We start from the raw sequence: 57671 nt of genomic DNA on the forward strand, positions 1-57671 counted from the left end.
TTGTCATTAACCCTTTGCACGTAAAGTATTTCCTGGTGACTATAGCGTTTTGGAACCACCTGATCCCATGCCGAACTCAGAAGTGAAACGAAACAGCGTCGATGATAGTGTGGGTCTCCCATGTGAAAGTAGAACATCGCCAGCACCTATTTAAAGAAATAAGAATACAAACAAATTCAAAGAATTTGCTTGGTGACCATAGCGTTTTGGAACCACCTGATTCCATGCCGAACTCAGAAGTGAAACGAAACAGCGTCGATGATAGTGTGGGTCTCCCATGTGAAAGTAGAACATTGCTAAGCGCCAAATTTTAACCCCAACTCAAATGAGTTGGGGTTTTTTCGTTTTCAGCCTTAAAAATTAAATATCAAATTATCATTCACTTTTCATATAAACATAGTGATAATCCCACCTCACAAACCGCGAGCAAAATTAAAAGGTCACAATGAACTATATTCCCCTTAATGAATTCAAAAAGGCTTGGGTGTTTAGGCATCAAGACTTGGAAATTGCCCCGACTGATCTTGAAAAGATTAAACTAATGTCTCCGACACGTTCAGCAGTACTTTGGTCTACCATGGTTAGTCGTGAAAAAGATCATCCAGACTTCTTCACAGAAAATGAATGGGCTGGGCAAGCAAGTTCATGGCAAGAGAATTTGAACTGGGAAAAAGACTGGGAGGCAGGTTTAGAAGAGCTACCAGAGGCCATAAATGAATTTCTAAAGTGGGAAAACAATACAACGGTCTATTTTTGCTTAAATAGAGACTGTGTGATTGAAACTCAGTTTGATGTTTTCAAACGCTGTTGGCAAAACTTTATGTTCCTTACCGATGGTTGTTTATTACTTGGTAAAAAGCGCGATACAGTTGCACAGTTCTTAGAAAATGGTGATGTTAAACTGGGTAATAAACCTAAGGGCTAGCAGTAATACGTTGCACATGCTATAAAAACTGCAGTAACCAAAGAAGGGGATGGTAGTGCAGAGTGTGCAACAAGCTCAGCTATGGAACGATGAAAAAGAGCGGTTAATGTTTGCTGAGCTGGTTAATGTTTTCTACGCCAGAGAAATTCCAGCGCTTGCTGCTGTTCATAATGACCAGAAACTACGTAAATCATTAGCCAGTTTACCCTTCTATGTTGAACGCGCTGCACGGCATATAGTGCAAGGTGATATTCCGCTAGAGTTAGATTCACAAAATGGTGGTTGGCTTGCACCTCAGAAAAAGCTACCCTCTCAAGATCTAGAGCAAAACGCTTCATTTTATAAAAAACATGCTAAAACAGGATTAGTAATTCCTGTGCTAAAAGAGCATACGGGTTATCAGTCTTTGACCTTAGACTGTATTGATCAAGTTGACAAAAATAGTTTTCATAGCAACTTAAGTGGATGGTTTTTCTTTTCTGGGGCCTCCCAATCCAACCCTAATCTACAAGTGCTAAAGCCAAGCAAACAGGTCATGACAGCAGCTTGTTGTGGTCATCAATGGCAATTTAATAAAGCAGTGCCTCCTAGAAGGCTTAGTTTGCGCGAGATGCTATTAGCCAGTATGATCAATTGGAAAAATGTTCGTTCTATAAAACGTAATGTTTGATTAATTTGTTATTGGGAAGTGCAGTTTTGCGTATATTTCAGTTTCTACTTTTTAGCCTTGCGCTATTTCTTCAGTATAAATTTTGGTTTGGCCATAATGGTATGCAAGATTATACGCGCTTGAAAAGTGTTGTAGACACGCATGAGATAGCGAATGATAAATTAATTAAACGAAATAAGCTATTAAAAGCAGATATTGACGATCTTAAACTTGGTTTAGAAGGCGTTGAAGAAAGAGCAAGACATGAGCTTGGTATGATCAAGCCAAATGAAACCTTCATTAGAGTCTTACCGAATAAATAACATGAATAATTCTCCTATTATTGCTGCTGTTGTACCAGCTGCAGGTGTTGGCAGCCGTATGCAAGCTGAGATCCCAAAGCAGTATTTAAAAATAAATAATAAGTCTATTTTAGAGCACACAGTGGATAAACTCAGCTCTATGAGTGAGCTTAGCACCATCATGTTAGCGATTAATCCTGAAGATACGCTATTTAATTCTCAACAGTTTAGTACGACCAAAGTGAAAACTACTGAAGGTGGTAAAGAGCGAGCAGATTCAGTTTTAAATGCACTAAATGCACTTGAGACGCTAAACCCTGATTGGGTTTTGGTACACGATGCTGCAAGACCAATAGTGCAAATCGAAGATATACAAAGGTTGATTGCTAGCTGCTTTGAAAATCAAGAAGGCGGTATACTTGCAGCTAAGGTCAAAGACACCATTAAACGTGGTCAGCAGTATAGCGAAGAGACCGTACCTCGTGCCGAATTATGGCAGGCACTTACACCTCAGTTATTTCCCTATCAGGCGCTAAAAGATGCTCTGAAGACTTGTTTATCTGAATCAAAACTTATTACGGATGAAGCTTCAGCTATGGAGCTACAAGGTAAGCCAGTGTTACTCGTTGAAGGTCGCAGTGATAATATTAAAATTACCACGCCAGAAGATTTACGCTTAGCCGCGTTTTTACTAAAAGAGCAGGAAGAAGAAAATGATTAGAATTGGTCACGGTTTTGATGTGCATAAATTCGGTGGTGAAGGCCCGTTAACGATCTGCGGCGAGAAAATTCCTTTTCAGCAAGGCTTTATTGCACACTCAGATGGTGATGTTGCCATTCATGCTTTATGTGATGCTTTGCTCGGTGCAATGGCACTTGGCGACATTGGCAAACACTTCCCAGATACGTCTGCTGAGTTTGAAAATATAGATAGTCGTATTTTGCTCAGACAAGTGATGGAACAGGTTACAGAGCTTGGTTATAGGCTAGGTAACTGCGATGTCACTATTGTTGCGCAAGCCCCAAAGATGCGACCGCATATTGATAACATGCGTACCAACATTGCTGCTGATTGCCAAGCAGAACTGACCCAGGTGAATGTGAAAGCTACAACGACAGAAAAACTGGGTTTCGAAGGCCGAAAAGAAGGTATTTCAGCCCATGCAGTTGTGTTATTGGTTAAAGCATAATGGAATTGCATTATCTGTATGGCAAGCCTGAAGCTGTCGCTGACTTTAAAAGTCAGCCAGAAGACTTCATTGTTGATGAAATACTTGATATCGAACTGACCGGCGAAGGTGAACATGTCTGTTTGCATATTATTAAAAAGCAGATAAACACGTTAGATGTCGCTAAAAAAATCGCAAAACAAGCTGGAACACATGTAAAAAATGTCAGCTATGCGGGACTCAAAGATCGCCACGGTGTTTGCAGTCAGTGGTTTAGTGTCCCTGTTCCTATCAAGAAAGACGTTGATTTTACCGAACTAAACGATGACTTTATTTTTGTTGCTCAGCAAAAGCGCCATAATCGAAAACTAAGAACAGGCTGTCACTCAGGTAATCGCTTTACGATCACACTAAGAAACATCGATAAGCCATTAGATATTTTGTCACGTATTAATGCAGTACGTCAGGGCGTGCCAAACTATTTTGGTGAACAACGCTTTGGCCATGATGGTCACAATCTTACTATGGCTGAGCGCATGTTTGCGGGTGAACATATTCGCGACAGAAAATTACGTAGTATTGTTATTTCTGCTGCGCGCTCGCACATATTCAATCAACTTGTGAGTATGCGAGTAGAAGAACATGGCTTAGCTAAGACCTGGCATAGAGAAATCTTTATGCTAGAAGGCTCTAATGCGTTCTTTGAAGATGATATCAGCGATGAGAACATAGCAAGGTTAACCTCTGGAGACATTTGTTTATCGGCGCCTCTGGTCGGTAAAGGTGAAAAAGGGTTAATTGCGCAAGAAAAAGAGTTTCTTGAAGCCTTTAGTGCTTGGCATCATGGTCTTGCCGAATTAGGATTAAAAAATGAGCGCCGCGCTCTAAGATTGATCCCCATAGATTTAGAAGTGAAAACCTTGTCATCAGACAGTATCGAATTACGCTTTGCATTACCTAAAGGGACATTCGCCACAGCAGTACTTAGAGAGCTTGTTAATTACGTTGATGTGAATAAAAGCGCATTTGCAAATAAGGAAGAACGATGAAGATTTTACTCAGTAACGACGATGGAGTTCATGCAAAAGGGATCTCTGTATTGTATGAAGCCTTGAGCAAAATTGCCGATGTGACCGTTATTGCCCCAGACAGAAACTGTAGTGGCGCAAGTAACTCTTTGACTTTGTTAAATCCATTGCGTGCAACACAATTAGAAAATGGTTTTTACTCAGTTAATGGCACGCCGACAGATTGCGTTCATCTTGGTGTAAACCAGCTTTTAGATGAAGAGCCTGACCTAGTTGTGGCAGGTATTAACAACGGGGCTAACTTGGGTGATGATACACTTTATTCAGGTACTGTAGCAGCAGCCACAGAAGGGCGTCATTTAGGGTTGCCAGCAATTGCAGTTTCTCTTTGCTCAAAAAAAGAAGCCCATTACGAAACCGCAGCTGAAGTGGCGGTGCAAATAATTAAACAATTAAGCTCCCATCCGCTTCCTAAAGATCAAATTATCAATATTAATGTGCCAGATATTCCTTTAGCAGAGTTAAAAGGGGTTAAGGTAACGCGTTTAGGCGCACGTCATAAAGCCGACACCATGACTGAACAAATTGATCCTTGGGGGCGAAGTGTTTTTTGGTATGGCTCACTTGGCTCTGAAAGTGATGCAGGCGAAGGCACTGACTTCTATGCTGTAAATCAGGGCTATGCTGCAGTGACACCACTTAAGGTTGATATGACAGCGCATGAGAGTATCGATGCAATGTCTTCTTGGCTGGAAGGAGCTAACTAAGTGCTTGGCAACTATGCCCGTAGTGCAGATGCTTTAGCTGAGCAATTAAAAGCATCGGGAGTACAAGATAAAAAGGTGCTACAGGTAATCAAAGATACCCCTCGACACCTTTTTATCGATGACGTGTTAAAACACAAAGCCTATGAAAATACCGCATTGCCAATTGGTAATGGACAAACTATTTCTCAGCCTTTTATTGTTGCAAAGATGACAGAAATTTTGCGACAAGTTGGCGTCAAAGGTAAGGTGCTCGAGATAGGCACAGGCTCTGGCTACCAAAGTGCGGTGTTAGCACAAGTGTTCGAACAGGTGTTCAGCGTTGAGCGAATTAAATCACTGCAGTGGCAAGCAAAGCGACGTTTACATCAACTAGATTTATACAATGTCTCCATGAAACATGGTGATGGTTGGCAAGGTTGGCAAACGAAAGGGCCATTTTCTGGGATTATTGTCACGGCAGCGGCAAAATCACTACCTCAAGCTTTACTTGAACAACTCGAAGACGATGGCGCTTTATTGCTTCCCATAGGTGAAGAAGAACAAGTATTAACGCTTGTGGTGCGAAAAGGCGAGCAATTTATAGAGCATAAAATGGCACCAGTACGCTTTGTCCCGTTAATAGCGGGAGAAATTTCACTATGACCTTGCCTAACCTCTTCTTATCTTGTTATTTTTAATAAGTTAATCGTCAACTTTACTGGGTAAATGAATGCAAGCAGTGAACATGTTCATTATTTTGTTACTAATTGTGTTCATTGCAGGATGCTCATCAACGCACACACCTGCCCCCGTCACTTCTTTGACTTATGCTGATTCATTATCATCAAGAAAAATCATCATCAGAAACAATCGGTACACGGTGCAAAAAGGCGATACGCTGTTTGCCATTGCTTTTACCGCTAACAGGGACGTGCGTACGATTGCAGCCCTAAATAATATCAAACCACCATACACAATTTTTCCAGGTCAAAAGTTAGTACTAGCTAAACCTAAAACGCGCAATAAAAAAAGCACTCCACGCAAAGTTGTTAAAACAGAGACTATTGATAAGAAACAAAAAAATAACAACTTGGTAAAAAAAGATCTTGCGAAGCCAAAACAACGGGAGTATGTTCAAAAACAAGCCACTCAAAAAGTAAACACAGCAGCATCGAAAAAGAATGGCAAAATTGATTGGCAATGGCCGGCTCAAGGGCAAATAACCAAGCGCTTTTCTAACAAAGAGCAAGGTTATAAAGGCTTGCAGATCAAAAACAAATTAGGAACATCAGTAAGTGCGGCAGCAGCAGGGACAGTCGTATACGCAGGAAGCGCGTTGAGAGGGTATGGTAATTTAATCATCCTGAAACACAGTGATGATTACCTAAGTGCCTATGCTCACAACGATCGACTACTTGTTCGGGAGCAGCAAAAAGTTAAAGCTGGGCAGAAAATTGCCGAAATGGGAAATACGGATGCAACGCAAACGGCTTTGAGGTTTGAGATTCGCTTTAAAGGCCAAGCGGTAAATCCAAAGAAGTACTTACCCTGAATGCTTTTATTACTGACTGTATGATGGATTAATACCACTCACTCTCTTGGGAGGATGATATGGCTCAAACAGCAAAGAAAGAGACTAAGAAACTAGTTACTGCAGAAGCTGAAGTTGAAGAAGCAGTAATAGATGACGAAAAAATGGAACTTTTGGAAGATGTCGAAACGGAAGATGATGTTTTTGCAAAAGAAGAAACCGTTAAGAATTTAGATGCAACCCAGTTGTATTTAGGCGAAATTGGTTTTTCCCCTCTATTAAGTGCCGAAGAAGAAGTTTATTTCGCGCGTAAAGCACTTAAAGGCTGTGAGGCTTCTCGCAAACGCATGATCGAAAGTAACTTGAGATTAGTGGTTAAAATTGCCCGTCGCTACAATAATCGTGGCCTTGCACTTCTTGATCTAATAGAAGAAGGTAATTTGGGCTTGATCAGAGCGGTTGAAAAATTTGACCCAGAACGTGGCTTTCGCTTTTCAACTTATGCAACGTGGTGGATAAGACAAACCATCGAACGTGCGATTATGAATCAGACTCGTACGATTCGCCTTCCAATTCATGTTGTTAAAGAACTTAACGTATACCTTAGAACTGCGCGTGAACTGACACAAAAGTTAGATCATGAGCCTACCGCTGAAGAAATTGCAGAATGTCTTGATCGCCCAGTTGAAGACGTCACTAAAATGCTTCGCCTAAACGAAAAAATCACCTCTGTTGATACGCCAATAGGCGGTGAGAATGATAAAGCGTTACTAGATATTATTGCTGATGAAAAGGGTCATGGCCCTGAGAATGAAGTACAAAGTAATGATATCAATAAGCACATTGTGGATTGGCTTGGTGAGCTAAACCCTAAACAACGTGAAGTGTTAGCAAGACGTTTTGGTTTACTTGGATATGAACCTTCAACATTAGAAGATGTAGGCAGAGAAATTGGTTTAACACGCGAGCGTGTAAGACAAATTCAAGTTGAAGCCCTTAGACGTTTAAAAGATATTCTGCAGCATGAAGGTTTAAATATTGATAGCTTATTCGAGCAGCAATAAGCTTAATTTAATAATAAAAAACCACTTCAATTGAAGTGGTTTTTTATTATTTATAATTGACTGATTAATTGAGTAAGCCTTTTAATTTATAGAGTATCTCATGTGCCTGGCGTGGAGTCAGATCATCAGGGTCAATTTGCGCAAGTTGTAGTTCAACTTCAGACTCTTGCATAACCGGCTCTAATGGTAACTGACCTTGTGAGTGAGCGGTTGGCTTTTGTTCATCAATCACACTTTCATGTTGCTCAAGGCGTTTTAACTTTTCTTTCGCCATGGCTAGAACAGGTTTTGGTACACCCGCGAGTCCTGCAACTTGCAAACCAAAGCTTTTACTCGCAGCACCATCTAAGACCGTGTGCTTAAAGGCAATGGTATCATTGTGTTCTACCGCATCTAAATGCACGTTTACAAGCCCTGTCTGTTGTTCTGCAAGCTCCGTTAGCTCAAAGTAATGAGTCGCAAAGAGGGTTTTAGCATTGAGCTTGCTTGCTAGGTAATCAGCGGTTGCATAGGCCAAAGATAAACCATCGTAGGTGCTGGTACCACGGCCGATTTCATCCATTAACACCAATGAGTTCTCGGTCGCATTGTTAAGTATCGTGGCGGTCTCGGTCATTTCTACCATGAAGGTTGAACGACCTGAAGCAAGATCATCACTCGCGCCAATACGTGTAAAGATACGGTCAATGTGGCCGATACGCGCTTCACTTGCTGGTACATAAGAGCCAATGTGTGCCATTAAAGTGATAAGCGCAGTTTGACGCATATAAGTCGATTTACCACCCATGTTAGGACCTGTAATGATCAACATTTTACGTTGTTCATTGAGTTTTACAGGGTTGGCAATGAATGGCTCTTGGCTAACATGTTCAACAACTGGGTGACGACCATCAATGATGTCGATGCCACTCTCTAGCGTTAACTCAGGTTTGCAGTAGTCGAGCGTTTGTGCACGCTCAGCTAACGTATTTAATACGTCTAAGTCAGCGAGTGCTGCAGACATTAATTGTAGTTGCTCTAGGTAAGGCGCAATATATTCGAATAACTGCTCGTACAATTGTTTTTCAAGTGCAAGGGCTTTGCTCTGGCTGCCTAATACTTTGTCTTCATGTTCTTTCAGTTCAGGAATGATATAACGTTCATTATTTTTAAGCGTTTGGCGACGAATATATTCAGGTGGCACAAGGTGAGAGTTCGCGCGGCTGATTTCGATGTAAAAGCCATGCACCTTGTTGTAGCCAATCTTAAGTGTGCTGATCCCAGTACGTTCACGCTCACGTACTTCTAACTTCTCAAGAATATCTGTGGCACCTTGGCTCAGTGCTCGCCACTCATCAAGTTCAGCGTTATAACCAGTCGCAATTACACCGCCATCGCGGATCAGTACGGGCGGATTATCAATAATCGCTTGCTCTAAGAGTGACTGTAGCTTAGGTAATACAGGAGATTGATCACAAATCAACTTTATACGTGGATCAGCTGCCTCATTGAGTAAAGCATGCAGCGGTGCAAGGGCTTGTAAAGCACCGCGCAAACGCGTTAAATCGCGAGGACGGGCAGTGCATAGTGCAAGGCGCGCCACTACACGCTCAATATCACCAATATGTCTTAAGCTGTCATAGAGCTCCATACAAATTTGGCTGTTGAGCAAGCTGGCAATGGCATTTAGTCGGGCATTTAATTCATTGCGATCACGAACTGGTGTATGAATACGGCGCTTTAATAAACGCGAGCCCATTGGTGTCGCGGTTTTATCTAATACTTGCGCTAGGGTGTTTTCGAGCCCACCTGATAGGTTGACTGTCAGCTCTAAGTTTTTACGCGTTGCCGCATCTAATATCACTGCATGTTCGTTTTTCTCAAGGGTAATGGCACGAATATGTGGCAGAGCAATGCGTTGTGTATCTTTAACATATTGCATCACACAGCCAGCAGCGATTAATCCTGTATGCGCTTTTTCAACGCCAAAGCCGATTAGATCTTGTGTACCAAACTGCTGGCAAAGCAAATGTTTAGCAGTATCTAAATCAAACTCCCAATCAGGACGACGACGACCGCCTTTGACTTGCTCAAGTAAAAATAGATTTTGGAATGACTCAGGGTAAAGTAATTCAGCGGGTTGCAAACGCTGTAGCGTCGAAACCAATGCTTCATCGGTGTTTAATTCAACAATGTTAAAACGGCCTGAGTTGATATCAAGATAAGCGACGCCATATTGGCCTTGTTTATTTTGATAAATGCTGGCAAGTAAGTTGTCTTGTCGCTCTTGCAATAAAGCTTCATCACTGACTGTTCCCGGTGTGACAATACGCACCACTTTTCGCTCAACAGGCCCTTTGCTTGTAGCAGGATCGCCAACTTGCTCACAAATCGCCACTGACTCTCCCATTTGCACTAGGCGAGCAAGATAATTCTCTACCGCATGATAAGGTACACCGGCCATTGGAATAGGGGCGCCGCCCGCTTTACCACGATGAGTTTGTGAAATATCGAGTAGTTGTGCGGCACGAATCGCATCATCAAAGAACAGTTCATAAAAGTCACCCATGCGATAAAACAGTAAAATGTCTTGATGATCTGCTTTGATCCGCAGATATTGCTGCATCATGGGAGTTTGTTGTTTTATAGTATGTTCTGAATATAAATCTATCGACATGCAATGACCTAAAAGGATAATGATGGAGCTACAGCAACAAGTGAGTACTCTAGCGTCAAAGTTGGGCGCTATTTTAGCTGATAAACGACTGACGATCACTACCGCTGAATCATGTACAGGTGGAGGGGTTAGTTATGCCCTCACCGACACGTCAGGCAGTTCACGATATATTGACCGCTGTTTTGTCACCTACAGTAATGAAGCTAAGCAGGCATTGCTAGGTGTCACTGAGAGTACCCTACAAACCTATGGGGCTGTGAGTGAACAAACAGTGCTAGAAATGTGTGCTGGCGCTGCGAAAGCTGCCAATGCAGACCTTGCTATTGCAATTTCGGGAGTCGCTGGGCCTACAGGGGGCAGTGATGAAAAACCGGTAGGTACTGTATGGTTTGGCCTATTTTTGTCGGGAAAACAGCATACCTATCATTGTGTTTTTACTGGAAATAGAGCTGAAATTAGAGAGCAAGCTGTTGTTTTTTCTTTAGAAAAATCAATTGAGCTATTAAATTCATAAAAATATGCTTGATACTGTAATTTCATACAGTATACTTACTGGCATTACGCAAGATTGGAGAAGCAAATGAACGACAATAAACAAAAGGCACTAGATGCCGCGTTATCACAAATTGAACGCCAATTTGGTAAAGGTTCAATCATGAAACTAGGTGATAGCCAAGCGTTAGATATTGAAGCAATTTCTACGGGCTCACTAGGTATTGATATCGCATTAGGCATAGGTGGTTTACCAACTGGTCGTATTGTCGAGATTTATGGTCCTGAATCATCAGGTAAAACAACGCTTACTCTTCAAGTTATTGCAGAAGCGCAAAAGCAAGGTAAAACATGTGCGTTCGTAGATGCGGAACACGCACTTGATCCTGTATACGCAGAAAAACTAGGCGTTAACGTTGATGACTTACTTGTTTCTCAACCAGATACTGGTGAGCAAGCATTAGAAATCTGTGACATGCTAGTTCGTTCAGGTGCGGTAGATGTGGTTATTGTTGACTCGGTAGCAGCACTAACACCTAAAGCTGAAATTGAAGGTGATATGGGTGATACACACGTTGGTTTACAAGCACGTCTAATGTCACAAGCTTTGCGTAAGTTAACAGCCAATATCAAGCGCTCAAATACCTTGTGTATTTTCATCAACCAAATCCGTATGAAGATTGGTGTGATGTTTGGTAACCCTGAAACAACGACAGGTGGTAACGCACTTAAGTTCTACTCATCGGTTCGTATTGATATTCGTCGTATTGGTTCGGTTAAAGATGGTGACGAGGTTGTTGGTAACGAAACTCGCGTTAAAGTTGTTAAAAACAAGGTTGCACCGCCATTTAAACAAGCTGAGTTTATCATCATGTATGGTCAAGGTATCTCTAAAGAAGGTGAGTTAATTGACCTAGGTGTGAAGCACAAACTGGTTGAAAAATCAGGTGCATGGTACAGCTACAACGGCAGCAAAGTTGGTCAAGGTAAGTCTAACTCAATTAAATTCCTGAAAGAGAACGTTGAGATCGCTAACGAGATTGAAGGTAAGCTAAGAGATATGCTTTTACTTCAAGCGACTATCGAGCCTGAAGAAGGCGAAGATAAAGGTTTAGCGGAAGGCGCAGAGCTTTAACCACAACTAAATTCAGAATATTAAACAACATCTCAAAGCCTGCTTAGCAGGCTTTTTTTGTTTTTATCCTTATTGATTTTTCTTACCAGAGGTTGCGATTGGATATGTCATAACTAAGCAACAGTAAAGAAAAGTGCATAGGTAAACATCTATTCAGATTAAAGAAATTTAAAATTGGTGGTTTATCTTTTTTATAATCCCTTTAAACTTATAGTGTTTCTTATTTATAAATAAGGTTACCGTAAGTCTATGAAAGTACACCTTGGTCGTCGCGCATTTTCAGCTATGGAACTACATACTTTGTTCCATGGATATATTTACGGTGATGAAAAGCAAAAGCGTGAACAACCAAAGCATTGGCACTTCTGGTTGCCTCTGATTGCTTACTATACAGGTGCTTATAGCGATGAAATTGGCAATTTAACCCTTGATGATGTGGTAAAAATAGAGGGCGTGCATTGTTTAAAATTTGCGACACACCAGAAAATTCAATCCAGAGTGGTACCCATTCATACTGCACTATGGCAGGCAGGATTAGAACCGTATCTAGAGTTTGTAAAAAGCCAAAACGAGCAACGTTTGCTGTTTGACCTGCCAGCTAAAACAGGACGTTACAGCGAAAAAGTGCGTATTTGGTTTTCTGGTGAAGGTAAGCGTTTAGGGTATTTACAAAAGTGCGATATTCCAAGTATCGACCAGCAAGGTCACAAAACATCTGTGAGTAGCTTACGTTTGAATTTCGAGCAGCAAACTCGCATTTCAGCCATTCAACACTTAAACAAACCTGCATTTCATTATTTATTAGGTCTAAAAGATAATGCTCTATTAAAAGAACCTACCCCACAGTTGTTAAAAAAGATCATTGCACCCGTGCGCGTGATCAATTCATCTGTGCATTGGCAGCGCTTTTTAGAAAGGCATTGATTTCTGTCTATATGTTAGTTGACATGTTTTAGTGATTGTCGGACTAAAGCCGCGACCAGAAGGTGAAAAGGGAGCTTTTTGGTGAAGGTTGCCATTCATAGCGGCATGATTTAAAAGTTGTCGGGCTAAAGCCGCGACCTACAGGTGAAAAGAGAGCTTTTGGTGTAGGTTGTCATTTATGGCGACAATTTATTTAGCAATCAGGCCATAGCTAACTCTGATTTACCACCTAGCCAGCGAGCGACCAGTGGCTTGACGATATCAGGCTGTTGCTGCATCAATGTAAAAGCCAGTGCGCGAACTTTTGGTAACAAGTGCTTGTCACGATTTAAGTCGGCCACTTTAAACTCAGCTAAACCAGTTTGTTTAGTACCAAGTACTTCACCTGGGCCGCGAATTTCTAAATCCCGCTCTGCAATTACAAAACCATCATTACTGTCTCTCAGAACGCCTAAACGCTTTTGCGCAGTGATAGACAGTGGCGCATGATAAAGTAGTAGACAATGTGATGCGATGGCACCACGGCCAACACGCCCTCTTAGCTGGTGGAGTTGGGCTAATCCTAAGCGTTCAGGGTTTTCGATAATGATTAAACTGGCATTGGGGACGTCGACTCCAACTTCAATCACGGTTGTCGCAACTAACACATGATATTCACCAGCTTTAAAAGCTGCCATGATCTCTTGCTTTTCTTGTGGCTTCATTCGGCCATGCACTAGGGCTATTTTTAATTCTGGCAGTAATTCTTTTAATTGCGCAGCGGTGTCTTCTGCGGCTTGGCACTGTAAAACTTCAGATTCATCGATAAGCGTACAGACCCAATAAACTTGGCGCTGATCTTCTATACAGGCACTTTTCACCCTTTGTATAACTTGCTCGCGACGTGTATCTGGCACCGCTACTGTGGTGATTGGCATGCGCCCCGGAGGCAGTTCATCAATGACCGACGTTTCTAAGTCTGCATAGGCGGTCATAGCTAACGTACGCGGAATAGGCGTGGCAGTCATGACTAACTGGTGCGGGTAGCAGTTATTAAATTTACCCTTTTCTCTGAGCGCTAAGCGTTGGTGTACGCCAAAACGATGCTGCTCATCAATGATGATCAATGCTAGGTTATGAAATTCGACTTGTTCTTGGAATAGCGCATGGGTGCCGATCACCATCTGGGCTTTGCCCGAAGCGATACTTTCGAGTACTTGTGTGCGCTCTTTTCCTTTGGTTTTGCCGCCTAACCAAGCGGTTTCTATACCTAAGCTGCTGAACCAATTTTTAAAACTAATGCCATGCTGTTCAGATAAAATCTCAGTTGGGGCCATTAATGCAACCTGATAACCCTTTGCAATGACAGTCAAAGCACTAAGCGCGGCAACTAAGGTTTTACCAGAGCCCACATCCCCCTGAACTAAACGCATCATGGGGTAGGGCTGTTGCAAGTCTTGTTTAATTTCTGCCACGACGCGGTTTTGCGCATTGGTTGGACTAAACGGTAGCTGAACTAAAAATTCGGGTTCGAGTTTATTCGTCGGTGGTAAGGATACCGCTTGCACCGCCTGACCTTTTTGGCGCAACTGCAATAAACTGAGGTTTTGCGCTAACAGTTCTTCAAACGCCAAACGTTGCTGTGCGGGATGCTCACCTAATTCGAGTAAGCTCAAGTCGGTATCTTGAGGTGGTCGATGAAGTTGTAATACAGCGTCTTTTAAACTCAGTTGATTAGGGCGATATTGCTGCGGTAAATATTCTTCTAAATCATATTTATCTAGTAAGTCGAGTGCTTTGTTGGCAATACTCCGAATGCTCAGCTGCTTTAGGCCTTCAGTTGTCGGATAAACCGCGGTTAAGGTTGCGAGGTTCGGATCTTGTGGCTCAGTTGGGCAACTGCGAATGTTGTATTCTGGGTGTGCCATTTCTAGCCCTGCACGTCCTCGTCTTACCTCACCGAAACATCGGATGATCTTGCCGGGTGACATGGCATTCTTTTGTGCAGCATTAAAGTTAAAGAAGCGCAGCGTAAGTCTACCGGTCCCATCGTTAACGTGACAAACCAACATGCGACGTTTACCGAAAGTAATATCACTGTGCTCAATTTCAGCTTCAATACTGACATGAGTATGCGGTATTAATTCATTAATCGTATAAGTGCGTGCGCGGTCTTCGTAGCGAAGTGGTAAATGAAATAGCATGTCTTGCACAGAAGCAATGCCTAATTTAGCTAAACGTTCGGCAACTTTAGGCCCAACACCTTTGAGCTCAGTGATTGGGTAGTTGGCTAAATTAGGACTCGACATACTATTCCTTAATGACTCTTATTTGACTACTTTTGCTTGAACTTAAGCGTGTTCCAAAACGCTTCATCTGCGACAATTTCACCTTCATCATCGAGTGCAGGGTAAGGTAAGCCTTTCTCCACACAGCGATTCGCAATAATAGGATGGCAGCCTTCAAACAGGAGTTTGTGTTTAATCTCAGCATCTAACATATCGTTGCGATCGTAAAGGCCTGCTTCTTCACGCTGTCTTTGTGCTTCATATAAAATCAGTGCTGCAGCCACCGATACATTGAGTGATTGCACCATACCAGCCATTGGAATAACAATGTGCTTATCGGCATGGGCAAGTGCTTTGTCTGAGATACCTAGACGTTCTTGACCCACGATCACAGCAGTCGGCTTGGTATAATCAATTTCGCGAAAATCAACGGCTTCATCGCTGAGGTTGGTTGCTAACAATTGAATGCCAGGGTTTTGTTCACGGATTGCAGCAACTGCCTGATCAATATCATCATGCATATGGGTCTCAACCCAGTTTTTGCTGCCGCCAGAGGTGTTGTTGGTTAAACGACGCTGTTCTTGTGGCCATACAGCATGCACATGGTGGCAGCCTACAGCGTCAGCTGTGCGCACAATGGCAGATAAATTATGATGCTTATGCACTTCATCTAAACATACCGTTAAGTCGGTTTGGCGTCTGTCTAAAACCTGCTTTACGCGATGAAAACGTTTATTGTCCACGGTTACTACTCTAATTCTCAAAATTGTGTCGATTATACGCGGTTATCGCGCTTAGGGCATTACTTCACGGCAAATTGGGTTTTGTAGTGAAATCAGTGTTTCTGTTGATTGAATGGCTTCTATGGTTTGTATTTTATTGATCAGCACGTCTTGTAGGTGATCGATAGAACGTGCCATGACTTTAATAAAAATACTGTAGTTGCCTGTGGTGTAATACGCTTCTACAACTTCGTTAAAGCCTCTTAGCTGCTCAATGGTGCTCGGGTAGTCACCCGCATGTTTTAGGTTAACCCCAATAAAACAGCACACGTCATAACCCAGTTGCTTGGGCTCTATGGTGACTCGTGTACCAAGGATGATCCCCGCTTGCTTCATCTTCTCAACTCGAACGTGAATAGTTCCCGAACTCACAGCAAATCGTTTTGCTAATTCGGCATAAGGTGTACGCGCATTATCCATTAATGCGTGCAAAATGGATTTATCGAGATTATCGATCTGATAATTTTCCATGCTTTTAAAGGCTCATAATTTAATAATCATTAAAATTTACCTTAAATTTTTAATGAAAAATATAGCATAAAGCTATTTTTGTTATTGGATCTTGTTTTTATATTCGAATTTGTTGACGATGGATTTAACAGCACAGAGCGAGTTGGGTTGAGTATATCGATTCGCTTAACTAAAAAGTTGAGTGTTATTGCGAAGCGGTATACCCGCCTGTGTCATCGAATATTGGGAATGAGGAACCAAATATGAAAACAAGTTATCTACAAACACAAAAACAGATCAGTGCCGTGAAACGCTTTTTCTCGGAGCAACTAGAAAGCCAGCTTGGCTTGTTGGAAGTTCAAGCACCTATTTTGGCTAAAGTTGGCGACGGTATTCAAGATAACTTGAGCGGCACAGAAAAAGCGGTTTCGGTGAAGGTAAAAACATTACCAGAAGCGAGCTTTGAAGTGGTGCATTCACTGGCAAAATGGAAGCGCAAAACTTTAGGCGACCATGGTTTTGCTGTCGGTGAGGGATTATACACACACATGAAAGCGCTGCGTCCTGATGAAGATAAGCTATCGCCAATCCACTCTGTCTTTGTTGACCAGTGGGATTGGGAAAAAATCATCTGCGCTGACAGTGAGCGTTCTCTAACAAAGCTTCAGTCTACAGTTGAAACATTATTTTCAGCCATTAAAGCAACTGAGCAAAAGGTGGCAAGCGAGTTTGGTTTAACGCCATTCTTACCTGAAAAAATTACTTTTGTGCACAGTGAAGAATTACGCCAAATGTATCCTGACTTTACTGCTAAGCAACGCGAAAAAGCCATTGCTCAAGAGTATGGTGCGGTATTTTTAATTGGCATTGGCGGTGCATTAGGTGACGGTGAAATTCATGATGTGCGTGCCCCGGACTATGATGACTGGTCTACAGCGACTTGTGATAAATATCAGGGTTTAAACGGCGATATTCTGGTTTGGAACCCAGTGCTTGAAGATGCATTTGAAATTTCGTCTATGGGCATTCGTGTTTGCCCTGAGTCGTTAAAACGCCAATTAGCGATCACTTCAGATGATGTACGTTTAGAGCAAGATTGGCATCAGCAGTTGGTCGCGGGAGAGATGCCGCAAACCATAGGCGGTGGTATTGGGCAGTCGCGCTTAGTGATGTTAATGCTACAAAAACAACATATTGCACAAGTGCAAGTTGGCGTGTGGGGCGATGAATTAAAGCAGCAAGTTGAAGGAGTGTTGTAGGCGCTGTTTTACTCCGCGCTTTTTTTCTTCGGTAGCACCGACTTTATGTCGGGTAAATTCTAGGCTAAAAGTAACGAGTTAGCGAGTTGAATTATAGGCGCAGGCTTATCCTGCGCTTTTTTGTGTATGACATAAAGTCGGTGCCTACGGGCTTAGAATATATTTAAGAGTCTATTTAGAGTTAATTTGGCCGTCGTTATGACTACATGTTTTAAAGATTGTCGGGCTAAAGCCGTGACCTAAAAGTGTAAAAGGGTCATTTGGTACGTCTTTATTTATGAAAATAAGTTTTATGAACCACCTAACAAAAAAAATGGAGTTTAAAACTCAATCTTTACTTCATTATCGACGAGTTTGGCTGTGCAAGGAGGGTACTGTCTCTGTGTTTTATAAACGCGATCGAAGATATGTATCTCGACGTCACTGTTTAAGGCTTTATTAACCGTTAATTGGGTGTTGTCGAGTAAGTCATGTAAGTGGTGATCTAACTCGCTGAGCTGCTTTTCTAGTTGTTCAGCTTGTTGACAATAATGTTGCTGGGTTGCCAAAATCTTTTGCATGATTGTTTTTTTCTTATCTTGATCTTTTAAATGGTCTGCCTTTTCAACGGCTTGTTGCAGTGTGTTTAACTGTTCGTCAACACTAGAGAGCTCTTTGACGCATTCATCTGTTTTAGCCGTTAAAGACATCCCGCTGCGCGCCAAGAAAATATTCATTTTGGTACCTGATGACGTACCAATCTCGCCAGCAATGACTTTCTGTGCATCAATGATTTCACCACCGATTAACTTACCGTTAGGTTTGTCACCATCGCCAATGATAATAGAATCAAATGCTTTTAGGTCACAGTGGTTGCTTTGCTTGTGTACAGTAATGTTATTTGCTTCAAGGTAAGCATATTGGCCATGAGAAATCTCAATATCGCCACCGGCAACTAATTTGCAGGTCAGTCCTTCATCGTTATGTTGGTGATCAAGGTGGCCTATCACTGCTTGTTTAACTTCTATGTTACCTTTAGTTTGTATTTCGGCTGATTCTACGCTGCCAAGAATAGTGACATCACCTTTGGCGATGATTTTCATACCTGGTGCGACGCTTTTGCTGACGATCACACTGCCATCAAATTCAATGTGACCACTTTTAACACTGACTTCATCAATCGTGAAAACATCATCGACCCTTAAGCCGTTATTGATTTCGCTCGGGCAACCCGACAGTGTTGCAATCAGTTGTAGAGGGTTTTTACTCGAGATTTCGGTGCCTTCACCGGCTGTTAGCTGAAAAGTATCACCTGGTTTGGCCGGTAAGGTCTCTCCTAAAACGTTAAAGCCATCAGTGCCATTTGTTGCGGGAATTTGTGTTGCTAATAATGTACTTTTTTCGACACTTGCTAAAGCGCCAAAGTCGCGCATGTCGACGCTACCATCTTCACGAAGTTTAGGTTGCTTTAAACGTTGTTTTAACGTGCATACATGAAGTTTTAACGTCGCAGCCTCGCCGTTGATTGGCATTCTTCCCTGTGCAAGCATTTCTGAAACTTCATCTCCAGGCTGAGCTAGATGTTGCTTCTTAAGCAAATTCTCAAGGTAGACATTCTTGAAACCACGGGTAACACCAGCGGCAATCAGTGCTTTTTTAGCCTCTTCGAGTGAAGTGGCCTTACCGCCATAGGCGACTGTAATTGTACCAATTGCTTGCATTTTATCTTCACAGACATCGACTTTAAATGTGGCGTCATGCTTAATGGCGACCGCTAAAATCTTTTCTGTTTGATCGCCTTTAAAATACGCTTTAATACTCTCGTGATCGACTTCACATTGCGCAAACGGCGACTGTTTTAAGGCATCAAGAATAAAGCCTTCGCTCGGAGGCGCGGCTTGAGCGATGTCCATTAAAATTTTGCCATTATGTGCAAGTTTAAACACGTTATCCACCTTATAAAGCGAAAACCTAATACTTTTGGTTAGTTAAATTTGTTTTAACTACCTCCAGATTGCTTAAAAGTAAGACATTAGTCAAGTGTGTAAGATCAAAGGTTTGGGTGATAGCTAAAGTCGCAAGCAGGGAGGAAAATGAAGCCGGGGGGAAAGTAAAACTGTGAGCACAATGAAGATGTCATGCCCACATTCAAAGTGATTACAACGTGAAGCTAAGCTGTAAACCAGCGCCTATGTCATTCTCACCAGATGTTTGTGCCATTAAGTCTAAGCGTACAACGCCAAATGGGCTTAATCCAAAGCCAACACTGTAGCTGTCTTCTTTATCACCATTGAAATCGTGACGGTAACCAGCACGAATTTGTACCCAGTCAAACGCATTTAACTCTAAACCAAGACGTGCGAATTGGCTTTCTTCAGTTAGGTTTGAATGTTGAGGTGCGGTTAAATCAACATCAGCAGCAAGGGTAACGATGTCACCGTTGTAAGAGATACCAGCAATATACTCAGGCCCAACTTTGTAAGAAGGCGTGATACCTTGGCTTGTTACAGAGTCGTAGTCATTTTCGATGAGGTTTTTAGCCACGAAACCCACTGTAACTCTTTCAGTTAGCTCTGTTGCTAAACCAATGTCAAAGTTAAAATTATTTTCAGTTTTTGTGTAGTCATTGGCATCAAAGTCGTCTTCGTCAAAGTCATTCACTTTTGATACGTAGTTGAATGAATCAACTTGTTGGAACTTTGGCGTGATACTCCAATAAACCTGTTTATCAGACAATGTGAATTGGTTGGCATAAGCAAAACCGATTTCACTGATTGCAGCACCCACAACTTGCATACGTGAATTTAGCTCTTCTAGCTCTTCAGGCGTTTGTGCATTTGCAATTACATTTACATCATCACCAGAAATAAATAGGTTTGCGTTTGCATCAATATCAGTGTTTGCATAAAGCGCAAAACCACCAATACGGCTTGGAGATGCAAGAGCTAATGCTAGATTTGCTTCAATATTAATACCACCATTTAACATTTCTAAATCAGATGATAGTTGTTTACGTGCTCTATCTAGCTGCTCAACGGTAACATTACCACCAGACTCAGCTTGTTCTAATAAGTCTGAAAGCGCGTCAAAGCTATCTTGGAAAGTATCGATATGGTCACGCAACTCTTGCTCGTCACGAACAAATACGTTGGCAGAAGGTAAGATTAAGCCGAAATCATCAGTATCATCTGAGTGACGGTTGATTAGAGCAGGGTTGATTAATACAGAAGATAAGTAGTCAGCAGAAGCGACACCTACATTACCCATACCTTGTGAACGAGTATCAGCAGCCGACACTGCCGCAGAAGTTGCACTTGCAATAAGTGCTAAAGCAATACGTTTTTTCATCTATGAAAACCTTGTTGTATTGAGAGCAGAAAAGTTACGCGTATTCTAGCAGCTTCATCGGTGTCGCATAAAAACTTTCAGTTAAAAAAATATGAAAGATTAATTGATATCAACTTTCTTAATAATAGAGAGTAGGTAGCTCAGGAATGAACACAAGACATGGGGGACGGGTTAAGTTTAGCTTTCGATTTACGAATTAAAAGTTGGCGGGTTTTCGAGAGTAAAGTTAGCGAGGGAAAGGCTTGCGGGTGAATTTGTAGGCGCTGGTTTACCCAGCGCTTTTATCCACTATAGCGAAAGTTTTTAGGCTCGAACGCGAGGCAAAGGACGTCGAGCCGGGGGGCTTCATGGATGAATGATTGGCAGTGCCTATCTCATAGTAACAAACTCTTCAGAACCCGTTGGGTGTATCGCCACTACAGAATCAAAATCTGCTTTTGTTGCGCCCATCTTCATTGCCACAGCAAAACCTTGGATCATTTCGTCAACCGCAAAACCAATACCGTGTAAACCGACGATTTTCTCATCTTCACCTGCACAAACAAGTTTCATTTTACAAGGCTGGCGGTGCTGCGTCACAGCGGTATACATAGCTGCAAACGTAGATGTGTACACTTTTACCTGCTCTTCACCATATTGCTCAATAGCTTGAGGTTCAGTTAAACCAATTGTGCCGATTGGCGGGTGACTGAATACCACGGTAGGTACTAGTTCATAATCCATTTTGGCATTAGGCAATTCTGGGTTAAATAAACGCTCAGCCAACATACGACCAGCTTTGACGGCTACAGGCGTCAGTTCAATACCGCCTTCCATAATGTCGCCCAGTGCATAGATCCCCGGTACAGAGGTGTTTTGGTATTCATCGGTTTTAATAAAACCACGCTCATTGGTTTCAACATCAGTAGCTTGTAGATTAATTAAATCAGTCACGGGCTCACGACCAATCGCCCAAATAACTTGGTCAACCGTATGAGTGTCGCCATTTTCTAAATGCAAGGTCACAGAGCCATCAGTTTCTTTTGTCAGCGCTTTTGGTGTGGCGTTGGTATGAAGTGTAGGGCCTTCTTTTTCCATCACTTCAGTGAGTGTTTCAACAACTAAAGGGTCGAAGCTACGAAGTGGTGCATGTTTACGAACAAATAGGTGGGTCTCAGTACCTAGGCTGCTTAGCACACCAGCAAGCTCTACAGCAATGTAACCTGCGCCAATTACAGCAACGCGACGTGGCTGCTCATCTAATTCGAAAAAGCCGTTTGAGTCGATACCGTACTCGGCGCCTGGAATATTCGGAACAGAAGGGCGACCACCTACTGCTATAGAGATATGATCAGCAGTATAATGCTCACCGTTCACTTCGATGGTTTTGTTATCAACGAATTTAGCAAAGCCGTTGATCACGGTGACGCCGTTTTTTGCTAAATAACCTTCGTAGCCTTTATGAATACGGCCAATATAGGCTTCGCGGCTTTCAACTAACTTAGCCCAATCGAAGTTTTTAAGTTCAACATCAAAGCCGTAATCTGGTGCGTAAAGCTTAATTGCTTCAGCGACTTGTGCACCGTGCCACATCACTTTTTTTGGTACACAACCCACATTTACACAAGTACCGCCCATGTGTTTAGCTTCAATTAAAGCGACTTTTGCGCCACGCATTGCCGCACGGTTAGCCGATGCAATACCACCGCTACCACCACCAATGGCAATATAATCAAAATGTTGAGCCATAAAAACTCCTTAAAAATTGGTTTTATGTTCTAAGCTTTCAGTAATAGAAAGGCGAAGTATCAAGAATATTTCAGTCTAACTTGTAATTGCGGCATTTGCCCCAATTTCAATGCTAATACGGTAAATATATGACGAAAGCGCATATTTTATAAGAACAGATTAAAGGAAAGAGCATTTATGAGTAACCCACTGATCGGTCTTGAAGGTTTGCCTCCATTTTCGAAAATTCAACCAGAGCATGTAGTGTCAGCATTAAAAGCTGCAATTGAACATTGTCGTAAAACCATCGACGAAGTATTGGCACAACAAGCATTCACTTGGCAAGGGCTGGTAGTGCCACTTGAAGAGGCGGATGACAAGCTTTCTCGTATGTGGTCGCCAGTATCGCATATGCACTCAGTAGTTAACTCTGAAGATTTACGCAAAGCCTATGATGAGTGTTTACCGCTTATTTCAGAATACTCAACCTATGTGGGTCAGCATCAAGGTTTATATGAAGCCTATAAAGCGTTAAAAGACTCAGAAGAATTTGTATCACTGAGCATTGCTCAGCAGACCTCAATTAATAATGCGCTACGTGATTTCACTTTGTCGGGTATCGCTTTAGATAGTGATAAACAAAAGCGTTATGGCGAAATTTCAGCGCGCCTATCAGAGCTTGCGGCAAAGTTTGGTAATAATGTCATGGATGCAACGCAAGCATGGCAAAAGCATATTACAGATGAAAGCGAACTTGCGGGATTGCCTGAGTCGGCAATTGCGTTAGCGGCGCATACGGCACAAAGCAAAGAACTTGAAGGCTGGGTGTTTACTTTAGATATACCGTCTTACCTTCCTGTGATGACTTACGCTGATAACCGCGAGTTACGTGAAAAAATGTATCGCGCATTTAGTACTCGCGCCTCAGAACAAGGCCCGAATGCGGGTGAGTTTGATAACTCTGAGATCATGGCTGAAGAGCTAAAGTTACGTCATGAATTAGCACATCTACTAGGTTTTGACAGCTTTGCAGATAAATCATTGGCAACAAAAATGGCCGAGAGTCCGGCGCAGGTTTTTGAGTTTTTAAATGATTTAGCGGCTAAGTCTAAACCACAAGCTGAACAAGAGTTAAAAGAGCTACAAGCATTTGCTGAGTCTGAATATCAAATGACAGATTTACAAGCCTGGGATTACGGTTACTTTGGTGAGAAGTTAAAGCAAGCTAAGTATGCCATTTCAGACGAACAGTTACGTCCATACTTCCCGGCAGATACAGTATTAAAAGGCTTGTTCACCACAGTTAATAAGCTATTTGGCATTAAAGTTACTGAGCTTTTTGATTTTGATACTTATCATGAAGATGTTCGTTTCTTTGCTGTGCACGATAAAAACGATGAACTTCGTGGTCACTTCTACCTAGATTTGTATGCGCGCGAGCACAAACGCGGTGGTGCGTGGATGGATGACTGTATGGGTCGTAAAATTCGCGCCAATGGTAAGTTGCAAACACCGGTGGCGTATTTAGTATGTAACTTCAATAAAGCTGTTGGCGACAAGCCGGCCTTGTTCACCCACAACGAGGTGACCACTTTATTCCACGAGTTCGGTCATGGCATTCACCACATGTTGACGCAAATCGACGCTTCAGCGGTGGCGGGTATTAATGGGGTGGCGTGGGATGCTGTAGAGCTACCAAGTCAATTTTTAGAAAACTGGTGCTACGAAGAAGAGGCGCTGAGCTTTATCTCGGGTCACTTTGAAACTGGTGAGTCATTGCCTAAAGAGTTACTTGATAAATTATTGGCTGCTAAAAACTTCCAATCAGCAATGCAGATGCTTCGTCAGTTAGAGTTTAGTTTATTCGACTTCCACATTCATGCTGATTATAAGGCCGAAGAAGATTGTCAAATTCAGTCTATTTTAAATGAAGTACGTAAGCGTACAGCCGTGGTTAAAGCACCTGAGTTTAACCGTTTCCAACATGGCTTTAGTCATATTTTCGCAGGTGGCTATAGCGCGGGTTATTACTCTTACAAATGGGCAGAAGTTTTATCGGCAGACGCATTCTCTCGTTTTGAAGAAGAGGGCGTGTTTAACTCACAAACTGGACAAGACTTTATGCAGAATATTCTAGAAAAAGGTGGTTCAGAAGCGCCAATGGAATTGTTCAAACGCTTTAGAGGACGAGAGCCGCAAGTGGATGCGTTGCTTCGTCACAGTGGAATAGCGTAAAATTTTGTAGCGTGGGGTATACCTTGCGCTTGTTTAGACCTTTTGTAGGCGGTGACTTTATGTCACGCATGATTTTAAAAGCGCGGGGTAAACCAGCGCCTACAAACCAACAGGTTGAGTATCCCATTGCAGTTGCTAAAATTGCTCATTTCACCTTGCGCAAAAGTAACCTTGCTTCGCAACGTATATTTTGCACGATAAGTCGGTGCTACCGAAATCACTAGCGCGGGGTAACCTGCTAACTAAAAATTGCATAATAATTACTCAGAGTTTGATGTAGTTATAAAAATAAAAGCGTCTTCGGGCGCTTTTATGCTTTTTGGGGTTCGCAAAATTATCATCTCCAGCTATGCTATTTAAAGACATGATTTATTAAGGGAAATGGTATGAGCAGACTGGTGCTGGCTATCGATGACGACAAGTTAGTGCATAAGATCATCGAAGACGCGTTGGCTGAAAGCTGTAAATTGATCCGAGCTAAAAATGGTGATGAAGGATTGCGGTTAGCCCTTAAATATCAACCCGATATTATTCTTCTTGATGTAGAAATGCCTGGCATGAACGGCTTTGAAGTATGTGAAAAGCTAAAAAAAGCGTCACAAACCAAAGAAATTCCAGTGATGTTTCTTTCTTCTCGCACAGATATCTCTGAGCGTATGCGTGGTTATAACTCTGGTGCTGCAGACTACATAGTAAAACCTTTTAACCGAGAAGAGTTGCTTGCCAGAATCAATGTACTTGATGACTATCGCCAAGTGTCTCAGCGTCTTAAACAAGATATGGAGCAAGCGCAGATAACTGCTGAAATCGCCATGACAGACTCCGGCGATATGGGTCGGATTATGCGCTATGTTGGTCAGTCGTATCACGCCCATGATCTAGAAAGTTTGTCGAGTTTTTTCTTCGAGTTCTTTGTGCCTTTACAGCTAGAAGTCGCGGTCGCATTTTGGCATCAACAAGGTGAGGTGTTTAAATCTGCTGAAGGTGCTATTCAGCCTATTGAGCAAGAACTATTAGAGCAAAATCGTGAAGGTAGTCGTTTTGTCGACTTTGGTCGTCGTACCATTATTAACTACCCTAAAGTCTCTTTGCTGATCAAAAATATGCCGACCGAAGATCCTGGTATGTACGGTCGTTACAAAGACTTGCTGCCACATATTTTGGAGGCGACGAATGCCAAAATTCAAGATATGGAAGAGAGTGAGCAAGCAATCGAGCAAGTAGCGCACATAGGTCAGGTATGTGATGACATAGCACAACAATTGGTATTTTTAGATATGCATCACAGCACGCAATCTGAAAACTTTGAGCAGTTATTGCAGTCTGCACAAATCGAAAATACAGAGCAACTAAAAGCATTTTCACAACATTTTGCTTTTATGAACGAAGAGATTGATGTCATCAAACAAAAACTCGCTTTGATCACTGAAACGCGAGAAGCACTGCATACCAGTCTTAATAAGTTGAGTCAGCCTTGGAGTGAAGATCAAGTTGCCTCTCAAGATGATATTGAGCTTTTCTAACCCGCTTCTATTAATTAAGTATTATTGAAGGTTGGTATAAATAAACGTTTCAACGTTATAATGGGCAAGCTGTTCTATAAGGAGTTTGCCCTTGCTAATCCATACCCCCTATCCTGAAAATCGTCCTTATCTTGATGAAATCGAAAAACGCTTTGAATTAGCCAAATGGGCCGAGCAGTGTAATGCCAATGATGTGCCAAATAAAAGCTTGTTTAAGTTGCAATTTGATGAGCATGGATTGCAGTTATTCAAAAGTGATGAACCAAAATTAGGTGCCATTCGAGTTGACTTTGTAACTGGAGCCAGTGCACACCGACGCAAATTTGGCGGTGGCAAAGGTCAAGCAATTGCTAAAGCTGTGGGGCTAAATAAAGGTGCGATACCGCATGTACTTGATGCGACTGCAGGTTTAGGTCGAGATGCCTTTGTATTAGCTGCGCTAGGTTGCAAAGTGACCATGCATGAACGTCACCCTGTGGTTGCAGCATTACTTTATGATGGTCTTCAGCGCGCTTACCAAGATAATGAAATAGGTGAGTGGATGAAGGCGCAAGTGGATATGGCGTTTGGTTCTAGCCATGACTTATTAAATAGCACAGAAGTTAAACCTGATGTGGTTTATCTTGATCCTATGTTTCCACATAGAGAAAAGTCGGCACTGGTGAAAAAAGAAATGCGTGTGTTCCAATCTTTAGTGGGAGACGATCACGATGCAGATGCATTACTATCCTTTGCTATGCAATTGGCGAGTAAACGCGTTGCTGTGAAACGCCCTGACTACGCGCCATTCCTCGATGAGCAAAAGCCGAGTATGCAAATCACCACTAAGAAAAACCGTTTTGATGTATACGTAAAAGCAGCAATGAAATAGAGTTTTCATTCTATATAGGGATAAGTAAAAAGTATGCTTTTTACTTAGTTCGCTCTCTTGTTGAACAAATTACATCAAACTGTCATAAAAGGGTAATACGCTAGCGCCGAAATTTGAAACAAAGGGGGTGTTATGCGTGTTTCTGCTTTTACTCGATGGCTAGCAATTTTGCTAACGTCGGCAAGTTTATTTTTAGCTGGCGTGTTGTTTTGGGCGTCGAATTTATTAAATACACTAGATCAGCAGAACACAGGATATAACCAACTCAAAAATACTGTGCTGGTGGAGCTATCAGGTAGCATTGAAAGCTATCTTAGCAGCGGAGATAGTCAGTATTTGACAGAGTCTTCAGACATTATCAACAAGCTCAAACAAGCCTATATTGGTCAATTACCTGATGAATTAGCTGCGACCATGGGCAATAAGCTAGATGCATTAGATGCTGATATTAACGGAAAGTATCGTGCGATTGGTAAATTGTCTGGCAATGAAATGGCACTACTCGATAATGCCCTGAGACAAATGAGTGGTTCAGCATCATCTTTAATTAGTTATGCATCTAAAGCAGATGACAGCCCTGTCAAAAAACAATATTACGAGTTAGCGTCTGATTACTTCCAAGCTGTAAACCAACTGAGTATTTTTACCTATCACTTATCAATTAACCCGGATGCAAATACGCAAACGAGCCTACAAAACACTATTTCGACTTTGCAATCTATCGCCAATAAAATCGAGCGTTTAGAAAACCTAGGGGTTATGAGTGAAGTCGATGAAGATGCATTGTTTTTTGGCGAAGAAGTAGAAGACTTAGCCGATGAAATCAAATCAGAGCTTTCTAGTTGGGCGAATCGTTTTGGTAAAGACGTACAAAACACCTTTGCGCAATCACAATCAAGACAAGCGGGTACAAAAGCACTTCGAGCAGATATTCAGACGATTATCGATATTGTGCTATCGGCTGAAAGTGACTTAAAAGTTAGCCAAGACGATTTAAAATTGAATGTTTTGGTTTTATTCAGTGTGGCAATCGGGTTGTTAATTTTACTTGCTGCAGGTGTTTACTTTGTGCAGCTAAACCAAGTGCTTAATCCATTGCGACAACTCAGAGATGGTTTTGCTGATTTGATCAATTCAAATGAAATGAAACAAATTCATAGTAAAAACCCAGATACGGAAGTGGGTGAGATAGCCGGTTACTTTAATCAGCTCATTCAGCGTCAACAACTCGAAGCACAAGAGCGCCAAGAAATGCTGACATTAGTAAATGAGTTTATGGCCCAGATGAGCGAAAGCCTGTCACAGATCAGTCAGCAATCTGAGAACACTTATAATCAAGTCGAGCAAACTCAGGGGCTATTGCACAATATTAGAGATTTAGGCGAGCAAGCCAACGATATTAATACTCAGGTATCTGATAATGCCAATAGTACCTTTGAAGCCATGTCACACAGTGTGCAATTTGCCGATGCCATGCTAGAGGCGAGCTCTTCAACAGAGCAGCGTGTAGAGCAAGGGCAAGATAGCTTAAATGAATTATTAAAGGGGGTTTCAGACGTAGGTACTGTGGTTGAAATGATCCGTACCATTGCGGAGCAAACTAATTTATTAGCATTAAATGCAGCCATAGAATCGGCGCGAGCGGGTGAGCATGGCCGTGGGTTTGCCGTTGTTGCCGATGAAGTGAGAAAGCTAGCGCAACAAACGCAAGATTCATTGTCTGACATTCATCAGCAGTTAAACACCTTGGGTGAAAACTCTAAGAAAGTATCTGAGCAAATGGGCGCGTTATCACAAGATGCGCAAGCGCAGACTGAACATGCGCAAGAGTTAAAACGTAATTCTGAAGGGGTTGCAGAAAGTGCGCAAACCGCTAACCAAGTAGCGAGCCATGCTATGGAGCTTGCTCAACAGCAAAGTGGTTTGGTGGATGATTTCAGTCAAGCTATGTTGAGTATGAAAGACCAAGTAAATAGTTCGAGCCAGCAAGTGAGTGAGATCCAGTCGAAGTTACAGCAACAAATGTTACAAGTGAGGCAAAGTCTCGGTTTGTCATAAAAAAGCGCGATGTAAAATCGCGCCTACAATCTGACTGTGTGGTAGGTCGGGGCTTTACCCGACAAAAGCAGCTCAGAGCAAAAAAATTCTGTCGCCATAAATGACGACCTACATCGTACATATTAATTTGAACTGTAGGTCTTGGCTTTAGCCTGACAAAAGCAGCTCAGAGCAAAACCCTTGTCGCCATAAATGACGACCTACATGTACATATTAATTTGACCTGTAGGTCGCGGCTTTAGCCCGAAAAAAAGCTGCTCAGAGCTAGATATTGTCGTAATAAATGATGATCTATACCAACTGTATTTTATTCAGCACCACTCCAGATTTTTGCATGGTCTTTTCTATTTGCTCAATGGTCATAGGGTCACGACTCACGCCAGATTGAAACCAATTAAGTGTTTGCGCGCTATGTCTGAGTTTAGGCGTGTTATTCAATACACTATGTAAGTAGTTTTCAGCGAATAATTGATGGCTTGTAATATCATTTGAGATAGCCAGCATACCCGGGTGGACATGATGCATGTGTACACCTGATTCAGGAGAATGCGCAATAAATCGTGAGGCATTGTAAGCGAGTAAACGTACCTTATTTGAGATGGTTTCTTGTATGTCGCGCATCGCAAATAAGTCATCAAGCCGATTACGATATTTCTCTACAGACTGTGATTCAAATAAAACGTTAGCTAATCCATTTTGCGGGGAATGTATCACTCCCTTTTTATCAGTAAGCTGATCTAAAAATAGAATATGATCGGCTTGCCTTGCCTGCGCCAGTACTTTTAAATCTGGTAATGCTTTGGGCATAGTCAGAGTCGACCAGTCACGATTATTAGCAACATTTACAAGTTGCGCTTTATGAAACTGCTTATCTGTTTTAGGATCTGCAATTGCTTTAAGCAGTGGCGAATTACTCGCTAGCCCCTCTGGCGCACGATAGGCAATAGTAATGCGTTTTCTGTTGACGCCTTTTGATTGCAAGCGTGTTAAACAAGCGCTTACTAACTTATGATCAACACTATAGGGGAATGCTTTTTCATTCACTTGCCCTAAGATAATGAGTACTTTATCTGTTTCAGATTGTTTGAAATTAAGTGCACTCGTTAACTGGTTGAAGAGCATGTTAGTTTGTGCTTGCTCCAATAGCCCTGCATTTTTTAATTGTGCGGTGGCAACCGCGCCATTGTGATTGTTAAACACGTTGTCGAGTGCAAAGCTGGGCATACTGCTGGCTAACAATCCCATTCCTGCACCGGTGCCTTTTAAGAAAGCACGTCTTGATAGTCCTTTGTTATTTGATGGTTCCATAATATTTAAACCTTTTCGTAAATACTGAGATATTCCGGCAGCATAGTATTTTCTTCGAGCGGAATAACCTTATGCACTTTGTAGCCATAGACCGCCATTTCTCTATGCCATGCGTCTAAAGATTGCAGTCTATTTCTTTGCGTTTGCGCGCTCAGCCACGAGCGGCCATGTAGCAAGTTTTGCCAGTCATTAAATACCGAGACCAGATGTTTTTGTGCGGTATGTTGCACGTCGAATATCGGCATTATTAACTTGCCACCAGAGGGCATGTGCTGCTTTATATTGAGCATCATGTGAGTAAACTCATTGCTTGAATAGCTGTGAGGGCCATTATAAATAGCGGCTAATTCAGCCTTAGGTGCATTTATATGACTTGCTTGAGTGAATAGCTCTATTGGATGAATCACGCCAGTGAAATCTGCTCGTGGCAATGGTGTATATTGCTCGCTTAAGGTGTGCGTCATGGTATAAGTTGCACCATTAAAAAATGGCAAGTGATTGATTGGATCAAACTCACTATTGGGCAGGCCAAAGCTGATATACCCAGAGAAACGTTGATGCTGAATTAACTCTGCCAAATATTGGCTGAAGCGCACTTGCTGATCTTGCAAACGATGCATATTAAGCAACTGTATATTGAGGTTACTGCTGGCTAAAATAGCCGACAAACGTTGGTATATCAGCGCTTCATCTTGCATATTTACCACACACTTTAATGCTTGAGTGTGTATTTCAGCATCTTGATATAAGTGCAGTTGCTTTGCTAATAACGCCTTTAAGTCATTAAATAAATACTTATTTAAATACAACGCATGGTAGCTATTTGATTCATTGAGCAAGGCCCTTATCCAAGGCGAAGCAAACGTATCAAGGCTAGTTAATCCGGCAGCAGCAAAACCGCTTTTTAAAAAAGCGCGTCGCGACAATGTCATCCTTTTACCCTTGTGTTAACGTGGCCGGTATGATGTTTTACCGGCCGGTTTTGATTAAATACCTAAAAAGGCACGGTTTTCAGCTGGGAGATCTTTCATTGGGATCTGTGCTGCAATCACACAAGGTTGATCATCGCGGGCATGTGCATGCTGCAGTGCACCGAGTAGATCTTCATAGGTATTGACTCGAAGGCCAATGCCGCCGTTGTATACATGCGGCATATTTTCGTACTTCCAACCATTGAGCATCACGTAATCTAACGGTGCTTTACCAGGCTCAGTAAAGAACGAACCGTCAATTAAGAACTGCTCTATAGCATATGAGCCATTATCAACAATGACAATAATGGCTGGGATATTGTTTTGTACAAACGATGAGAATGCCTGTGACACCATTTGGAATCCACCGTCACCAGTCACAATAAGCGGTCGTTTACCCGTTGCAAAATAACTACCAATGGCGGCGGGAGTGCCCTGACCAATTGAAAGCCAAATCGGGTTAGCTAAGAAGCACTGTGTATCGGTCACAGGTATATCCGCGCCTGGGAAGCTTGCCAAACAGGTATCTAAACTAATGTAATATGGCGCATGGGTAGTATTTAAGAAATCCCCGATGGCAGCAAAAATTCCATCATGCCCCAAAGTGCCTGAATATGGATCGCTGGCAAATTTGCTTTGCCATTGCTCTCGGCGTTGCTGATAACTTAATCCGGCGACACTGGGTACGGTGTTACCTTGTGAGTTAAGGGGTGGCAACGTATTAATGGCTTCTATTGCTGCGCCCAAAGAGAGTTTTGGCAATACATGACTGCCTACCATGGCTTTATTAAATGCCACACGGATCAGCTTTTCTTTCAGTGAGATAACCATATAACGGTGATCAATGCCAAACAAGCAACCAAGTGCAATCACACAGTCAGATGATTCAACACCCTGTGTTATGGTTGAAGGAGCTAAATCACTGTCATACACACCGCAAAACAGAGGGTGTGATTCACTTACTAAAGACTTAGACAGCAAGGTGGTATAGAAAGGCAGTCCCTGAGATTCAACAAATTGCATTGCCTCATCAATTAGACCAAATCTAACTAGTTCAGCTCCTAATAACACCACAGGCTTTTGAGCATGCGCTAGCCTGTCTTCGAGGGCACGGACAAACTGTTGTTTACCCGCAGTGTGGCGTTTTGCAGAGTAACTTAAGTTAGCAGAGAAGTGACCAATCGGCTTTTTCCACAAATCTTGAGGGATCTCGATATAGACAGGACCAGATTGCTCTAACGCAGTGATCAGCAAAGCATCTATTCTATCTGCAGCACCGTCTAATTCACGGATCTCTTCTGCGGCGAGCGTCAGCTCTTTGAACACGTGTAAATCGGTTTTACCAAACCCCGTTGAGTGCGAGAATAACACATCGTATTCGGCCTCAAGGCTTAAGTCTTTATCGGTTGGACCGCCGTTGATCACCGCCAGAGGCACGCGCTCTGTTAATGCACTGGCAATGCCGTTGGCCATACTTAACGTACCAACACCATACGCAACTGAAACAGCACCTAAGGCGCCTTGTCGGCCATATCCGTCGGCGGCATAACCTGCTTCAAGTTCATTAACGGTATTGATGAAGTGCATGTCAGGATCGGCAACTAAGCTGTCGATAAAATCTGAACATGATGTACCCGGCACACCAAAAACATGGTGACACCCTAATTGTTTAAGTCTGAGTGTAATAAACTCAGCGACTGTATAAGACATGATATTTCCTTATTACCAAAACTTATCTTTGGCTTACTACTTTAATAGGTAAAAAATTTAAGCGTGTTTGTGAATGTATTGCACGGCCTCAAGCGCTGAGACTAACGCGCCTTGGATCCAAGAGTGATAGACAGAGCAATGCTCACCCGCGAAGCATAAGCGCTGCTCAGGTTCACGCATGAGTGCATAATAATCTTGATGATCTCTGGGGTTGAAAAAAGCATAGGCACCTGCGGAGTGAGTATGGTTACTCCAGCTCCATCGCAAGACACTTAAAATGTCATCACGTGTGATATAGGGGTGTACTTTTTTCAGCTCGGTATAAATCAGCTCTTTAAGCTCGAAGTTATTGAGCGTATCAACACGACGTGCGTGTTGCCCCCAGGTATAAGAGGCGAGTAGGTAACTTGCCGAGTTTGATACCAAAGTATCTTTGGCGATTGCATTATCGGCTGGATACCAAGTGTGTCCTAGGCCGACATCATAGATGGTGCTACCACCATAGATCCCTTCTTTAAGCTCCCAAAAACGATTTTTTGTTCTGATCAACACTTTAGTGGCTGAATCATAGTGCACTTGTGCAAATGCGCGCGCTTTCTTTGGGTTTATGCTGTTATGAAAGTCGATTTTGCCCAATACACCAAAAGGCAGCGTACAAATCGCATAATCAGATTCTATCGTGTGTTTGTTTCTATCTCTGGACTGGTAACACACAGATACTTTATCGGCTTGATTGTTAATATCGACGACTTTGGCACCCGCCAGAAAATTAACCTTACCCGAGATCTTTTGATAAAGACGTTGTGCGAGTAAATCTGTACCGCCGACGATTTCGTCAAAACCTTCAAACCAAACTCGCTCAAGTTGCTCGCGCAAGTGCTCTGAAAAAGCAGTATGTAGCAAGGTTGAAACCCCATAAATTGACGAGACATACTCCAGGGCTTCTGAGCTTAATCCCGCTTGTTTAAAGGCATCTTTTAGCGACATAGCATCGAGCGTTTTCAGTCTGTCAGTACTTAATTCTTTGTCATATAGGGACTGTTTTTCTTTATCCGATAAAGCATTGAGTACTTCAGTGACGGCAAGATCCCACATATCATCTACGCTCATGTTGCGCTCTTTAGGGGTCAGATCGAAGGCCTGTTTTAAGCGTTCGAAGCCTGCAGCACTCCGAGCGACTTTTTGGCCGCGGATCATCGCGTGGGCTCTGGCATTATCCTGTACAAATGGTCTTAACTTTAAGCCCATTTCAGCGATGTAATGACGTGATAGCTGATGATGTGTTGGAATACGCATTGCGCCTAATTCGGCATAAAGCGTATCAGATTCTCGTAAGGTTCTGACACGACCACCGATATGGCCAGGATCAGCCTCAATGATGGTCACTTTTGCACCGAGTCTTAGTAACTCGTAGGCGCTGGTTAATCCCGCAATACCACCACCCACAATAGTAACAGAAGGCGTTTTAGGTAAACTGTGGGCAGCAAGTGCCCTGACACTTTTCAATAGCGCCATAGGCTTGCCGCTATGGGCAAGAGTATTATTCATCATTAAAAAGTCCTTTTAACGATTGATTAAGTTTATTTTAAAATTAAAGTGTTAACGCTGATTTAATCGCATCTGCCAAAGCCACAGGTTGCGTGATCATAGGCAAATGACCAGACGTAATACTGTAGGTTTTTGTCGCACCTATAGATTGAGCAATCTTTTGTTGTGTCGCATAAGAGATGATTTTATCTTCTTTCGCAAACACATAGGCTTTTGGAATTGTGTCTAACTTAGTTTTTTTTAAGTACACTTTGCCTTCGCCCGTGACAGCAGGTTCATCGACAGATTGTGACCAAACTTTTGCCTTAAGAGGCTGAGATTGGGTGTTGGTAAATGACGCAACATATTCAGCTTGGTTGGTGATTTTCATCCAGCCGTCTTCATAGGTGACCCCTTTGAAATAGTTATCTTCATCGTCTTTGTTTAGCAGTGCAAAAGGTTTAGCGCCTTCGATAGGCGCAACGGCACTGACATAGATTAAGTTACTGATCTCAGCCTTATTGCATGATGCGAGCGCTTCGTGAGCAACCGCGCCACCTTGACTGTGCATAACCCAAACTTGAGGCTGTGGTAGCGCATTAGTTCGCTCACACAGTGCCTTTGCCGCGTGGTTTAAGGTAATGCTTGATGGCGTAACAGTATTATCACGACCGGGTAAATCTAGAATATGTGATGTAACGTGTGCACTTTCAAGTTCAGTTGCAACAGGCTGCCAAGCAGAGCCTCGCAAATGTGCGCCATGAATAAATACCACAGTGGTAGCAGTTTGCTCAGCGCTTAGAGCGACTGCAGAAAGCGGTGTTGAGTTTGAAGAAATACTATTACAGGCCACTAAACTGGCTGTGGCACAAAAAGCGATAAAGGTATTTTTTAACTTCATCCTAAGTCCTTCCTAATTCTGTAAGTAAAAAACGCGGGCATCTTAGCAATAAAAAATACGAAAAATAACAGTATAAAAAATAGGGACTTTTGCTTTTTAACTGCGTTAATCGAAAAAACTCAAAAATCATTTAGAGTTGCCGAAAAAGTTAAGAATTTTTATGCTAAACAGCAGGTTAACTATTCTATAAGCATGTGGGGTGAGGGCATTATACTTTTGTCGAATAAAAATAATTATTGTTTCTTATAGTTGAACGGACTGTTTTATTTTTACTCAAAGAGGCCTGCAATAATGTAAATATTGCGAGAGTAAGTGCGCAGTTATGATTATTTATTATCTGTCAAATTAACTTTTAGCATTATCCAACTATTGAAATATGCAGTCTTAATGTGTTTTCTTATTGGGTACTGTTGAGGGGAGTTAAATAGTTTTTTTATAAAATAATTTATTTTAAATTTCCATTAGGCGGTATCTGAACGCAACTTTCAGTCTATTGCACACCGCAGGTATCTTTGCGTCTAATTTAGTTAAGTGTTTATTTTGACTGTTGCTTGAATTGACTTGGTGTTAATTGAGTATGTTTTTTGAATGCACTATAAAACGCTGATTTAGAATTAAAGCCTACTTGCATGGCAATATCTAAAACCGTTAGTTCTGACTCTAATAGCAGCTTTTGTGCAGCCACAATGCGTTTATGATTCACATAATCAAAAAAGTGAGTCGCTAAGGTTTCATTTAGTGTTTGCGAAATATAGTTAGGCGACGTGTGGATGTGTTTGGCAAGTTTTGGTAAAGAGAGGTTTGCATCTAAATAAAGCTGCTCCGAGGTCATCGCATTCTCTATTTTCTGTGCGATGCTTTCTGCCATCTTAGCAGTGAGTGCAGAGCGTTTATATTTCTCAGAAGAAACATTTTCAGATTGTTTAACTTGGCTGTTTTCATTATCCACAGCTAGAGACGCTTGATGTTCAAAATCGACCGACTCGGTAGAGAATAGCTCTTCAAAGCCTGGTTTTTGTCTCAACCCCCAAGTAGCAACAAAGCAAACCTTAATGAGCAAAACAAATTGAAAGATATCTTGTGTAAATTCACTGGCGATAAACAAATTATCGAGTAATAAATTGATTGCAGCGAAAGCCCAAGCAACGCCTACAAACAGCAGTAAACCACTAAGCCACCTGATCTCTTTAGTTTCGGTCGAAGCAAATACCTGTTTCAATTGGTTTCTATAGTGCTGTAGACGCTTGATGATTTTAATCAGATAAAACGCCGACTGTGCAATCCAGCCCAAAACCAGCACAAAAGTAGTAATCAGCAATCCGTAGATAAAGTTTCTAAACAGCACTGGTGTCTGTTCGAGTATCGCCATGTCACCCTTACCAAGTAGATTGTAATGAATCTCAGCGGGTAGCAAAAAGGTGATAAGGCTAATCAATAACCCAAGCCCAGGTAGAACTAAATGCCGTGCATCGGCTTTTTCAAATCGCCAAGGTGCATTGTGTGTTAAGCCTTTTACATATAGCCAAAAGCAGGGCGCGATCAGTAATAAAGCGGGTAATGCCAGCGTTAAGGTTGAAAGCTGTAAAGCGGGCGCGAGTGTTTTTAAACTTGTCTGGCAAATGACAATCGCGATGCCAATAAAACTCAAAGCGAGCGGAAAGTAAGTGTGGTTTTTGTCGGCCCGAACAACCAGTAAGTTTGCGCTAAAGAATAACACGCTCAAAGTCGCAATATTAATTGCCAGTAAATTTAAATCAGTGGCTGGCATATAGTAATCCTTTTTTATCCTTACTTTACAGTTGGTTAGTTTTATTCTTATAGTGTTCTATTGGTTAGGCGAAGTTTAAAAATGGTCTTAATCAATAGGCCAGAACGACACACTAGCATTGATATTACAAGATTGTCTTAAGCAAAACGACAAACAAGGCAATGTTATGAACTTAATCACTGCAAATAAAAATAAACGAGACTCACAGCTAGTAGACCCAAACTGTCAGGCTGCGTCATCATCAGGTAATCACAAAAAAAATCCAAGTAATTGGAAAGTAGTCAGCCTGTTATTCTTTTTAATTGGCCTGCCCGCTATACCTGCAATTTTTATTGTCGCACTGGTGTTACTCGGCCCAGATGCAATCGCTGAGGCATCAAGTTTGATTAATGCCCGTTATTTTGAACTCCCAGCTGCAATTTTGGTGCATGGTGTAAGCGGTATTGTTTTCTTCTTTTCATTACCCACTCAGTTCTCAACTCGATTACGCATAACTCGACCTAAGATGCACAGAGTAATGGGGCGTTTGGCCGTTGTGTCTGCGTGCTTAATGGCAGTATCTGGCGTGTGGATGCAGCTAGTATTTTCACCAACAGACTTAGGTACGCGTTTTATATCCTTGGTGATTGTCGCTATCGCCATTTGTGTCAGTTTCAGTATCGCCATTGCTTTTGCCATGAAGAAAAACATCGCCGCCCACAAGGTATGGATGACACGCGCTGTTGCAGTCACCTTAGCTGTAGTGACACCATTATTTTTAGAAGTAATTTTAAGTTTGTTTATTAATGCTGGTAGCCCGATGGGTGAGCTTGCGATTAGCATATTACACGACTATGACCGTTTAATTGGGTTAGTTTTAAATGTACTGATAGTAGAGGTGTGTATGGCTTTTTCTAGAAATGTTTAATTACTCTCTAAGACTAGTGTGCTTTTCTACCTGAAGAGGATTTCTCTTCTACCTTTGATTTACGATTAATGCACTTTTTGGTAAATTGGCGCTCAGTTTGCTATTAGTAATTTTGAATCTGAATTAATGAAAGTCCCAGAGATTTACAAAAACAATAAGTTGTATCTTGTTAAATTTAAGTTTTTGATATGTTTGATAAAGACCTGCATATCAGTTAGCTGTTTTCTACAATGTAAAAAAGCTAGTAAAAGGATTGCTTAGGTGGTTGTTAAAAATAAATTAAAGGCTGTAGACTTCTTCTGTGGAGGCGGAGGCATGAGCTATGGAATGCAGCTTGCTGGCATCGAAGTCCTTGCTGGGATTGATTTTGAAATAACATGTAAAGAAACTTACCTTGCAAATATAAAAGGTGCGCAATTCTTAAATTATGATGTTTTTGAGTTATCAGAGGCTGAATTAGAGCATAAACTTGAAATTAACAAATTTGATGATGATTTAGTCTTCATTGGCTGTAGCCCCTGTCAATATTGGAGTTTAATAAATACTGATAAAAAAAAGTCAGAAAAGTCTAAGAGTTTACTTAGTGAATTTGAAAGATTTGTTCAGTATTTCTCGCCTGGTTATGTAGTTGTTGAAAATGTGCCTGGTGTTTTAAATCGAAGGGAAGAGAGTGGACTGGGTGAGTTTATTGATTGGTTAGTGGATAACGATTATGTTGTGCATTATGAAGTTCATAATACGAGTGAGTATGGTGTACCGCAAAATCGTAGGCGTTTTACGTTAATTGCTAACCGAGTTAATGAGCTTGAATTATCACCTATTAAATCTTCTAAACTATTAACTGTCGCTGATGTAATTGGTGAAAAGAATGGATTTCCAAAAGTTCAGGCGGGTCATCAAGATAAAACACCTTTTAGGCATTCTGTAGCAAGGCTTAAAGATGTGACTCTAAGAAGGTTGAAAAAAGTTAAGAAAGACGGTGGTAATCGTTTGGGCTTTGCTAATGACCCTGAATTACAATTACCGTGTTTTGTAGGTAAAGATTCATCTTTTAAAGATACCTTTGGTCGACTTTGGTGGAACAAGCCAGCTCCAACGATAACTACAAAATTTTTTAGTGTTTCAAACGGTCGATTTGTTCACCCTGAAGAGAATAGAGCACTATCTTTAAGAGAAGGGGCTACACTTCAGTCTTTTCCTAAAAGTTATATTTTTCATGGTAGAACGAATGAAATAATAGCCCGCCAGATAGGTAATGCAGTTCCTCCTGAATATTCTAGAAGAATTGCGCAAGCTATAATTAATAGCCGAAATAGCATTACATAAATTCAGAAAAATAAAATTAAAATAAAATAAAATAAAATAAAATAAAATAAATATTCTGAAGCCTAAGTTAAACAAGGAGAAAGGGGTTTATGGCTCAAATAAGAACTAAAGCAAGAGCTTTAGATATGCTTGGTAGACAGCAAATTGCAGGTATTCCTACCGCGTTAAGTGAGCTTTTCAAAAACGCTCATGATGCCTATTCAGATAATGTAGAAGTTGATTATGTAAGAAAAAAGAAACTTCTACTTCTTCGAGATGACGGATTAGGAATGACTCGGGCTGAGTTTGAGGAACGTTGGCTTACTATAGGTACGGATAGTAAATTTATAGATGAAAATAGTATTTCTCAGCCAGTTACTCACACTGCAAAAACATTACGACCTATCATGGGGGAAAAGGGAATAGGTCGTCTTTCTATTGCAGCAATTGGCCCTCAGGTATTAGTACTGACAAGAGCTGTCCGGGATGATAAACACCATAAGTTAGTTGCTAGTTTTATAAATTGGACCCTTTTCTCATACCCAGCTCTAGATTTATCAGATATCGATATACCTCTAATAGAAATTGAATTAGGGGAAATGCTAACAAAAGAGCAACTTTCAACTTTGATTAATCAAGCAAAGGATAATGTAAAGTCTTTAGCGCATAAAATCTCTCAAGAAAAAATTGACTATGTCTTAAACCAAATTGATTCTTTCGATTTTGAACCTGAACTTTGGTACACGAGCTTAAAGCAGCTAGATCTAAAAATAGATAAAGAAATACAAGAGCATAATCCAAATGCTAAACCGCGAAAATTACACCTAGATAAGGATGGTTCAGGTACGCATTTTATTATTTCACCAGTTGATGAAATTTTAAATGAAGAAGTTGAAGGTGATGATTTCAACTCAAAGGCAACAGATAGAGCTTCACGATTAGAGAAAGCATTACTTGGTTTTACTAATACAATGGATGTAAACAGTAACCCTCCGATCTTTGCTCGTTTTAGAGATCACAAACTAGACGGAGAAGTGATAGACAGGATTAGTGAATCAACTTTTTTTACTCCAAAAGAGTTTGAACAGTCGGACCACCATATTAAAGGACGGTTCAATGAGTTTGGACAATTTTCTGGGACCATAAAGGTGTATGGTCAAGAAGAAAGGGAATATGTATTGTCTTGGCCTGAAAGTAAAAACAAACCTGTTTTATGTGGTGAATTTGAACTTAATTTAGCAGTAATAATGGGTACTGCTAGGGAGTCAAAGGTTCCGCCAAACGTATTTAATGATATTTATCAAAAAACTAATAAAATTGGTGGGCTTTATATTTACAGGGATGGGATAAGAGTGTTGCCTTATGGTGACTCTGATTTCGACTTTTTGGGTTTTGAGCAAAGGCGAAGTAAAAGTGCAAAAGAGTATTTTTTCTCATATAGACGGATGTTAGGTTGTGTTGAAATTACTAAGCAAGTAAATAGTGCTTTACATGAAAAAGCAGGCCGTGAAGGTTTTATTGAAAATAAAGCTTACAAGCAATTTAGAGCTATATTAATTCACTTTTTCATTCAGTTAGCAAAAGATGTTTTTAATGAAAAAGGTGATTTATCAGACCAGTTTATAGAAATGCGTAGTCGTCAACAAGATTCATTCGACTTATTAAAAAAGAGAAATAATTTAAAGTCAGTGAAAAAGAAGCATTTGGAAGAGCAGTTACAAAAGTTTTTTATAAAGTATGACGATGACTATTGGTTAAATAATTTATCTCAATTAAAAGAAAAAGTTCAAAGTAGATTTGAAAACTTTGAAGAAGAAGAGCAGTCAACGGATGATTTTATTTTTGAAGTACAGCGTCTTTTATTAGAAGGTTTAAAGCCCTTAAAGAGTAATTTAAAAATTACCTTTCCCTCAGGCGTAGGCTTTGGTAAAGCACTCACAGATTCTTGTGATTTATATCAAGTAAAAAAGCGTGAGATTGAAAACGAAATAAATATTTTTGAAAAGGATATTGAAAAGCGTCTAGTAGAATTTGAAGACCAATTTGGTAATAGAACTGGAATGAGGCTTCGGTTTAGTGACTCCTTAGAAAACCAAGTTGAATATCAAAGCAAACAATTAAATGAAGTATATTCGAAAGCGAATAAGGTTTTATCAGAATTAGAGTCATGGACTAAAAGTGAGATTAATAAAAATAGGGCTTTAGCTAGAAGTGAAATTGAGCAAGCCAAGCATGATTTTTCATCAGTTAGTTTTAATAGTAAAACATCAGATGAGCTATATGAATTAAAAGCTTCTTTAGAACATAGAATTCAAACAGCAGCAGAATTAGTACTTGAAAGAGTAGAAGGTATTGCAAACCAGCTATCAACAATTAAAGAAGGTAATGAAGAAAATATAGTCTCATCGAACAAGCTTACAGAAATACTTGAATCTGAATATGAGCATTTAAAAGAAGTTAATGAACAAAACTCTGAAATGGTGCACTTGGGGATGGCTATAGGAATTATTCACCATGAGTTTACCAGTAATGTTCTAGGCATAAGGAAAGCTCTTTTTAGTTTGGCTCCGTGGGCAAGGCAGAATGATAAATTAAAAGAGATTTATGACGATCTAAGAATTGGTTTTGATCATTTAGATGGATACTTAAAACTCTTTACTCCATTAACTAAGCGATTAGCCAGAAAGAAGATCATGATTACAGGAGTTGCTGCCTCTGAATTTGTTACAAGCGTTTTCGGAGACCGCTTAGAGAGTGAAGAAATTGACTTAGTTATTACTGATAAGTTTTTAGAGCAAAGAATCTTTGGCTTTACTTCAACAATCTACCCGGCATTGATTAACTTAATTGACAATGCAGTTTATTGGCTTGGCAAATCGAATGGTGAAAAAGTATTAACTTTAGATGCCAGTGAAACAGGTTTTATTATCCAAGACACTGGACCAGGTATACCAACCATTGATCAGGAAAATGTGTTCGAATTTGCATTCTCTCGTAAAGTGGGTGGCCGAGGGGTAGGGCTATATGTTGTTAAGAAAACATTAGAAGATGAGGGTTTTAGTATTACCCTTGCCCCATATAGCCCAAATACAGGAGCTAAATTCACCATCTCACCAATTCAAGAAAAAGAATAATTTATAGGGAAATGTATAAGATGTCTCAAACCGAATTTTTTAAACAATCGCAAAAAATTACAAGTCGCTTTTTACAAACAGTAGTTGCCGTTGATGATAACCTGAAATTTTCCAATAGAGCTACAGCATCTACAGATGAAGAATTAAAAGTACCTGAAGAGGGATTATTTGGTGATTTTGGAGGTGCTGAAAATAAGCCAAGCAGGCCTTTGTCACATGAACTTCATTACCAAGAACTTTCACATGAATTTGCAGAATTAGGTATTGTTTGTGGCGGTTTTAAGCCTGTAATTGATGATACTAATGCATCATTAGATGCAGTTGTAACTAGCTCTAAAAATGCAGACATAACAATTTTAGATTGGCAAATGAAGAGTACAGGAGATGACGGAGATTTTGCTGTAAAAACGATAGAGTGTTTAGCTGAAAGTGATATCTCTGAGTTTGGTAGGACACGGTTAATTTGTATATATACAGCAGAAGCAAAGGAAAAAGTTGAACAAGTTTTAATTAATAGATTAGAAAACCTTAACCCCAGACAAAAAGATAAAAGCATATATTTCGAAGCTCCTTATTTAAGTCACTGGAAAGTTGAGGTAGTAAGTAAAGTAGTCAGAGAGAAGCAACTTTGTGATGAGCTTATTAAGTCATTTACTGAATTAACTGCAGGACTTTTATCAAATGCAGCCTTAGCTTCTATAGCCTCTATAAGAGATAATACCCATAACTTGCTTCATCGATTTAATAATTCGCTAGATTCGGCTTATCTTTCTCACGTTCTAGGACTAATATCCTCGCCGAAGATGAGAGAACAAGCCCATGACGTGGCTTTTGACTATGCAGTTGATTTGATCTCAGAAGAACTTAAATCAGAATTACAAATAAACGACTTTGTAAAGAAAAGTTTATCATCAAAAGCCCTTCAGAGTTGGCCGAGTTTCGTAGCAGAAGATGAAGATGAAAGCTGTTTTGTCATCGAGCTTGGCAGCAAAGAGACGTATAACCTTAATGCGAAGAATTTAGAAAGCTTACTAATTGGTAACAATTTATCAAAAACATTAGAAGAAATCGGTGTCGCCCAAGGAAAAAGAATAATTCAGACAACTAATAAGATAAAAAGAAAACTAGCTAAAGAAAGTGACGAGGGTAATATTGATCCAATTTTGAATGAAAGCAATGCATTAACAGTTAAAGAAAAAATGGAGAAGCCAGCAAGGCGATTCGAAGATTCAGCTATTCAGCTTTCGTTCAAAGAGCAATCAGAAAAGCCGAGTTTAGATTTATGTGCTATTGAAAGTACAAGACGTTGTATATCTTCGCAACCGGTCAAGCCACCATCACTAAAACAAGGCACAGTCATTAAAAGCTTATCGGACAATGCTTATTATGTTTGTGTTCAGCCAGTTTGTGATAGTGTGAGACTTAGGTGCAGTACTAGCTTTACATTTTTAAAAGTCAGAGAAGCAGATGGAAATAATAATCTCACTCATGTTTTGAGAAGTGATCTAGATAGCCACCTAAAATTAAGCATTTCTTGTAAGGCTACCACAATAAGGACATTTAACTTTATGCCAGATAGCAACACAAAAACAGTGATAGGCTCATCTGAAAATGGTAAACATGTATATAAAGAAGATTCATCGGAAGAGGGGTTTGAGTGGTGTGGTGAGTTGAAACAACCCGTAGCTCAATCTATTGTCAATTCGTTAGCAGCCCAGTTGTCAAGAGTAGGCCTTGATACATTTGAATGGCTTAGACATAGGCAGATGAATTAAGCCTTACATTAAGTAAAAAAAAGCCCAGCAATGCTGGGTTTTTTGTTAATTTGGGTACAGGTTTGACTGAGTCAATATATTATTCAATATTCTGAATTTGCTCGCGCATTTGCTCAATTAACACTTTAAGTTCAACCGCTGCATTGGTGATCTCAGTATTGATTGATTTTGACGCTAGGGTGTTTGATTCACGGTTGAACTCTTGCATCATAAAGTCTAAGCGACGGCCACAAGCGCCACCTTTCTTTAGGATTTTGTTTGTTTCTTTCACGTGAGACTTTAAACGGTCTAGCTCTTCAGCGACGTCTTGTTTTTGCGCAAGGTAAATAAGTTCTTGCTCAAGGCGGCCTTCGTCGATGTCTGTTTTAAGTTCATCTAAACGGCTGGTTAGTTTGTCGCGCTGCCATTTAGCCACTTCTGGCATATGACCTTCAACAATCGCTACTTGCTCGATGATGGCATCAAGACGTGTCGTGATCATGGCTTCAAGATTTTCACCTTCACTTGCGCGCGCGGCTTTGAAATCTTCAACCAGTAAATCAAAACCAGCAAGCAGCTCGCTGTTTACTGTGTCTAAATCGATTTCTTCGGCTTCCATCACGCCCGGCCAACGTAAAATATCAACTGGGTTAATGGTGCTTACTGCTTGGTCGCCATTGCTTTGCGACTGAACCCATTGGGCACTTTTAATTAACTGTTGTGCCAGAGTCTCGTTGATAGACAATTCGCCAACATGGGCTGGGTTGGCTGCAAACTTTAAGAATACTTCAACCTTGCCGCGTTGTAGGTGCTTGCGAAGGCGTTCGCGTATTACCGGCTCCATACCGCGAAATTGTTCAGGTGCTCGGATAAAGGTTTCTAGGTAACGCTGATTAACTGAGCGGATTTCCCAAACCCCTGTGCCCCATTCACCTTTAACTTCTCGGCGTGCGTAGGCGGTCATACTGTGGATCATGTAAAGATTCCTAAAATCATAAAATTAAAACCGATGGCATTATAGCCACAGGGCTGGTCAGTTTGAAGTGCAATTTCTGCCCAGTCACAAAATCATCATTTTTGTTGAGAGTAAGTTATAGCTCGAATTAACACAAATGTCCGTGGCAAGATAGCGCATGACCCTTTATAATATTGAAAATTTTGAATATAGGGGAACGTGGATGCGTCCAAGTGAAAGAACAGCAAATCAAATTAGGCCTGTGACCTTTACCCGTAACTATACTATGCACGCCGAAGGCTCAGTGCTGGTTGAGTTCGGAAACACAAAAGTACTTTGTACAGCAACGGTTGAAGCCGGTGTACCTCGCTTTATGAAAGGCCAAGGTAAAGGTTGGATCACAGCTGAATACGGTATGTTGCCACGTTCTACTCATACGCGTAATAACCGCGAAGCTGCGAAAGGCAAGCAAGGCGGCCGCACAATGGAAATTCAACGCTTAATCGCGCGCGCGCTTCGTGCTGCGGTTGATTTAAAAGCGCTTGGCGAAAACACCATTACAATCGATTGTGATGTGCTTCAGGCTGACGGTGGTACGCGTACGGCGTCTATCAGCGGTGCATGTGTGGCATTGGTTGATGCGCTGACTAACATGCGTGCAAAAGGCATGATCAACAATAACCCGCTGAAGTTTATGATTGCAGCAATTTCTGTGGGTGTTTACAAAGGCCAAGCGATTTCTGACCTTGAATACCTAGAAGATTCAGAAGCTGAAACTGACATGAATGTGATCATGACAGAAACAGGCAAGCTGATTGAAGTACAAGGCACTGCAGAGGGCGAACCGTTCTCATTTGAAGAATTAGATGAGCTGTTAGGTTTAGCGAAGCATTCAATTCGCGAAATCATCGATATTCAAAAACAAGCATTGGCATAATTTAAGTAGGGTTAAGTTGACATGAAAGCATATCAAAAAGAGTTTATTGAATTTGCTCTAGAGAAGCAGGTATTAAAGTTTGGTGAGTTCACTTTAAAATCTGGCCGTACTAGCCCTTATTTCTTTAACGCGGGTCTGTTTAACACTGGCCGTGACTTGGCGCGCTTAGGTCGTTTTTATGCAGCAGCACTTGAAGATGCAGGCATTGAATACGACTTACTATTTGGCCCTGCGTACAAAGGTATTCCAATTGCAACAACGACAGCAGTTGCACTGGCTGATCACTACAACAAAGACGTACCGTATTGCTTTAACCGTAAAGAAGCAAAAACCCACGGTGAAGGCGGTAGCTTAGTAGGTTCTCCACTTGAAGGTCGTATCATGTTAGTTGATGACGTGATCACAGCGGGTACTGCAATTCGTGAATCAATGGAAATCATTGCTGCGGCAGGTGCTGATCTTTCAGGTGTTTTAATTGCCCTAGACCGTCAGGAAAAAGGTAAAGCCGAATTATCTGCAATTCAAGAAGTTGAACGTGACTTTGGTACACAAGTGGTATCAATCGTGAAACTTGCTGACCTAATTACTTACCTAGAAGAGCAAGGCTCAATGGGCGAGCATTTAGAAGCAGTTAAGGCCTACCGCGACCAGTACGGCGTTTAAATATCCGTCATATTTTGCTACTTACGGGTGTTGGCTGCATATATAAAACCCAATCACATAGTAAAACTATGCTCATGATTTTTATATATTTGCCGCCTACGTACGTAACAAAATCTATAGGATATTGATGGCGGTTATCTTTCGCTGCGTACATGCGTTGGCTGCTCTCATTGCGGCCAATAACATAGTAAAACTATGCTCATGGCACTCATTCGATTGCCGCCTTCGTACACAGCGAAATCTATAGGGGTTACTCGTTACTTTTACTAAGTACGAGTGTTGGCTTCATACATGCACAATCCCTAGCTGCAAAAGTAGGTACAAATATAAGATAGAAGATGCCAGTCTAAGACTGGCATTTTTTTTATTCATTTTGCCCACATTAAGTTTAAATAAAGTAATATGGCAAACCATATATTCTTCACCCAAGGTCTTGGTTTATGAGCAACAACAATAATAAACACATTCATATTTTAGGTATTTGCGGCACATTTATGGGCGGCATTGCAGCCATTGCTCAGTCTTTGGGTTATAAAGTGACAGGCTCAGACCAAAACGTTTATCCGCCCATGAGCACTCAGCTTGAAGAATTGGGTATTGAGCTCACTCAAGGTTACGATCCTAAACAGCTAGACCCTGCGCCAGATATGGTGGTGATTGGTAATGCCATGAGCCGTGGTAATGCATGCGTTGAGTATGTGTTAGAGAAAGGCTTAAATTACACTTCAGGCCCTGAGTGGCTGAAAAATCATTTACTGCGTGACAGTTGGGTGCTAGCAGTGGCGGGCACGCATGGTAAAACCACGACGGCGAGTATGTTGGCTTGGGTGTTAGAATACGCAGGTTTGCGCCCTGGTTTTTTAATTGGTGGCATAGTGCAAAACTTTGGGGTGTCGGCACGGGTCAGTGATACGCCGTTTTTTGTGATTGAAGCAGACGAATACGACACGGCCTTTTTTGATAAGCGCAGTAAGTTTGTACATTACCTGCCACGTACGCTGATCATGAACAATCTAGAGTTTGATCATGCGGATATCTTTGCGGATCTCAACGCCATTCAAACACAGTTCCATCATCTTATTCGTACTTTACCCGGTAAAGGCAAAGCCATTTATCCGGCGGGTGATGCGCCTATACAAGAGGTGGTTGAGCGCGGTTTCTGGAGTGAACAAGAAACGTTAAAAGGCGATTGGGATTATCAATTACTCTCAGCTGACGGCTCGCAGTTTGAAGTGCTTTTACACGGTGAAGTACAAGGAGTTGTGACGTGGGACGCAATTGGTGAGCACAATGTGAAAAATGCCATGATGACCATTGCTGCAGCACGTCATGTGGGCATTCCAGTTGAGGTGTCGATTGATGCCTTAGCTGAGTTTATATCACCAAAACGCCGCATGGAGTTGATCGGTGAAGTAGCAGGTATTCGTATTTACGACGACTTTGCACATCACCCAACTGCAATTAAAACCACTTTGGCAGGCTTAAAAGCCAAAGTAGGCGGTGATGAGGTCGTTGCTATTTTAGAGCCTCGTTCTAACACCATGAAAATGGGCGTACACAAACAAACCTTGTTGGCGTCACTTGAACAGGCTGATAAAGCGTATTTATTCGAACCTGAAGGGTTAGATTGGTCGCTGAAGGCCCAAGCCCAAGAAGCAGGGCGAGAGTGCGATAGCACGATTGAGTCTATTATTGAGAAGGTGTGTGCAAACGCACAGGCAGGCCAGCATATTCTTATCATGAGTAATGGTGGTTTTGCGGGTATCCATCAAAAATTATTGGCAGCGTTGCAGGCTAAATTTAGCTAGGTTGCCAACGTCGAGCTTAAAGGTTTAAAAATGAAACAGTATAAAGAGGCCATTACACTGGCTTTTAGTGGCGCATCGGGCGCACCCTATGGTCTTCGTCTACTCGAAGTGCTGGTGGCAATGAACTACCAAGTTTATGTGCTTATTTCGAGCGCTGCGCGTGTGGTGCTTGATACCGAGTCAAATATAAAGTTGTCTGGCAATGAGCAAAAATGCACTGAGCAGTTAAGTGAATTAGTAAAAGCTGGGCCTGAGCAAGTAAAAGTATTTGGTAAAGACAACTGGTTTAGTCCGGTGGCTTCTGGTTCAGCGGCACCGAAAAAAATGGTGGTTTGCCCATGTAGTGCAGGTTCTGTATCGGCGATTGCGGTAGGCGCATCAGATAACCTATTAGAACGTGCGGCTGATGTAGTGATTAAAGAGCGTGGGCAACTGATTTTAGTGCCACGCGAAACGCCATTTAGCTCAATTCACTTAGAAAATATGCACAAGCTGAGTCAGATGGGCGTGACCATTATGCCTGCTGCACCGGGTTTTTATCATAAACCTGAATCGATCGACGACCTTGTCGACTTTATGGTGGCGCGAATTTTAGACCATCTCAATATCGAACATACACTCACTAAACGTTGGGGTTATGGAGACCACAAATAACATGACCATCGCATTAAATATTCAAGGCTTACGCAAAGTCTATAAAAATGGCGTCGAGGCGGTAAAAGGCATCGACTTGCAAGTAGAGCAGGGCGATTTTTTTGCGCTGCTTGGCCCTAATGGTGCAGGTAAATCAACCACCATTGGCGTCATCTCATCATTGGTAAATAAAACCGCAGGCACAGTTGAAGTTTTTGGTCATTCAATTGATACAAAACTTGAAGACGCGAAACAAGAACTAGGTCTTGTGCCGCAAGAGTTTAACTTTTCTCAGTTCGAAACTCTGAACCAAATTTTAGTGAACCAAGCGGGTTACTATGGTGTGCCACGTAAGCTTGCCCATGAGCGTGCCGAGAAATATTTAAAAAAGCTGGGTCTGTTCGATAAGAAAGACAAGCAAGCGCGTACGCTTTCGGGTGGTATGAAACGTCGCTTGATGATTGCGCGCGCATTAATGCACGAACCTAAGTTGCTTATTTTAGATGAGCCAACCGCGGGTGTAGACATTGAACTACGTCGCTCAATGTGGGATTTCTTAAGGGAAATCAATGAACAAGGGGTAACTATTATTCTGACAACTCACTACCTTGAAGAGGCGGAGCTATTGTGTAAAAACATCGCCATCATCGACCAAGGTGCGATTGTTGAAAACACCACGATTAAAGCTTTACTTGCTAAGTTAGACAAAGAAACCTTTGTGCTCGACTTACAGTCACCTGTGAAGCCCGTCACCTTAGAGGGTTATGAGTTCGTCATGACTGATGACCACACATTAGAGGTTGAAGTGGCAAAATCTCAGGGGTTAAACGAGGTGTTTTCACAGTTATCAGCGCATGGTAATACTGTACTGAGTATGCGAAATAAAGCCAACCGATTAGAAGAATTGTTTGTAAGTTTACTAGAGCAGGGGCGTGAAGCATGAGTTTAAGTCGTTATTCAGTCGCGTTAAAAAGCATTTGGATCAAAGAGTGCATCCGCTTTTTACGTATTTGGGTGCAAACCTTAGTGCCACCTGCGATCACTATGACCTTATATTTTGTGATCTTCGGTAGTTTAATCGGCTCTCGTATTGGCGAAATGGGCGGTTTTAGCTATATGGAGTTTATTGTACCGGGTCTGATTATGATGTCGGTGATCACCAACTCCTATTCAAATGTGGCATCAAGCTTCTATTCAACTAAATTCCAAAAGAGCATTGAAGAGCTGTTAGTGGCGCCCGTGCCAAATTACATTATTGTGCTTGGTTACATGGGCGGCGGTATGGCTCGTGGCATGCTAGTAGGTTTAATCGTCACAATTGTGTCTTTGTTTTTCGTTGATATTCAAATTCATAATGTGTTTGTGATCATTGCCACTGTGGTACTGACATCGGCAGTATTCGCCTTAGGTGGTCTCATCAACGCTGTGTATGCAAACAGCTTTGACGACATCAGTATTATTCCAACGTTTGTCCTGACGCCACTGACATACTTAGGTGGTGTATTCTACTCTATCACGCTGTTGCCTGAGTTTTGGCAAGGTGTGTCGCAAGCAAATCCGATCATTTATATGGTGAATGCATTTAGATTTGGCTTTTTAGGTGTGTCTGATGTCAGCATTTACACCTCATTTGCGGTATTATTAGTGCTAATTACTGGTTTATTTATTACGGCACTGACATTAATTCGCCGTGGAATAGGGTTACGTCACTGATGAGTGAAGCAAATTCGAGAAGCATTGTTTCAAACCAACTTGGGCTACATGAAAAGCTCGATGAAATAGTACAAAAGCACCTAGTGGCAGAATTTAAAAAGCCCATTGCCGAACATACGCAAAAAGCGTTTGATGAGGTCAATGAAAAGGTTCAAGCTTTTAATGGGCCTTTGATTTTAGATTCATGCTGCGGGGTAGGTGAAAGCACTGCCAACTTAGCTAAGCTGCACCCTGATGCCTTGGTGATTGGTATCGATAAGTCGTCGCACCGCTTAGATAAACATGATGTGGAATATAAGCAAACTGAATCAGGGCACTATATTTTAGTTCAGGCTGATTTAAACGACTTTTGGCGCCTTGCGCTAGAAGCAGGTTGGCAGCCAACGCATCATTACTTGTTATACCCAAACCCTTGGCCTAAAGCTAAGCACATCGGCAGGCGTTGGCATGGTGCACCCGTCTTCCCATTTATTGTGAAACTAGGCGGTATTTTAGAAGTACGCTCTAATTGGGATATTTACGTTAAAGAATTTGCACGAGCACTTGAACTAGCAGGCCACTCAGTTGCGGTTGAAGCTTATGAGAGTGACTCGGCTATTACACCGTTCGAGCGTAAATACTGGGCAAGCGGGCAATCGAGTACGCGTTTGCAATTAGACTTAACGCACTAAAATATAGTTTGTCTTCAAACTCATCAAAAAAGGGCTATCTAGCCCTTTTTTACATTGAGGCCCAAAGGTCTATGCACTCGCCTGATATGTCGCATGCTCTTCGGGGCATTTGATATGTGGCGTAGCCTTGCCAATATAGCTCCCTTGTAAGTAAGTGACACCAGCAGCACAGAGAAGTTTGTGCTGTACTTCGGTTTCTACATTACCGACGATCAGGTGCATTTCTCTGTCTTTACATAAACGAACTAAATGCTCGATAAAAGACAGTACTTGTTCATCACTTTCTAGGTGCGTTGAAATAGCGTCATCGAGCTTGATAGCATCAATGCTGAGTTTCATCACTCTGCTAACAGTAAGCAAGCCACTGCTCACTGAGTTCACCAAAATTTTCACGCCTTTACTCTTTAATATATTGATGGCAACCGCCATGGCATTAAAGTTATCGAGTATGTCTTGTTCATCAAGTTCAAAGGTGATTAAGCTTGGTTGCGGGTACCGACGCAGTTCTTGAGAGATAAAGTCAATTAATTGTGGGTCAGAGGCATCTTGATAGCTCAGAGCAATTGACCAAGCAGTGCGCGATTTTCTAAATCGGGTCACACATTGAGAAAAGATATGTCGTGTGAGTTGCCCTTCCATGCGGGACTGTTTCACCACCTCAGAAAAAGCGTTGTCGGTAATGATACCGCCTTGCTCATCGAGTACACGGGCATTACATAAATACTGACATATATTGCCATGGTTCGGCGCGCAGCGCGGAGTAAAATAAACAACCACACGATTTTGAGAAAAGGCATCGTTAAGTGTTTTAGCCATCGCTAGGCGAGCATGCTGTAACTGCTTTGCTTCATGCTTATCAATGCTGTAAATACACACTAACTCTTTTTGCTGAACCGCTTGTCGACAAGCAACATAGGCGTTTTCTAACAGTAAAGACTTATTGCCTTCTGCTATGCCTGCATTAAGCTGAACATAAAGGTGAGGCCGATTTAATACGGGGGAGCTGGCTGGAAACTGTTGTACCAAATTACTTAAAAAGTGCTCGCCACGTTCGCTGTCACAAAATAACACTAACTTTGATGTTGCGAGTCGGTAAACATACACAGAGTTAGACTGAGTAGCAAAGTAACCCATTACTTTGTTCATGACCTGATCGCCCACATTCGCCCCGTAAAAACTGACGATATTTTCTAGTTCATGTATTTCTACAATGGCAAGACTTAAGTGCTCACTTTTGTGTTGTTTAATGTCATGCTCAAGGGCAATGCGATTACCAAAACCTGTACGTGGATCTGTGGTGAGTGATTTTCGATATAGGATAAAGTAAAAGCTAGCCACCAAAACTGCAATTAAAAAGAAAAAGCTACCACTGAGAATAGCACGCGTAACGCTGGCATTGAGCTGCGCTTGCACAGAATCCATAGTTATGTCAGCACCGACTAGGTAAGTTTTACCTGTATTGCTTATATATGGCACAAGAATTGTTTTAAATCGCCCCCATTGGTCTTCTGAAATCTCAAATACAGGCTCAGTAGAGCGAAAAGCACTTTTGTTTGTGACTGTTGCTTCAGGGTAAGGGTCTAAAAAGCGAGTAAGCATGTTAGCTTGAACATCTTCTTTGGTGTAGCTTGATGAAGTAAAAAGTACAAAAGGCTGCTCATATACCATGCTATAGACGTACTCGACATTGAGCGTATCAGCCAAAAGCGAAAGTTGTTTGCTTAAACGTTGGTATTGTTCAGGTTGAATTGCAGCTAAATCATCATGATATTGTTCGCCAATCAAAAGCTGTGCACTTTTAGCTGCATGTAGTAAGCGTTCATCAATATCACTAATAATGGCTGTACGTGTTGTTTCGTAGGTGTAATAAACGTAACCCACTAAGCAAGTTAGAAATATAAAGAAGCCTGCAAAGAGAATATTTGCTGGCGAGGTCCTTCTGATCATTGTTAGTCCTTATTCTAAAAAGCAAAAAAGCTTTGAAGAGTGATCATTATTTTTCCAAATATTAGGCAAATATCTGACTTAAGTCCACTTCAAGATTGCGTCTTTTACACTAGTATAGAAAGCGCGTTTAAGTTTTATAGGCGCAAAACGAGACTTTAATGAAAACTTAAAGTACAGTTAGCGGTTTAGTCATATAAGAATTATAAGGCCAATGAGGATATTTACGTCCATCGTTGGTTTGTTTAACTAGGTAGAAACATGGGTCCTAAGCGTTGTGCTGTAGCTTCTGATGAAACTTTAATGCGTATATTTACGGTGCCGGAAGCGCCAGATTCAACTTTAAGCAAGATTGAACTGGAAATCTCCAATAATTTGGTGGGCTTTTTAAACGAGAATATTGCTGCAATTGAAAAACCTTTGCACGAAGTGGAAAAAGATTTTCAGTCGGCTGCTATTCCAGAACAGCCTATGTTTGTATCTGACTATGCTCAAGATATTATGGAACAGCTGGTTGCGCATTCAGTGCATACGGCTTCCCCGAGCTTTATTGGGCATATGACATCAGCTTTGCCGCATTTTGTTTTACCCTTGTCAAAACTCATGGTGGGGTTAAATCAGAACCTAGTAAAAATCGAAACCTCGAAAGCATTTACACCATTAGAGCGTCAAGTGTTGGGTATGATGCACCACCTTGCTTATGGTGCGGATGAGTCTTTCTATAGCAAATGGATGCACAGTGCAAAAACGTCGTTAGGTGCGTTTTGTTCAGGTGGAACCGTTGCCAATATTACTGCACTTTGGATCGCCCGAAATCGCTTATTAAAACCACAAGGTGACTTTAAAGGCATTAATAGCCAAGGTCTGGTTGCAGCTATGATGCATTATGGCTACAAAGGCTTGGCGGTTTTAGTGTCTGAACGAGGTCACTACTCACTGGGTAAAGCCGCTGATGTTCTAGGTATTGGCCGCGACAATTTTATTGCCGTTAAGACCAGTGATAATAACAAAGTTGATGTTCAGGCCATGCGTGAGAAAGCGTTAGAGCTTGAAGCGCAAGGCATTAAGGTCATGGCATTAGTGGGGGTTGCTGGCACAACGGAGACAGGTAACATCGACCCATTATATGAGATGGCTGATCTAGCTCAAGAGCTAAACTGTCACTTCCATGTTGATGCAGCTTGGGGTGGCGCCACCTTATTGTCGAGCAATGCGCGTCCATTATTAGCAGGCATTGAGCGTGCGGATTCAATTACCATTGACGCGCACAAACAAATGTATGTGCCTATGGGCGCAGGTATGGTGCTGTTTAAAGATCCGCATGCCACAGATGCCATCGAACATCACGCTGAATATATTCTTCGTAAGGGCTCTAAAGATTTAGGGAGTCATACGCTAGAGGGAAGCCGTCCAGGCATGGCGATGCTGGTGCATGCCTGTTTACGTGTGATTGGTCGTAAAGGCTATGAAATGTTGATCGATAAGGGCATTGCGAAAGCAAAGTACTTTGCCGAGCTTATCAAACAAGATGAAGATTTTGAGTTGGTTTCAGAGCCTGAGCTATGTTTGTTAACTTACCGTTATGTACCTAAGGCAATTAAGCAGGCAATCGCCAATGCGAATGAAGACGAGAAAATCGACATTTATGCTGCATTAAACCGATTCACGGCAAGCATGCAAAAGCGTCAGCGTGAAGCTGGGCGCTCATTTGTCTCTCGTACACGCCTTACACCAGCACAATATGATAATCAGCCTACGGTTGTTTTCAGAGTGGTATTAGCCAACCCATTAACCTCTGAAGCTATGCTTAAAGAAATTCTAGACGAGCAAAAGCAATTAGCGCAAACAGATCCTATCTTTAAAAAGTACTTAGCTAAGTATATTTAACTTTATATAACGGAATACTACTTATAAATTAAAGCCAACTGAACAAGTTGGCTTTTTTTTGTGCTGTTCAAATAGTATGCTTAGTTTAAGCGATTTTTAACCTACTTCTAAACATGCAGTATTTAAAAACAATCATTTATGTCGACTCAGTTGAAGAGGCGTTAGATTTTTACTATCAAGCTTTTGGTTTTGCGACTACAGCGCTGACAGAAGCGGCTGATTATGGTGAATTAGATACAGGTATGGTGACGCTTGGCTTTGCCTCACACCCTTTGGCACAAGCGCAGTTTAAGCAAAGTTATATTCGTAGCCACCCAAAGCAGCCCGCACTGGGGTTTGAATTATGTATTGAGTGTGAAAATGTGATTGAGAGTTATGATAAAGCGGTTGAAGCCGGCGCGGAGCCACTGATGCCGCCAATTCACAGAGGAGAGCACACACAAGCTTATGTGCGTGCTATCGAAGGAACTTTGATTGCGTTAGTCACACAAAGCGCGTGCTAAGCCAGTAGGCTCGATTTCTACACACACGTTCTCATCGTTCCAGTTTAAGCCAAATAGTGCTTGGTCTTCGTTTAAATCTTCAACCCACTCGTCTAGTAACTCGTCAAGGTCGATAGCCATAGGTGAGTATGTTTGCCACTCGTCTTTACATTGTGCTTTTGCTTTTTCTTCACTGTCCCATAGCAAAAGGACATCCGCATTTTCAAACTGGTTTGACTCGCAAACAACGACGCCACCATCTTCTGCGCCTAAAGCCCAAACTTGCGCTCCAAGGCGGGCTTGCTCAACAAATGTGACTAATTCTGATTCAATTTCGATTTCGCTCATCATCTTATCCTGTTTAAGCTATCAAGAATGTCTAGGATCAGTTTGTGCTACACCAGGCAAATTACTTTGTACTTGATGAAATGCCACCAAAGCTGCAAAGTCTTGCAAATTATAGAGATCACGAAACAAGATCCAATCTAGCAGGCAGTATAAACTGATCTTGAGATAACTGCTTTCTAAAAACGCTTCTTTCACACATTGTTCATTTAAATAGGCTAAAAGTGCTGCAATACGTTCATATTGAAGGTTGAAGAATAGTTTGTTTTCAGAGGTATCAAAGCCTGAACGATGGCAAAGTAACAATTCAATTAATGAATCATTACAAGCGTCGACCTGCACTAGTTGGTTTGCTTGCCACCAAGTCATTTCAGGTACCTGATGTTGTTCAGTTAAATAACGCATGATTAAGCCTGAGTCCGCGATGTTTAGCTCGCCATCAGTTAAAAATGGGATTTTACGGGTAGGATTGTGCTCAACCATGATTTGTCGATCTGCTTGCGCAAATATATCTAGGCAAGTGTAAGGTAAATCAAATTGATGATACTTGGCAAACATACGAATGCGGCGTGCGTAGGGAGAGGTGTCAGAACCATATAAGTGCATAAATCGGCTCCTATCTTTTATGCTTATTGAAAAAATACCTTTGAAATAGGTATAAAAAAAGCCGCTAAAGCGGCTTTAGAATATATTGATGTTTATTCAGTTCGGCTTGTTACTTCTAGTAAATGGTAACCAAACTGAGTTTGCACTGGGCCTTGTACTTGATTAACCGGTGCAGAGAAAACCACTTTATCGAATTCTGGCACCATCATACCTGGTCCAAATTCGCCTAGCTCACCACCATCTTGGCCTGACGGACAGCTTGAGTGTTTTTTTGCAAGTTCTGCGAAATCTGCACCTTGCTCTATTTCTGATTTCAATTCTAAGCAAAGTACTTCGCTTTCAACTAAAATGTGTCTTGCACTGGCAACTGTCATATATTCTCCATAATTCTAAGTCTGAGCAATATTTACTCATAGTTTATTCTAGTATAGATAGAATTTTTTCTCGCGCAACGGTTATAGTGAATTTTCAATTGCTTGAGTTAAATTTGCCGAAAGCGGCTTAGTTCGGCTGTTAAAGCGTTGCACCGTTTTTCTGTCTGCTGAAACAAGGTATTTATAGAAGTTCCACTTTGGTGAACTTGTCTCTGCATTTAAGTGCTTAAAAATAGGGTTTGCATCATCACCACGAACCGCTGTGGTT

Annotated in this window: 50 protein-coding genes and 2 rRNA genes (1 of these 52 running past the window's edge); 33 read left to right on the forward strand and 19 right to left on the reverse strand. The window is 41.5% G+C overall.

Annotation, left to right across the window (positions count from 1 at the left end; genetic code table 11):
* Positions 1 to 31 precede the first annotated feature (31 nt).
* The 12 genes from rrf (C1E24_RS00960) (at position 32) to rpoS (ending at position 7414) form a co-directional block, all read left to right on the forward strand.
* Positions 32 to 145: ribosomal RNA gene (rrf, locus tag C1E24_RS00960) — 5S ribosomal RNA — on the forward strand.
* A gap of 43 nt (positions 146 to 188) precedes the next feature.
* Positions 189 to 302: ribosomal RNA gene (gene rrf / locus C1E24_RS00965) — 5S ribosomal RNA — on the forward strand.
* A 143-nt stretch (positions 303 to 445) separates the two neighbouring features.
* The gene (locus C1E24_RS00970; RefSeq protein ID WP_138477906.1) at positions 446 to 925 is read left to right on the forward strand and encodes a DUF2947 family protein; all 480 of its coding nucleotides are present in this window, start codon (positions 446 to 448) and stop codon (positions 923 to 925) included.
* Between the two features lie 49 nt (positions 926 to 974).
* Complete coding sequence (locus C1E24_RS00975; protein ID WP_138477908.1) at positions 975 to 1595, forward strand: hypothetical protein; 621 nt, start codon at positions 975 to 977, stop codon at positions 1593 to 1595.
* A 26-nt stretch (positions 1596 to 1621) separates the two neighbouring features.
* Complete coding sequence (gene ftsB, locus C1E24_RS00980; RefSeq protein WP_138477910.1) at positions 1622 to 1897, forward strand: cell division protein FtsB; 276 nt, start codon at positions 1622 to 1624, stop codon at positions 1895 to 1897.
* Position 1898: 1 nt separating this feature from the next.
* A complete protein-coding gene (ispD, locus tag C1E24_RS00985) occupies positions 1899 to 2597 on the forward strand; it encodes a 2-C-methyl-D-erythritol 4-phosphate cytidylyltransferase (protein ID WP_138477912.1) in 699 nt (232 codons plus the stop codon).
* Positions 2590 to 3066 (forward strand): 2-C-methyl-D-erythritol 2,4-cyclodiphosphate synthase, encoded by a 477-nt coding sequence (gene ispF / locus C1E24_RS00990; protein WP_138477914.1) that lies wholly within the window; start codon positions 2590 to 2592, stop codon positions 3064 to 3066. The genes ispD and ispF overlap by 8 nt, the downstream gene beginning before the upstream one ends.
* Positions 3063 to 4094: a tRNA pseudouridine(13) synthase TruD gene (truD, locus tag C1E24_RS00995; protein ID WP_138477916.1), complete on the forward strand. Its 1032-nt coding sequence runs from the start codon at positions 3063 to 3065 to the stop codon at positions 4092 to 4094. Before ispF ends, truD begins: the two co-directional genes overlap by 4 nt.
* Positions 4091 to 4840 carry a 5'/3'-nucleotidase SurE gene (surE, locus tag C1E24_RS01000; RefSeq protein ID WP_138477918.1) on the forward strand — a complete coding sequence of 250 codons (750 nt, stop codon included), beginning with the start codon at positions 4091 to 4093 and terminating at the stop codon, positions 4838 to 4840. Before truD ends, surE begins: the two co-directional genes overlap by 4 nt.
* The gene (locus C1E24_RS01005) at positions 4841 to 5482 is read left to right on the forward strand and encodes a protein-L-isoaspartate(D-aspartate) O-methyltransferase (RefSeq protein WP_138477920.1); all 642 of its coding nucleotides are present in this window, start codon (positions 4841 to 4843) and stop codon (positions 5480 to 5482) included.
* Positions 5483 to 5549: 67 nt separating this feature from the next.
* Complete coding sequence (locus C1E24_RS01010) at positions 5550 to 6371, forward strand: peptidoglycan DD-metalloendopeptidase family protein (protein ID WP_138477922.1); 822 nt, start codon at positions 5550 to 5552, stop codon at positions 6369 to 6371.
* A 59-nt stretch (positions 6372 to 6430) separates the two neighbouring features.
* Positions 6431 to 7414 (forward strand): RNA polymerase sigma factor RpoS, encoded by a 984-nt coding sequence (rpoS, locus tag C1E24_RS01015; RefSeq protein ID WP_138477924.1) that lies wholly within the window; start codon positions 6431 to 6433, stop codon positions 7412 to 7414.
* Between the two features lie 64 nt (positions 7415 to 7478).
* Here rpoS and mutS read toward each other — a convergent pair whose 3' ends face one another.
* Positions 7479 to 10070 (reverse strand): DNA mismatch repair protein MutS, encoded by a 2592-nt coding sequence (gene mutS, locus C1E24_RS01020; protein ID WP_138477926.1) that lies wholly within the window; start codon positions 10068 to 10070, stop codon positions 7479 to 7481.
* 22 nt (positions 10071 to 10092) lie between these two features.
* Between mutS and C1E24_RS01025 the strand changes: the two genes are divergently transcribed.
* From C1E24_RS01025 to C1E24_RS01035, 3 genes are all read left to right on the forward strand, one after another.
* Positions 10093 to 10584 (forward strand): CinA family protein, encoded by a 492-nt coding sequence (locus tag C1E24_RS01025; RefSeq protein WP_138478023.1) that lies wholly within the window; start codon positions 10093 to 10095, stop codon positions 10582 to 10584.
* A 66-nt stretch (positions 10585 to 10650) separates the two neighbouring features.
* Entirely contained in the window at positions 10651 to 11697 is a 1047-nt protein-coding gene (gene recA / locus C1E24_RS01030) for a recombinase RecA (RefSeq protein WP_138477928.1), read from the forward strand.
* Positions 11698 to 11946: 249 nt separating this feature from the next.
* Positions 11947 to 12621, forward strand: a complete 675-nt coding sequence (locus tag C1E24_RS01035) for a hypothetical protein (protein ID WP_171040714.1) — start codon at positions 11947 to 11949, stop codon at positions 12619 to 12621.
* Between the two features lie 200 nt (positions 12622 to 12821).
* Here the strand turns inward: C1E24_RS01035 and recG are convergent, their stop codons facing one another.
* From recG to asnC, 3 genes are read right to left on the reverse strand one after another with little or no spacing between them, the layout of a single operon-like run.
* Entirely contained in the window at positions 12822 to 14909 is a 2088-nt protein-coding gene (gene recG / locus C1E24_RS01040) for an ATP-dependent DNA helicase RecG (protein WP_138477930.1), read from the reverse strand.
* 26 nt (positions 14910 to 14935) lie between these two features.
* The gene (trmH, locus tag C1E24_RS01045) at positions 14936 to 15631 is read right to left on the reverse strand and encodes a tRNA (guanosine(18)-2'-O)-methyltransferase TrmH (RefSeq protein ID WP_138477932.1); all 696 of its coding nucleotides are present in this window, start codon (positions 15629 to 15631) and stop codon (positions 14936 to 14938) included.
* Positions 15632 to 15682: 51 nt separating this feature from the next.
* Positions 15683 to 16141 (reverse strand): transcriptional regulator AsnC, encoded by a 459-nt coding sequence (asnC, locus tag C1E24_RS01050; RefSeq protein ID WP_138477934.1) that lies wholly within the window; start codon positions 16139 to 16141, stop codon positions 15683 to 15685.
* Between the two features lie 242 nt (positions 16142 to 16383).
* Here asnC and asnA point away from each other — a divergent pair, with 242 nt between their 5' ends.
* Entirely contained in the window at positions 16384 to 17379 is a 996-nt protein-coding gene (asnA, locus tag C1E24_RS01055) for an aspartate--ammonia ligase (protein ID WP_138477936.1), read from the forward strand.
* 320 nt (positions 17380 to 17699) lie between these two features.
* On the opposite strand, the gene C1E24_RS01060 is transcribed toward asnA, so the two are convergent.
* The 3 genes from C1E24_RS01060 to gorA form a co-directional block, all read right to left on the reverse strand.
* Positions 17700 to 19304 carry a DUF342 domain-containing protein gene (locus C1E24_RS01060; RefSeq protein WP_138477938.1) on the reverse strand — a complete coding sequence of 535 codons (1605 nt, stop codon included), beginning with the start codon at positions 19302 to 19304 and terminating at the stop codon, positions 17700 to 17702.
* 211 nt (positions 19305 to 19515) lie between these two features.
* A complete protein-coding gene (locus C1E24_RS01065) occupies positions 19516 to 20706 on the reverse strand; it encodes a conjugal transfer protein TraF (protein ID WP_138477940.1) in 1191 nt (396 codons plus the stop codon).
* Between the two features lie 369 nt (positions 20707 to 21075).
* Positions 21076 to 22434, reverse strand: a complete 1359-nt coding sequence (gene gorA / locus C1E24_RS01070; RefSeq protein WP_138477942.1) for a glutathione-disulfide reductase — start codon at positions 22432 to 22434, stop codon at positions 21076 to 21078.
* Positions 22435 to 22611: 177 nt separating this feature from the next.
* Between gorA and prlC the strand changes: the two genes are divergently transcribed.
* The 4 genes from prlC (at position 22612) to C1E24_RS01090 (ending at position 29100) form a co-directional block, all read left to right on the forward strand.
* Entirely contained in the window at positions 22612 to 24648 is a 2037-nt protein-coding gene (prlC, locus tag C1E24_RS01075) for an oligopeptidase A (RefSeq protein ID WP_138477944.1), read from the forward strand.
* Positions 24649 to 25034: 386 nt separating this feature from the next.
* Positions 25035 to 26171, forward strand: coding sequence for a response regulator (locus C1E24_RS01080; RefSeq protein WP_138477946.1), 1137 nt, complete (start codon positions 25035 to 25037; stop codon positions 26169 to 26171).
* A 91-nt stretch (positions 26172 to 26262) separates the two neighbouring features.
* Positions 26263 to 27042, forward strand: coding sequence for a class I SAM-dependent methyltransferase (locus tag C1E24_RS01085; RefSeq protein ID WP_138477948.1), 780 nt, complete (start codon positions 26263 to 26265; stop codon positions 27040 to 27042).
* A 132-nt stretch (positions 27043 to 27174) separates the two neighbouring features.
* On the forward strand, positions 27175 to 29100 hold the full coding sequence (locus tag C1E24_RS01090; RefSeq protein WP_138477950.1) for a methyl-accepting chemotaxis protein: 1926 nt from the start codon (positions 27175 to 27177) through the stop codon (positions 29098 to 29100).
* Positions 29101 to 29391: 291 nt separating this feature from the next.
* Here the strand turns inward: C1E24_RS01090 and C1E24_RS01095 are convergent, their stop codons facing one another.
* The 6 genes from C1E24_RS01095 to C1E24_RS01120 form a co-directional block, all read right to left on the reverse strand.
* A complete protein-coding gene (locus C1E24_RS01095; protein WP_138477952.1) occupies positions 29392 to 30408 on the reverse strand; it encodes a hypothetical protein in 1017 nt (338 codons plus the stop codon).
* 5 nt (positions 30409 to 30413) lie between these two features.
* Entirely contained in the window at positions 30414 to 31340 is a 927-nt protein-coding gene (locus C1E24_RS01100; RefSeq protein WP_138477954.1) for a hypothetical protein, read from the reverse strand.
* Positions 31341 to 31394: 54 nt separating this feature from the next.
* Positions 31395 to 33089: a thiamine pyrophosphate-binding protein gene (locus C1E24_RS01105; RefSeq protein ID WP_138477956.1), complete on the reverse strand. Its 1695-nt coding sequence runs from the start codon at positions 33087 to 33089 to the stop codon at positions 31395 to 31397.
* Positions 33090 to 33146: 57 nt separating this feature from the next.
* The gene (locus C1E24_RS01110) at positions 33147 to 34640 is read right to left on the reverse strand and encodes a flavin monoamine oxidase family protein (protein ID WP_138477958.1); all 1494 of its coding nucleotides are present in this window, start codon (positions 34638 to 34640) and stop codon (positions 33147 to 33149) included.
* A gap of 40 nt (positions 34641 to 34680) precedes the next feature.
* Positions 34681 to 35517, reverse strand: a complete 837-nt coding sequence (locus tag C1E24_RS01115; RefSeq protein WP_138477960.1) for an alpha/beta hydrolase — start codon at positions 35515 to 35517, stop codon at positions 34681 to 34683.
* Between the two features lie 535 nt (positions 35518 to 36052).
* Positions 36053 to 37285: a helix-turn-helix domain-containing protein gene (locus C1E24_RS01120; protein WP_138477962.1), complete on the reverse strand. Its 1233-nt coding sequence runs from the start codon at positions 37283 to 37285 to the stop codon at positions 36053 to 36055.
* A 166-nt stretch (positions 37286 to 37451) separates the two neighbouring features.
* Here C1E24_RS01120 and C1E24_RS01125 point away from each other — a divergent pair, with 166 nt between their 5' ends.
* From C1E24_RS01125 to C1E24_RS01140, 4 genes are all read left to right on the forward strand, one after another.
* A complete protein-coding gene (locus C1E24_RS01125; RefSeq protein WP_138477964.1) occupies positions 37452 to 38192 on the forward strand; it encodes a DUF2306 domain-containing protein in 741 nt (246 codons plus the stop codon).
* Between the two features lie 261 nt (positions 38193 to 38453).
* Positions 38454 to 39518: a DNA cytosine methyltransferase gene (locus C1E24_RS01130; RefSeq protein ID WP_206078118.1), complete on the forward strand. Its 1065-nt coding sequence runs from the start codon at positions 38454 to 38456 to the stop codon at positions 39516 to 39518.
* Between the two features lie 89 nt (positions 39519 to 39607).
* Positions 39608 to 42631 (forward strand): ATP-binding protein, encoded by a 3024-nt coding sequence (locus tag C1E24_RS01135; protein WP_138477966.1) that lies wholly within the window; start codon positions 39608 to 39610, stop codon positions 42629 to 42631.
* A gap of 20 nt (positions 42632 to 42651) precedes the next feature.
* The gene (locus C1E24_RS01140; RefSeq protein ID WP_138477968.1) at positions 42652 to 44406 is read left to right on the forward strand and encodes a response regulator receiver domain; all 1755 of its coding nucleotides are present in this window, start codon (positions 42652 to 42654) and stop codon (positions 44404 to 44406) included.
* A 79-nt stretch (positions 44407 to 44485) separates the two neighbouring features.
* Here the strand turns inward: C1E24_RS01140 and C1E24_RS01145 are convergent, their stop codons facing one another.
* On the reverse strand, positions 44486 to 45361 hold the full coding sequence (locus tag C1E24_RS01145) for a YicC/YloC family endoribonuclease (RefSeq protein WP_138477970.1): 876 nt from the start codon (positions 45359 to 45361) through the stop codon (positions 44486 to 44488).
* A gap of 202 nt (positions 45362 to 45563) precedes the next feature.
* On the opposite strand from C1E24_RS01145, the gene rph reads away from it, so the two are divergent.
* The 7 genes from rph to trmB all read left to right on the forward strand — a co-directional run bounded on the left by rph (position 45564) and on the right by trmB (position 51765).
* Positions 45564 to 46277: a ribonuclease PH gene (gene rph / locus C1E24_RS01150; protein ID WP_058031002.1), complete on the forward strand. Its 714-nt coding sequence runs from the start codon at positions 45564 to 45566 to the stop codon at positions 46275 to 46277.
* A gap of 21 nt (positions 46278 to 46298) precedes the next feature.
* Positions 46299 to 46940, forward strand: coding sequence for an orotate phosphoribosyltransferase (pyrE, locus tag C1E24_RS01155; RefSeq protein WP_138477972.1), 642 nt, complete (start codon positions 46299 to 46301; stop codon positions 46938 to 46940).
* 440 nt (positions 46941 to 47380) lie between these two features.
* Positions 47381 to 48748, forward strand: a complete 1368-nt coding sequence (gene mpl, locus C1E24_RS01160) for a UDP-N-acetylmuramate:L-alanyl-gamma-D-glutamyl-meso-diaminopimelate ligase (RefSeq protein ID WP_138477974.1) — start codon at positions 47381 to 47383, stop codon at positions 48746 to 48748.
* Positions 48749 to 48778: 30 nt separating this feature from the next.
* Positions 48779 to 49402 (forward strand): flavin prenyltransferase UbiX, encoded by a 624-nt coding sequence (locus C1E24_RS01165; protein ID WP_130255467.1) that lies wholly within the window; start codon positions 48779 to 48781, stop codon positions 49400 to 49402.
* A 1-nt stretch (position 49403) separates the two neighbouring features.
* On the forward strand, positions 49404 to 50324 hold the full coding sequence (locus C1E24_RS01170) for an ABC transporter ATP-binding protein (RefSeq protein WP_138477975.1): 921 nt from the start codon (positions 49404 to 49406) through the stop codon (positions 50322 to 50324).
* The gene (locus tag C1E24_RS01175) at positions 50321 to 51094 is read left to right on the forward strand and encodes an ABC transporter permease (protein WP_138477977.1); all 774 of its coding nucleotides are present in this window, start codon (positions 50321 to 50323) and stop codon (positions 51092 to 51094) included. The genes C1E24_RS01170 and C1E24_RS01175 overlap by 4 nt, the downstream gene beginning before the upstream one ends.
* Entirely contained in the window at positions 51094 to 51765 is a 672-nt protein-coding gene (trmB, locus tag C1E24_RS01180) for a tRNA (guanine(46)-N(7))-methyltransferase TrmB (protein ID WP_138477979.1), read from the forward strand. Before C1E24_RS01175 ends, trmB begins: the two co-directional genes overlap by 1 nt.
* 69 nt (positions 51766 to 51834) lie before the next feature.
* On the opposite strand, the gene C1E24_RS01185 is transcribed toward trmB, so the two are convergent.
* Positions 51835 to 53712 carry an EAL domain-containing protein gene (locus C1E24_RS01185; protein WP_138477981.1) on the reverse strand — a complete coding sequence of 626 codons (1878 nt, stop codon included), beginning with the start codon at positions 53710 to 53712 and terminating at the stop codon, positions 51835 to 51837.
* Positions 53713 to 53970: 258 nt separating this feature from the next.
* On the opposite strand from C1E24_RS01185, the gene panP reads away from it, so the two are divergent.
* On the forward strand, positions 53971 to 55596 hold the full coding sequence (panP, locus tag C1E24_RS01190; protein ID WP_138477983.1) for a pyridoxal-dependent aspartate 1-decarboxylase PanP: 1626 nt from the start codon (positions 53971 to 53973) through the stop codon (positions 55594 to 55596).
* A 113-nt stretch (positions 55597 to 55709) separates the two neighbouring features.
* On the forward strand, positions 55710 to 56099 hold the full coding sequence (locus C1E24_RS01195) for a VOC family protein (protein WP_138477985.1): 390 nt from the start codon (positions 55710 to 55712) through the stop codon (positions 56097 to 56099).
* Here the strand turns inward: C1E24_RS01195 and C1E24_RS01200 are convergent.
* The 4 genes from C1E24_RS01200 to C1E24_RS01215 form a co-directional block, all read right to left on the reverse strand.
* Complete coding sequence (locus tag C1E24_RS01200; protein ID WP_138478029.1) at positions 56076 to 56426, reverse strand: DUF2750 domain-containing protein; 351 nt, start codon at positions 56424 to 56426, stop codon at positions 56076 to 56078. The two genes, C1E24_RS01195 and C1E24_RS01200, sit on opposite strands and share 24 nt — an antisense overlap.
* A 21-nt stretch (positions 56427 to 56447) precedes the next feature.
* A complete protein-coding gene (locus C1E24_RS01205) occupies positions 56448 to 57029 on the reverse strand; it encodes a glutathione S-transferase family protein (protein WP_138477987.1) in 582 nt (193 codons plus the stop codon).
* A 92-nt stretch (positions 57030 to 57121) separates the two neighbouring features.
* Positions 57122 to 57403 carry a peptidylprolyl isomerase gene (locus tag C1E24_RS01210; protein ID WP_138477989.1) on the reverse strand — a complete coding sequence of 94 codons (282 nt, stop codon included), beginning with the start codon at positions 57401 to 57403 and terminating at the stop codon, positions 57122 to 57124.
* Between the two features lie 81 nt (positions 57404 to 57484).
* Positions 57485 to 57671: the end of a glutathione peroxidase gene (locus C1E24_RS01215; RefSeq protein WP_138477991.1), read on the reverse strand. 353 nt of this gene lie beyond the right edge of the window; 187 of the gene's 540 nt are visible here — the last part of the coding sequence; the start codon falls outside the window, past its right edge; it ends in the stop codon at positions 57485 to 57487.

This window comes from Pseudoalteromonas phenolica (assembly GCF_005876835.1).
Classification (GTDB): Bacteria; Pseudomonadota; Gammaproteobacteria; order Enterobacterales; family Alteromonadaceae; genus Pseudoalteromonas; species Pseudoalteromonas phenolica_B.

Bases quoted from the DNA above. Each gene is read 5' to 3' on its own strand.
- C1E24_RS00970 (WP_138477906.1), top strand. From the start codon at position 446: ATGAACTATATTCCCCTTAATGAATTCAAAAAGGCTTGGGTGTTTAGG.
- C1E24_RS00975 (WP_138477908.1), top strand. From the start codon at position 975: ATGGTAGTGCAGAGTGTGCAACAAGCTCAGCTATGGAACGATGAAAAA.
- ispD (WP_138477912.1), top strand. From the start codon at position 1,899: ATGAATAATTCTCCTATTATTGCTGCTGTTGTACCAGCTGCAGGTGTT.
- ispF (WP_138477914.1), top strand. From the start codon at position 2,590: ATGATTAGAATTGGTCACGGTTTTGATGTGCATAAATTCGGTGGTGAA.
- surE (WP_138477918.1), top strand. From the start codon at position 4,091: ATGAAGATTTTACTCAGTAACGACGATGGAGTTCATGCAAAAGGGATC.
- C1E24_RS01010 (WP_138477922.1), top strand. From the start codon at position 5,550: ATGCAAGCAGTGAACATGTTCATTATTTTGTTACTAATTGTGTTCATT.
- rpoS (WP_138477924.1), top strand. From the start codon at position 6,431: ATGGCTCAAACAGCAAAGAAAGAGACTAAGAAACTAGTTACTGCAGAA.
- mutS (WP_138477926.1), bottom strand. From the start codon at position 10,070: ATGTCGATAGATTTATATTCAGAACATACTATAAAACAACAAACTCCC.
- C1E24_RS01025 (WP_138478023.1), top strand. From the start codon at position 10,093: ATGGAGCTACAGCAACAAGTGAGTACTCTAGCGTCAAAGTTGGGCGCT.
- recA (WP_138477928.1), top strand. From the start codon at position 10,651: ATGAACGACAATAAACAAAAGGCACTAGATGCCGCGTTATCACAAATT.
- C1E24_RS01035 (WP_171040714.1), top strand. From the start codon at position 11,947: ATGAAAGTACACCTTGGTCGTCGCGCATTTTCAGCTATGGAACTACAT.
- recG (WP_138477930.1), bottom strand. From the start codon at position 14,909: ATGTCGAGTCCTAATTTAGCCAACTACCCAATCACTGAGCTCAAAGGT.
- asnC (WP_138477934.1), bottom strand. From the start codon at position 16,141: ATGGAAAATTATCAGATCGATAATCTCGATAAATCCATTTTGCACGCA.
- asnA (WP_138477936.1), top strand. From the start codon at position 16,384: ATGAAAACAAGTTATCTACAAACACAAAAACAGATCAGTGCCGTGAAA.
- C1E24_RS01065 (WP_138477940.1), bottom strand. From the start codon at position 20,706: ATGAAAAAACGTATTGCTTTAGCACTTATTGCAAGTGCAACTTCTGCG.
- gorA (WP_138477942.1), bottom strand. From the start codon at position 22,434: ATGGCTCAACATTTTGATTATATTGCCATTGGTGGTGGTAGCGGTGGT.
- prlC (WP_138477944.1), top strand. From the start codon at position 22,612: ATGAGTAACCCACTGATCGGTCTTGAAGGTTTGCCTCCATTTTCGAAA.
- C1E24_RS01080 (WP_138477946.1), top strand. From the start codon at position 25,035: ATGAGCAGACTGGTGCTGGCTATCGATGACGACAAGTTAGTGCATAAG.
- C1E24_RS01090 (WP_138477950.1), top strand. From the start codon at position 27,175: ATGCGTGTTTCTGCTTTTACTCGATGGCTAGCAATTTTGCTAACGTCG.
- C1E24_RS01095 (WP_138477952.1), bottom strand. From the start codon at position 30,408: ATGGAACCATCAAATAACAAAGGACTATCAAGACGTGCTTTCTTAAAA.
- C1E24_RS01100 (WP_138477954.1), bottom strand. From the start codon at position 31,340: ATGACATTGTCGCGACGCGCTTTTTTAAAAAGCGGTTTTGCTGCTGCC.
- C1E24_RS01105 (WP_138477956.1), bottom strand. From the start codon at position 33,089: ATGTCTTATACAGTCGCTGAGTTTATTACACTCAGACTTAAACAATTA.
- C1E24_RS01110 (WP_138477958.1), bottom strand. From the start codon at position 34,640: ATGATGAATAATACTCTTGCCCATAGCGGCAAGCCTATGGCGCTATTG.
- C1E24_RS01115 (WP_138477960.1), bottom strand. From the start codon at position 35,517: ATGAAGTTAAAAAATACCTTTATCGCTTTTTGTGCCACAGCCAGTTTA.
- C1E24_RS01120 (WP_138477962.1), bottom strand. From the start codon at position 37,285: ATGCCAGCCACTGATTTAAATTTACTGGCAATTAATATTGCGACTTTG.
- C1E24_RS01125 (WP_138477964.1), top strand. From the start codon at position 37,452: ATGAACTTAATCACTGCAAATAAAAATAAACGAGACTCACAGCTAGTA.
- C1E24_RS01135 (WP_138477966.1), top strand. From the start codon at position 39,608: ATGGCTCAAATAAGAACTAAAGCAAGAGCTTTAGATATGCTTGGTAGA.
- C1E24_RS01140 (WP_138477968.1), top strand. From the start codon at position 42,652: ATGTCTCAAACCGAATTTTTTAAACAATCGCAAAAAATTACAAGTCGC.
- C1E24_RS01145 (WP_138477970.1), bottom strand. From the start codon at position 45,361: ATGATCCACAGTATGACCGCCTACGCACGCCGAGAAGTTAAAGGTGAA.
- rph (WP_058031002.1), top strand. From the start codon at position 45,564: ATGCGTCCAAGTGAAAGAACAGCAAATCAAATTAGGCCTGTGACCTTT.
- pyrE (WP_138477972.1), top strand. From the start codon at position 46,299: ATGAAAGCATATCAAAAAGAGTTTATTGAATTTGCTCTAGAGAAGCAG.
- mpl (WP_138477974.1), top strand. From the start codon at position 47,381: ATGAGCAACAACAATAATAAACACATTCATATTTTAGGTATTTGCGGC.
- C1E24_RS01165 (WP_130255467.1), top strand. From the start codon at position 48,779: ATGAAACAGTATAAAGAGGCCATTACACTGGCTTTTAGTGGCGCATCG.
- C1E24_RS01170 (WP_138477975.1), top strand. From the start codon at position 49,404: ATGACCATCGCATTAAATATTCAAGGCTTACGCAAAGTCTATAAAAAT.
- C1E24_RS01175 (WP_138477977.1), top strand. From the start codon at position 50,321: ATGAGTTTAAGTCGTTATTCAGTCGCGTTAAAAAGCATTTGGATCAAA.
- trmB (WP_138477979.1), top strand. From the start codon at position 51,094: ATGAGTGAAGCAAATTCGAGAAGCATTGTTTCAAACCAACTTGGGCTA.
- C1E24_RS01185 (WP_138477981.1), bottom strand. From the start codon at position 53,712: ATGATCAGAAGGACCTCGCCAGCAAATATTCTCTTTGCAGGCTTCTTT.
- panP (WP_138477983.1), top strand. From the start codon at position 53,971: ATGGGTCCTAAGCGTTGTGCTGTAGCTTCTGATGAAACTTTAATGCGT.
- C1E24_RS01195 (WP_138477985.1), top strand. From the start codon at position 55,710: ATGCAGTATTTAAAAACAATCATTTATGTCGACTCAGTTGAAGAGGCG.
- C1E24_RS01200 (WP_138478029.1), bottom strand. From the start codon at position 56,426: ATGAGCGAAATCGAAATTGAATCAGAATTAGTCACATTTGTTGAGCAA.
- C1E24_RS01205 (WP_138477987.1), bottom strand. From the start codon at position 57,029: ATGCACTTATATGGTTCTGACACCTCTCCCTACGCACGCCGCATTCGT.
- C1E24_RS01210 (WP_138477989.1), bottom strand. From the start codon at position 57,403: ATGACAGTTGCCAGTGCAAGACACATTTTAGTTGAAAGCGAAGTACTT.